At 71.3% G+C, this 44,150-nt stretch carries 41 protein-coding genes, 5 tRNA genes and 1 pseudogene (1 of these 47 only partly in view); 16 read left to right on the forward strand and 31 right to left on the reverse strand.

All coding sequences use genetic code 11. From position 1 onward, the window contains the following. The 3 genes in view from C6N31_RS11480 to C6N31_RS11490 are tightly spaced (at most 12 nt apart) and all read left to right on the forward strand, a layout consistent with a single transcriptional unit that may run on beyond the window. Positions 1-877, forward strand: partial view of a glutamine synthetase family protein gene (locus C6N31_RS11480; RefSeq protein ID WP_138352624.1) — the 3' portion only. The gene continues 485 nt to the left of window position 1, outside the view; only the last 877 of its 1,362 coding nucleotides appear in the window; its start codon lies off the left edge, out of view; it ends in the stop codon at positions 875-877. A gap of 12 nt (positions 878-889) precedes the next feature. Beyond that, positions 890-2,257, forward strand: coding sequence for an aldehyde dehydrogenase family protein (locus C6N31_RS11485; RefSeq protein ID WP_138352625.1), 1,368 nt, complete (start codon positions 890-892; stop codon positions 2,255-2,257). A gap of 6 nt (positions 2,258-2,263) precedes the next feature. Next, positions 2,264-3,055: a 3-oxoacyl-ACP reductase gene (locus C6N31_RS11490; protein WP_138352626.1), complete on the forward strand. Its 792-nt coding sequence runs from the start codon at positions 2,264-2,266 to the stop codon at positions 3,053-3,055. A gap of 57 nt (positions 3,056-3,112) precedes the next feature. On the opposite strand, the gene C6N31_RS11495 is transcribed toward C6N31_RS11490, so the two are convergent. Next, positions 3,113-3,751: a vitamin K epoxide reductase family protein gene (locus C6N31_RS11495; protein WP_138352627.1), complete on the reverse strand. Its 639-nt coding sequence runs from the start codon at positions 3,749-3,751 to the stop codon at positions 3,113-3,115. Positions 3,752-3,905: 154 nt separating this feature from the next. Here C6N31_RS11495 and C6N31_RS11500 point away from each other — a divergent pair. Further along, positions 3,906-4,283, forward strand: a pseudogene (locus C6N31_RS11500) (ATP-binding cassette domain-containing protein); the annotation flags it as partial. 108 nt (positions 4,284-4,391) lie between these two features. Here C6N31_RS11500 and hisS read toward each other — a convergent pair. Beyond that, positions 4,392-5,654, reverse strand: a complete 1,263-nt coding sequence (gene hisS, locus C6N31_RS11505) for a histidine--tRNA ligase (RefSeq protein ID WP_138352628.1) — start codon at positions 5,652-5,654, stop codon at positions 4,392-4,394. Between the two features lie 11 nt (positions 5,655-5,665). After that, positions 5,666-6,376, reverse strand: a complete 711-nt coding sequence (locus tag C6N31_RS11510) for an MBL fold metallo-hydrolase (RefSeq protein WP_138352629.1) — start codon at positions 6,374-6,376, stop codon at positions 5,666-5,668. A 218-nt stretch (positions 6,377-6,594) separates the two neighbouring features. Between C6N31_RS11510 and C6N31_RS11515 the strand changes: the two genes are divergently transcribed. Together C6N31_RS11515 and C6N31_RS11520 are read left to right on the forward strand one after the other, a co-directional pair. Next, positions 6,595-7,419, forward strand: a complete 825-nt coding sequence (locus tag C6N31_RS11515; RefSeq protein WP_138352630.1) for a peptidylprolyl isomerase — start codon at positions 6,595-6,597, stop codon at positions 7,417-7,419. 173 nt (positions 7,420-7,592) lie between these two features. Further along, on the forward strand, positions 7,593-8,822 hold the full coding sequence (locus tag C6N31_RS11520; protein ID WP_138352631.1) for a DUF349 domain-containing protein: 1,230 nt from the start codon (positions 7,593-7,595) through the stop codon (positions 8,820-8,822). 78 nt (positions 8,823-8,900) lie between these two features. Here C6N31_RS11520 and C6N31_RS11525 read toward each other — a convergent pair whose 3' ends face one another. From C6N31_RS11525 to pgsA, 15 genes are all read right to left on the reverse strand, one after another. After that, positions 8,901-11,330 (reverse strand): RelA/SpoT family protein, encoded by a 2,430-nt coding sequence (locus C6N31_RS11525; RefSeq protein ID WP_138352632.1) that lies wholly within the window; start codon positions 11,328-11,330, stop codon positions 8,901-8,903. Positions 11,331-11,456: 126 nt separating this feature from the next. Next, the gene (locus C6N31_RS11530; protein ID WP_138352633.1) at positions 11,457-12,017 is read right to left on the reverse strand and encodes an adenine phosphoribosyltransferase; all 561 of its coding nucleotides are present in this window, start codon (positions 12,015-12,017) and stop codon (positions 11,457-11,459) included. Further along, positions 12,014-13,174, reverse strand: coding sequence for a protein translocase subunit SecF (secF, locus tag C6N31_RS11535; RefSeq protein ID WP_138352634.1), 1,161 nt, complete (start codon positions 13,172-13,174; stop codon positions 12,014-12,016). Before secF ends, C6N31_RS11530 begins: the two co-directional genes overlap by 4 nt. After that, positions 13,174-14,952, reverse strand: coding sequence for a protein translocase subunit SecD (secD, locus tag C6N31_RS11540; RefSeq protein WP_138352635.1), 1,779 nt, complete (start codon positions 14,950-14,952; stop codon positions 13,174-13,176). The genes secF and secD overlap by 1 nt, the downstream gene beginning before the upstream one ends. A 90-nt stretch (positions 14,953-15,042) precedes the next feature. Next, entirely contained in the window at positions 15,043-15,477 is a 435-nt protein-coding gene (gene yajC / locus C6N31_RS11545; protein WP_138352636.1) for a preprotein translocase subunit YajC, read from the reverse strand. A 160-nt stretch (positions 15,478-15,637) separates the two neighbouring features. Then, entirely contained in the window at positions 15,638-16,714 is a 1,077-nt protein-coding gene (gene ruvB / locus C6N31_RS11550) for a Holliday junction branch migration DNA helicase RuvB (protein ID WP_138352637.1), read from the reverse strand. 107 nt (positions 16,715-16,821) lie between these two features. After that, complete coding sequence (gene ruvA, locus C6N31_RS11555; protein WP_138352638.1) at positions 16,822-17,445, reverse strand: Holliday junction branch migration protein RuvA; 624 nt, start codon at positions 17,443-17,445, stop codon at positions 16,822-16,824. Beyond that, positions 17,442-17,981, reverse strand: coding sequence for a crossover junction endodeoxyribonuclease RuvC (ruvC, locus tag C6N31_RS11560; RefSeq protein ID WP_138352639.1), 540 nt, complete (start codon positions 17,979-17,981; stop codon positions 17,442-17,444). The genes ruvA and ruvC overlap by 4 nt, the downstream gene beginning before the upstream one ends. 126 nt (positions 17,982-18,107) lie before the next feature. Continuing rightward, entirely contained in the window at positions 18,108-18,860 is a 753-nt protein-coding gene (locus tag C6N31_RS11565; protein ID WP_138352640.1) for a YebC/PmpR family DNA-binding transcriptional regulator, read from the reverse strand. Positions 18,861-18,920: 60 nt separating this feature from the next. Next, positions 18,921-19,517, reverse strand: a complete 597-nt coding sequence (pdxT, locus tag C6N31_RS11570) for a pyridoxal 5'-phosphate synthase glutaminase subunit PdxT (RefSeq protein ID WP_274599397.1) — start codon at positions 19,515-19,517, stop codon at positions 18,921-18,923. A 7-nt stretch (positions 19,518-19,524) separates the two neighbouring features. Next, positions 19,525-20,436 (reverse strand): pyridoxal 5'-phosphate synthase lyase subunit PdxS, encoded by a 912-nt coding sequence (pdxS, locus tag C6N31_RS11575; RefSeq protein ID WP_138352642.1) that lies wholly within the window; start codon positions 20,434-20,436, stop codon positions 19,525-19,527. 82 nt (positions 20,437-20,518) lie between these two features. Next, positions 20,519-21,076, reverse strand: coding sequence for a LemA family protein (locus C6N31_RS11580; RefSeq protein WP_138352643.1), 558 nt, complete (start codon positions 21,074-21,076; stop codon positions 20,519-20,521). A gap of 22 nt (positions 21,077-21,098) precedes the next feature. After that, entirely contained in the window at positions 21,099-22,304 is a 1,206-nt protein-coding gene (locus C6N31_RS11585; RefSeq protein WP_138352644.1) for a glycosyltransferase family 4 protein, read from the reverse strand. Continuing rightward, positions 22,301-23,218: a phosphatidylinositol mannoside acyltransferase gene (locus tag C6N31_RS11590; protein ID WP_138352645.1), complete on the reverse strand. Its 918-nt coding sequence runs from the start codon at positions 23,216-23,218 to the stop codon at positions 22,301-22,303. Before C6N31_RS11590 ends, C6N31_RS11585 begins: the two co-directional genes overlap by 4 nt. Then, positions 23,215-23,886 carry a phosphatidylinositol phosphate synthase gene (gene pgsA, locus C6N31_RS11595; RefSeq protein WP_138352646.1) on the reverse strand — a complete coding sequence of 224 codons (672 nt, stop codon included), beginning with the start codon at positions 23,884-23,886 and terminating at the stop codon, positions 23,215-23,217. The genes C6N31_RS11590 and pgsA overlap by 4 nt, the downstream gene beginning before the upstream one ends. Positions 23,887-24,168: 282 nt before the next feature. On the opposite strand from pgsA, the gene C6N31_RS11600 reads away from it, so the two are divergent. Both C6N31_RS11600 and C6N31_RS11605 read left to right on the forward strand, forming a co-directional pair. Next, positions 24,169-26,400, forward strand: a complete 2,232-nt coding sequence (locus tag C6N31_RS11600; RefSeq protein WP_138352647.1) for an elongation factor G-like protein EF-G2 — start codon at positions 24,169-24,171, stop codon at positions 26,398-26,400. A gap of 160 nt (positions 26,401-26,560) precedes the next feature. Then, the gene (locus C6N31_RS11605; protein WP_138352648.1) at positions 26,561-28,210 is read left to right on the forward strand and encodes an AbeC-like domain-containing protein; all 1,650 of its coding nucleotides are present in this window, start codon (positions 26,561-26,563) and stop codon (positions 28,208-28,210) included. Between the two features lie 169 nt (positions 28,211-28,379). Here C6N31_RS11605 and C6N31_RS11610 read toward each other — a convergent pair whose 3' ends face one another. The 4 genes from C6N31_RS11610 to C6N31_RS11625 all read right to left on the reverse strand — a co-directional run bounded on the left by C6N31_RS11610 (position 28,380) and on the right by C6N31_RS11625 (position 32,970). Then, positions 28,380-28,937, reverse strand: a complete 558-nt coding sequence (locus tag C6N31_RS11610; RefSeq protein ID WP_138352649.1) for an HIT family protein — start codon at positions 28,935-28,937, stop codon at positions 28,380-28,382. Between the two features lie 110 nt (positions 28,938-29,047). Then, positions 29,048-31,027, reverse strand: a complete 1,980-nt coding sequence (thrS, locus tag C6N31_RS11615; protein WP_138352650.1) for a threonine--tRNA ligase — start codon at positions 31,025-31,027, stop codon at positions 29,048-29,050. 123 nt (positions 31,028-31,150) lie between these two features. Continuing rightward, positions 31,151-32,404 carry a hypothetical protein gene (locus C6N31_RS11620; RefSeq protein ID WP_138352651.1) on the reverse strand — a complete coding sequence of 418 codons (1,254 nt, stop codon included), beginning with the start codon at positions 32,402-32,404 and terminating at the stop codon, positions 31,151-31,153. Further along, positions 32,404-32,970 carry a DUF4365 domain-containing protein gene (locus C6N31_RS11625; RefSeq protein WP_138352652.1) on the reverse strand — a complete coding sequence of 189 codons (567 nt, stop codon included), beginning with the start codon at positions 32,968-32,970 and terminating at the stop codon, positions 32,404-32,406. The genes C6N31_RS11620 and C6N31_RS11625 overlap by 1 nt, the downstream gene beginning before the upstream one ends. A gap of 179 nt (positions 32,971-33,149) precedes the next feature. Here C6N31_RS11625 and C6N31_RS11630 point away from each other — a divergent pair, with 179 nt between their 5' ends. Then, complete coding sequence (locus C6N31_RS11630; protein WP_164296880.1) at positions 33,150-33,899, forward strand: exonuclease domain-containing protein; 750 nt, start codon at positions 33,150-33,152, stop codon at positions 33,897-33,899. Between the two features lie 73 nt (positions 33,900-33,972). On the opposite strand, the gene C6N31_RS11635 is transcribed toward C6N31_RS11630, so the two are convergent. Together C6N31_RS11635 and C6N31_RS11640 are read right to left on the reverse strand one after the other, a co-directional pair. Beyond that, a tRNA-Val gene (locus tag C6N31_RS11635) sits at positions 33,973-34,044 on the reverse strand. Positions 34,045-34,082: 38 nt separating this feature from the next. After that, on the reverse strand, positions 34,083-34,547 hold the full coding sequence (locus C6N31_RS11640; protein ID WP_138352654.1) for an SRPBCC family protein: 465 nt from the start codon (positions 34,545-34,547) through the stop codon (positions 34,083-34,085). A gap of 142 nt (positions 34,548-34,689) precedes the next feature. Here C6N31_RS11640 and C6N31_RS11645 point away from each other — a divergent pair, with 142 nt between their 5' ends. Continuing rightward, positions 34,690-37,227, forward strand: coding sequence for an SCO7613 C-terminal domain-containing membrane protein (locus C6N31_RS11645; RefSeq protein WP_198357480.1), 2,538 nt, complete (start codon positions 34,690-34,692; stop codon positions 37,225-37,227). Between the two features lie 86 nt (positions 37,228-37,313). On the opposite strand, the gene C6N31_RS11650 is transcribed toward C6N31_RS11645, so the two are convergent. Continuing rightward, a tRNA-Val gene (locus C6N31_RS11650) sits at positions 37,314-37,385 on the reverse strand. 54 nt (positions 37,386-37,439) lie between these two features. Continuing rightward, the gene (locus C6N31_RS11655) at positions 37,440-37,853 is read right to left on the reverse strand and encodes a TIGR02611 family protein (RefSeq protein ID WP_138352655.1); all 414 of its coding nucleotides are present in this window, start codon (positions 37,851-37,853) and stop codon (positions 37,440-37,442) included. A gap of 190 nt (positions 37,854-38,043) precedes the next feature. Here C6N31_RS11655 and C6N31_RS11660 point away from each other — a divergent pair, with 190 nt between their 5' ends. Then, a complete protein-coding gene (locus C6N31_RS11660) occupies positions 38,044-38,457 on the forward strand; it encodes an SsgA family sporulation/cell division regulator (protein WP_003959770.1) in 414 nt (137 codons plus the stop codon). 187 nt (positions 38,458-38,644) lie between these two features. Beyond that, positions 38,645-39,205, forward strand: a complete 561-nt coding sequence (locus tag C6N31_RS11665) for a CGNR zinc finger domain-containing protein (RefSeq protein ID WP_138352656.1) — start codon at positions 38,645-38,647, stop codon at positions 39,203-39,205. A 169-nt stretch (positions 39,206-39,374) separates the two neighbouring features. Here the strand turns inward: C6N31_RS11665 and C6N31_RS11670 are convergent, their stop codons facing one another. Further along, entirely contained in the window at positions 39,375-39,587 is a 213-nt protein-coding gene (locus C6N31_RS11670; protein WP_138352657.1) for a hypothetical protein, read from the reverse strand. Between the two features lie 88 nt (positions 39,588-39,675). Further along, a complete protein-coding gene (locus C6N31_RS11675) occupies positions 39,676-40,149 on the reverse strand; it encodes a hypothetical protein (RefSeq protein WP_138352658.1) in 474 nt (157 codons plus the stop codon). Between the two features lie 149 nt (positions 40,150-40,298). On the opposite strand from C6N31_RS11675, the gene C6N31_RS11680 reads away from it, so the two are divergent. Next, a complete protein-coding gene (locus C6N31_RS11680; protein ID WP_164296999.1) occupies positions 40,299-40,814 on the forward strand; it encodes a DsbA family protein in 516 nt (171 codons plus the stop codon). A gap of 37 nt (positions 40,815-40,851) precedes the next feature. Here C6N31_RS11680 and C6N31_RS11685 read toward each other — a convergent pair whose 3' ends face one another. Genes C6N31_RS11685 through C6N31_RS11695 form a run of 3 tightly spaced genes read right to left on the reverse strand, consistent with a single transcriptional unit; the run spans position 40,852 to position 43,596 of the window. Beyond that, entirely contained in the window at positions 40,852-41,691 is an 840-nt protein-coding gene (locus tag C6N31_RS11685; protein ID WP_138352660.1) for a GNAT family N-acetyltransferase, read from the reverse strand. A 55-nt stretch (positions 41,692-41,746) separates the two neighbouring features. Next, positions 41,747-42,568 (reverse strand): aminotransferase class IV, encoded by an 822-nt coding sequence (locus C6N31_RS11690; RefSeq protein ID WP_138352661.1) that lies wholly within the window; start codon positions 42,566-42,568, stop codon positions 41,747-41,749. Continuing rightward, positions 42,565-43,596 (reverse strand): chorismate-binding protein, encoded by a 1,032-nt coding sequence (locus C6N31_RS11695; RefSeq protein WP_138352725.1) that lies wholly within the window; start codon positions 43,594-43,596, stop codon positions 42,565-42,567. Before C6N31_RS11695 ends, C6N31_RS11690 begins: the two co-directional genes overlap by 4 nt. 205 nt (positions 43,597-43,801) lie before the next feature. On the opposite strand from C6N31_RS11695, the gene C6N31_RS11700 reads away from it, so the two are divergent. From C6N31_RS11700 to C6N31_RS11710, 3 genes are all read left to right on the forward strand, one after another. Next, a tRNA-Gly gene (locus C6N31_RS11700) sits at positions 43,802-43,873 on the forward strand. A gap of 33 nt (positions 43,874-43,906) precedes the next feature. Beyond that, positions 43,907-43,977 (forward strand) — tRNA-Cys (locus tag C6N31_RS11705). A gap of 3 nt (positions 43,978-43,980) precedes the next feature. After that, positions 43,981-44,052: transfer RNA gene (locus tag C6N31_RS11710), tRNA-Val, on the forward strand. Positions 44,053-44,150 lie beyond the last annotated feature (98 nt).

The raw sequence follows: 44,150 nt of genomic DNA on the forward strand, positions 1-44,150 counted from the left end.
CGGCTACCGCGGCCTGACCCCCGCCAACCAGTACAACGCCGACTACTCGGTGCTCGCCACCTCCCGCGTCGAGCCGCTGCTGCGCCGGATCCGCAACGAGATGGCCGGGGCGGGCCTGACCCCGGAGTCCGCCAAGGGCGAGTGCAATCTCGGCCAGCACGAGATCGTCTTCCGCTACGACGAGGCGCTCGTCACCTGCGACCAGCACACCGTCTACAAGACCGGGGCCAAGGAGATCGCCGCCCAGGAGGGCGCCTCGCTCACCTTCATGGCGAAGTTCAACGAGCGCGAGGGCAACTCCTGTCATATCCACCTCTCCTTGCGGGACGAGGCGGGACGCCCTGTCATGGCGGGCGAGGACGGCGAGATGTCGCCCCTCATGCGGCACTTCCTGGCCGGGCAGCTCGCCGCCCTGCGCGACTTCTCCCTGTTGTACGCGCCCAACATCAACTCCTACAAGCGTTTCCGGCCGGGCTCCTTCGCCCCCACCGCGGTCGCCTGGGGCGTCGACAACCGCACCTGCGCGCTGCGCGTCGTCGGGCACGGCGCCTCGCTGCGCCTGGAGAACCGCGTCCCGGGCGGCGACGTCAACCCGTACCTGGCCGTGGCGGGCATGGTCGCGGCGGGTCTGTACGGCATCGAGCACAAGCTCGAACTGCCGGAGGCCTGCACGGGCAACGCCTACACCGCCGACTACGCGCAGGTGCCCGGCACCCTGCGGGAGGCCGCCGGACTGTGGGCGGCCAGCCCGATCGCGCGGGAGGCCTTCGGCCAGGACGTCGTCGACCACTACAGCAACATGGCGCGGATCGAGCAGGAAGCGTTCGACACCGCCATCACGGACTGGGAGCGGTTCCGCTCCTTCGAGCGGATGTAAGGAAGCAGCCCCGTGACCGAGCACCACCAGGTACTCAACCCCGCCACCGAGGAGGTCGTCGCCACGGTCGCGGCGACCACCCCGGAGGGCGTGGACACCGCCGTCGCCGCGGCGGCCAAGGCCCAGCAGGGCTGGGCGGCGCTGGCCCCGGCCGACCGGGCGCGCGGCCTGCGCCGGTTCGCCTCCGAGGTCGACGCGCACGCCGAGGAGCTCGCCGCGCTGGAGGTCCGCGAGGCCGGCCACACCCTCGGCAACGCCCGCTGGGAGGCCGGGAACGTCCGTGATCTGCTCGACTACGCCGCCGGCGGCGTGGAACGGCTCAGCGGCCGGCAGATCCCGGTCGCCGGCGGCATCGACCTCACCTTCCACGAGCCGATCGGCGTCGTCGGCGTCATCGCCCCGTGGAACTTCCCGATGCCGATCGCGGCGTGGGGCACCGCCCCGGCGCTCGCGGCGGGCAACGCCGTCCTGCTCAAACCGGCCGAGACCACCCCGCTGACCGCACTGCGGCTGGCCGAACTCGCCCTGTCCGCGGGCCTGCCCGAAGGGCTCTTCCAGGTACTGCCCGGCGCGGGCCCGGTCACCGGGACCCGGCTCGTCGAGCACCCGGACGTGCGGAAGATCGTGTTCACCGGCTCCACCGCCGTCGGCAAGCGGATCATGGAGCAGTGCGCACGTCAGGTGAAGCGGGTCACCCTCGAACTCGGCGGCAAGAGCCCGAACATCGTCTTCGCCGACGCGGACCTGGAGAAGGCCGCGGCGGCGGCCCCGATGGCGTTCCTGGACAACGCGGGCCAGGACTGCTGCGCCCGCACCCGGATCCTGGTCCAGCGGGAGGTCTACGAGCGGTTCCTGGAGCTGCTGGTCCCGGCGGTCGAGGCCGTCCGGGTAGGCGACCCGTCGGACCCCGCCACCGAGATGGGCCCGCTGATCTCGGCGGTCCAGCGGGATCGGGTCCGCTCGCTCGTCACGGACGACCTGCCGGTCGCCGCCCGCGGCAGCGCCCCGGAAGGACCCGGCTTCTGGTACCCGCCGACGGTGCTGGCCCCGGTCGGCGCCGCCGCCCCCGCCGCCACCGAGGAGATCTTCGGGCCGGTCGCCGTCGTCCTGCCCTTCGAGGACGAGGCGGACGCGCTGCGGCTCGCCAACGCCACCCGCTACGGGCTGTCCGGCTCGATCTGGACCCGCGACCTCGGCCGGGCCCTCCGGATGTCGCGCGGGGTCGCGGCGGGCAACCTGTCGGTCAACAGCCACAGTTCGGTCCGCTACGCGACGCCGTTCGGCGGCTTCGGGGAATCCGGCCTCGGCCGGGAACTGGGCCCCGACGCCCTCGCCGCCTTCACCGAGACCAAGAACGTCTTCATCAGCACTGAGGAGTAGCAGCGCATGTCAGAGCCATCCACCACCGAAGTCTGCCGCCGCCTCGTCGGCCGTACCGCGGTCATCACCGGCGCCGGCAGCGGCATCGGGCTGGCCACCGCACGCCGCTTCGCCTCCGAGGGCGCGAACGTGGTCGTCGCCGATATCGACGAGGGGTCGGGCAAGGCCGCGGCCGAGGAGGTCGGCGGGATCTTCGTCAAGGTCGACGTCACCGACCCCGAGCAGGTCGAGGCGCTGTTCAGGACGGCGTACGACACCTACGGATCGGTCGACATCGCCTTCAACAACGCCGGGATCTCGCCGCCCGACGACGACTCGATCCTCACCACCGGCCTGGACGCCTGGCGCCGGGTCCAGGAGGTCAACCTGACCTCCGTCTACCTGTGCTGCAAGGCCGTGCTGCCGTACATGCAGCGGCAGGGCAAGGGCTCGATCATCAACACCGCGTCGTTCGTGGCCAAGATGGGCGCGGCCACCTCGCAGATCTCCTACACGGCGTCCAAGGGTGGCGTCCTGGCCATGACCCGCGAGCTGGGCGTGCAGTTCGCCCGCGAGGGCATCCGGGTCAACGCGCTGTGCCCCGGCCCGGTCAACACCCCGCTGCTCCAGGAGCTGTTCGCCAAGGACCCGGAGCGCGCCGCCCGCCGGATCGTGCACATTCCGGTGGGCCGCTTCGCCGAGCCGACGGAGATCGCCGCCGCGGTGGCGTTCCTCGCCAGCGACGACTCCAGCTTCATGACGGCGAGCGAGTTCCTCGTGGACGGCGGCATCGGCGGGGCGTACGTCACCCCGCAGTAGCCGCGGGTTCCGCCGCGCCCGGAGGACGGGTGCGGCGGGCCTACCGGGCCCCCGGGCTCAGATGAGCGTCTTCCAGTACGACCACCAGCGGGTCAGGATCAGCATCGCGATGATGCCGTACCAGAGCACCGGCACGACCCAGTGGAACTCCAGGACCGCGCTACGCACCCCGGCCGGGACCTTGATGATGCCGTGCTTGATGTTGTGCACGGCCGTGTACCAGAAGAGCGCGATGGTGACGACCCAGGCCAGGGAGCACCACAGGCACAGGGAGTTGATGTTGTACAGCGACTGGTACTGCAGCCAGGTCACGAACCCGACGCCGAACAGGGTGCCGGCCTGCAGGCCGAGCCAGAACCAGCCCCGGTAGCGGGCGCCCGCGAGCACACCGACGCCGATGCACACCACGATCGGGTAGGCGATCAGGCCGATCATCGGGTTCGGGAAGCCGAACGCGTGGGCCTGTTCGCTCTTCATGATGTTGCCGCAGGAGATGATCGGGTTCAGGCTGCAGCCCGGGACGAAGTTCGGGTCTTCGAGGAGCTTGAACTTGTCCCAGGTGATCACGAAGGACGCGAGCGTGCCGAGCGCGCCGCAGATCACCAGCAGCCACGCGAAGGGACGTCCCGTCCCGATGGTGTTCCCGGTCTCGCGGTCACCGTCGGTGAGAGTCTGGTCGAGCGCCGAAGTCGTCATATCGCCGTTCCGTAGATCCGTCGTTATCCCGCGCGACCTTCATTGTGCACCAGTGGCAGGGCCCGCAGGTGCCCGGTGGTCCATCGAACGGTGGACACGGGAGTGTCCTCCTGGTCGTCCCCCGCGGCGCGTGCCCAGGAGGATTCCTACCGGCATGGGAAACGAGGCGGTGCGGGTGCGGGGCCTCCGCAAGCGGTACGGCGAGGTCACCGCGGTCGACGGAGTCGATCTCGACATCGAACGCGGCGAGGCGTTCGGGATCCTGGGCCCCAACGGGGCGGGCAAGAGCACGACGGTCGAGATCCTGCAGGGGCACCGGTCGGGGGACGGCGGCGAGGTGACCGTGCTGGGCGAGGACCCGGACCTGGCCGGCCGCGCCTGGCGCTCACGGGTCGGCATCGTCTGGCAGGACGAGTCGGCGCCGGCGGAGCTGACCCTCCGCGAGAGCGTGCGGCACTTCGCGCGGTACTACCCGCGACCGCGCGATCCGGCGGAGGTCATCGCCCTGGTCGGTCCGGAGGACAAGGCCGGTCACCAGCGCGATGCGGCACGGGCTGATCTGACCCCGCGTCCCGCACAGGGCGAAGGGCCCGGACAGCGACAGCTGTCCGGGCCCTTCGCCGCAGGTCGGAGCAGCGGGTCAGGCCAGCTTCTCCTGGAGGGTGGCGACCAGCGCGTCCAGGGCGACCGCCGTCTGCTCACCGCTCCGCATGTCCTTGAGCTGCACCACGCCCTCGGCCAGATCACGCTCACCGGCCACGATCGCGAAGCGGGCGTCGGCGCGGTTCGCCGACTTCATCGCGTTCTTCAGGCCCTTGCCGCCGAACGCGAAGTCGGTGGCGATACCCGCCCGGCGCAGCTCGGTGACCGTGCCGAAGAGCGTGCGGCGCGCCTCCTCGCCGAGCGGTACGGCGAACACGTCGGTCGTCGCGGGCAGTTCGAGCTCGACGCCCTCGGCCTTGAGCGCCAGCACCGTACGGTCCACGCCCAGCGCCCAGCCGACGGACGGCAGCGCGGGGCCGCCGATCATCTCGGACAGGCCGTCGTACCGCCCGCCGCCGCCGACGGCGGACTGCGAGCCGAGACCGCCGTGCACGAACTCGAAGGTGGTGCGGGTGTAGTAGTCCAGGCCGCGCACCAGCTTCGGGTCGTCCTCGTACGCCACGCCCGCGGCCGTCAGCAGCTCGCGCACCTGCTCGTGGTACTCCTTGCACGCCTCGCACAGGTAGTCACGGAGCATGGGGGCACCGGTCAGCTGCTTCTGCACCGCGTCGCGCTTGTCGTCCAGAACGCGCAGCGGGTTGATCTCCGCCCGGCGCACGGTGTCCTCGTCCAGGTCGAGACCGGCCAGGAACTGCTGGAGCGCGGCCCGGTAGACCGGACGGCACTCCTTGTCGCCGAGCGAGTTGAGCAGCACCCGGAAGTTCTTCAGGCCGAGTGCCTTGTACGCGTCGACGGCCAGGATGATCAGCTCGGCGTCCAGCACCGGGTCCTCGGTGCCGATCGCCTCGGCGCCGACCTGCGAGAAGTGCCGGTACCGGCCGGCCTGCGGGCGCTCGTAGCGGTAGTACGAGCCCGAGTACCAGAGCTTGACCGGCAGGTTGCCGAGCTTGTGCAGGTTGTTCTGCAGGGCGGCGCGCAGCACGGAGGCGGTGCCCTCGGGGCGCAGCGCGAGCGTGGTGCCGCCCTTGGTGGTGAGGGTGTACATCTCCTTGCTGACGATGTCGGTGGACTCGCCGACGCCGCGGGAGAAGAGTTCGACCGCCTCGAACCCGGGGGTCTCGATATAGCCGTAGCCGGCCCGCTTGAGCGGTGCGGAGATCGCCTCGCGCACCGCGAGATACGCCGCGGAGTCCGGCGGGATCAGGTCGTACGTGCCCTTGGGGGCCTGGAAGGTACTCACAGGAAGCCTTGTCACAATCCTCGTCGCGGAGCCGGTGAACCGGCTCCGAAGCCGCGGGCCGCTTCCCCCAGGTAGGGGTTGGCGGCGCGCTCGCGGCCGATGGTCGTCTGGGGGCCGTGGCCGGACAGCACCACGGTCGAGTCGTCGAGCGGCAGGCACACCCGCGCCAGCGACTCCATCAGCTCGTCCGCGGAGCCACCGGGCAGGTCGGAGCGTCCGACGGAGCCGGCGAACAGCAGGTCGCCCGAGAAGAACACCGACGGCACGTCGGAGGTCTCGGGAAGCCTGAAGGTCACCGACCCCTTCGTATGGCCCGGCGCGTGCGAGACGGTGAACTCCAGGCCGGCCAGCCCGAGGGCGGCGCCGTCGGTCAGCTCCCGGACGTCGTCGGGTTCCCCGATCGTCAGCTCGCCCAGCAGCTGCTGCCCGATGGAGCGCCCCAGGGCCTTCTCCGGGTCGCTCATCATGTAGCGGTCCCGGGGGTGGATCCAGGCCGGGACGTCATGGGCCCCGCAGACCGGCACGACGGACGCCACATGGTCGAGGTGGCCATGGGTGAGGATGACGGCGACGGGCTTGAGGCGATGCTTGGCGAGCGTGTCCTCGACGCCCTGGGTCGCTTGGTGACCCGGGTCGATGATCACGCACTCCTCACCGGCGGCGGGGGCGACCACATAACAATTGGTCCCCCAGGCCCCGGCGGGGAACCCGGCAATAAGCACGTTCGTCCTTCTGTCGTCCGCGGAGCTGTCGGCAGCTCACGAGCCTACCGGCGCGGGAGTGGCCGCCGCGAACCCGTATCGTCCCGCAGGTGCGCCTGTGCGTGGCGCGCGGGTACTGGACTGCGGGCCGGGTGGGGCGCGAAGATCTGCCGCACGCGGATTCACGTTCGAGATGACGTTTTCGAGAAGACTGAAGCAGAAGACCGGGAGACGGCGAAGTGGTCACCAAGGAACAGCGGCGGCGACAGCTCGCCCGAGAGAAGTTCGAGCGGCAGCAGCAGCGCAGGACCGCGGAGCAGTCCAAGGCCCGCCGGCGCAACAGCGTGATCGCCGCCGTGGTGGCCGTCGTGGTGGCCGCCGGCGCCACCGCGTACGCGACGGGCAGCCTGGACGGCAAGGAGAAGTCGAAGACCGACGCGGCCGCCAGTCCGTCGGCCACGACGCCTTCCAAGGCGCCGGACCCGTGCGCCAAGCCGGGCGCGGGCACCCCGGGGAAGCAGCAGTGGAAGACCGAGCCGGCGATGGACATCGACAAGAGCGCGAAGTACACCTTCACGCTCCAGACCACCTGCGGTGACATCGCGATGGCGCTGGACGCGGCGAAGGCGCCGGCCACCGTGAACTCGTTCAAGTTCCTCGCCGACAAGGGCTTCTTCGACCACACCAAGTGCCACCGGCTCACCGCCGACAACATCTTCGTCCTGCAGTGCGGCGACCCGACCGGTACCGGCCAGGGCGGCCCCGGCTACACGATTCCGGACGAGAACCTCAAGGACCCGGCCGTCGCGAAGGGCACCTACCCGGCGGGCACGATCGCGATGGCGAACACCGGGCAGCCGCACACCGGCGGCAGCCAGTTCTTCCTGGTCTACAAGGACAGCCCGCTGCCGGCGTCCTACACGCCCTTCGGCACCATCGGCGCCGACGGCATGAAGGTGCTGCAGAAGATCGCGGCGGCGGGCGCGGCGGCCCCCGACGCCCAGCAGAACACCGCCCCGAACGCGACCGTGGTGATCAACAAGGCGGTCGTGAAGCAGTCGTGAACCCCTGATGAGCCGGGCCCCGGCGGTAAATTTCGCGTGTGCTGGATGCGGACAGCCGGGGCGCCGGTCGCCTATGTTGGCGTTGGACCGGTCAGGGCGCAGCCCGGCCGGAGGAAACTGTGAACGATGCCCGCGAGCCGGAAAGCGGCCGGGCATCACGTGGAGGAGGCGCTGTGAGCAGCGACCCATGGGGCCGCGTCGATGAGACGGGGACCGTGTACGTGCGTACGGCCGACGGGGAGCGGGAGGTCGGTTCGTGGCAGGCGGGGTCTCCGGATGAGGCACTGGCCTACTTCGAGCGCAAGTACGAGGGGCTTGTCGTCGAGATCGGCCTCCTCGAGCGGCGGGTGAAGACCACCGACCTCGCGCCCAAGGACGCGCTGACCGCGATCGAGCACCTTCGGGCGTCGGTCACCGAGGCGCACGCGGTGGGCGACCTGGCGGCGCTCGCCACACGGCTGGACGCACTCGTCGGGCTGGTGGAATCGCGCCGCGAGGAGCGCAAGGTCGCGAAGGCGAAGGCGACCGACGAGGCCAAGGTGGCCAAGGAGGAGCTGGTCGCGGAGGCCGAGGGGCTGGCCGAGAGCGAGCAGTGGCGGACCGCGGGCGAGCGGCTGCGCGCCCTGGTGGACACCTGGAAGGCGCTGCCGCGCCTGGACCGCAAGGCCGACGACGAGCTGTGGCACCGTTTCAGCCACGCCCGTTCGGTCTTCTCCAAGCGGCGCAAGGCGCACTTCGCGTCGCTGGACTCCCAGCGCGAGGAGGCCCGCCGCGCCAAGGAGAAGCTGGTCACGGAGGCGCTGGCGCTGTCGAACTCCACCGACTGGGGTCCGACCGCCGCCCGCTACCGCGAGCTGATGACGGAGTGGAAGGCCGCAGGCCGCGCGCAGCGCGAGTCCGAGGACGACCTGTGGAACCGCTTCCGCGGCGCCCAGGACCAGTTCTTCCAGGCCCGCACCGAGGTCTTCAACGAGCGCGACTCCCAGGAGCGGGAGAACCTCGCGCTCAAGGAGGAGCTCGCCATCGAGGCCGAGAAGATCCTTCCGGTGACGGATCTCAAGGCGGCCCGTGCGGCGTTCCGCGCGATCAACGAGCGCTGGGAGGCCGTCGGCCATGTGCCGCGCGACGCCCGGCCCCGTATCGAGGCCCGGATGCACGCGGTCGAGCGCGCGATCCAGGACTCGGAGGAGAACGAGTGGCGCCGGACGAACCCGGAGGCGCGGGCCCGCGCCGCGGGTCTGACGGGCCAGCTCCAGGCGGCCGTCGACAAGCTGCGCACCCAGGCCGAGGCCGCCCGGGCCGCGGGCAACGCGTCGAAGGCCGACAAGCTCACCCGTGAGCTCGAGGGCCGGCAGGCCCTGCTGGACCAGGCCCTGAAGGGCCTGGAGGAGTTCGGCGGCTGAGCAGGCCCTGAGGCCCGCACCGCACGACGAAGCGGCCCCGGTACGGATCTTCCGTACCGGGGCCGCTCGCGTACGGGCTCAGCGCTGACGGCCCGAGGTGACGCGGTACACGTCGTAGACGCCCTCGACGCCGCGTACGGCCTTCAGGACGTGCCCCAGGTGCTTGGGGTCGCCCATCTCGAAGGTGAAACGCGAGGTCGCGACCCGGTCACGGGAGGTCTGCACGGCGGCGGACAGGATGTTGACGTGCTGGTCGGACAGCACCCGCGTCACGTCCGACAGCAACCGCGACCGGTCCAGCGCCTCGACCTGGATGGCGACCAGGAAGACGGACGACTGGGTGGGCGCCCACTCGACCTCCAGGATCCGCTCGGGCTCCTGGGACAGCGACTCGATGTTGACGCAGTCCGTGCGGTGCACCGAGACTCCGCTGCCCCGGGTGACGAAGCCGATGATCGGGTCGCCGGGCACCGGGGTGCAACAGCGGGACAGCTTGACCCACACGTCGTCGACGCCCTTGACGACCACGCCGGGGTCGGCGTTGGCCCGCCGCTTGGAGCGGTTGCGCGAGGGGGTGGTGACCTCCTCGATCTCCTCGGTCGCACCTTCCTCGCCGCCGAGCGCGTCGACCAGCTTCTGGACGACGGACTGGGCGGTGATGTGCCCCTCGCCGATCGCCGCGTAGAGCGCGGAGATGTCCGGGTAGCGCATCTCGTGGGCGAGGGTGACGAGCGAGTCGCCGGTCAGGACCCGCTGGATCGGCAGGTTCTGCTTGCGCATCGCCCGCGCGATGGCGTCCTTGCCCTGCTCGACGGCCTCCTCGCGGCGCTCCTTGGAGAACCAGGCGCGGATCTTGTTCCGGGCGCGCGGGGACTTCACGAAGCCCAGCCAGTCGCGCGACGGGGCGGCGCTCGCGGCCTTGGAGGTGAAGACCTCCACCAGGTCGCCGTTGTCGAGCGTCGACTCCAGCGGCACCAGGCGGCCGTTGACCCGGGCCCCTATGGTCCGGTGCCCGACGTCGGTGTGCACCGCGTAGGCGAAGTCCACCGGGGTGGCGCCGGCCGGCAGCGCTATGACGTCGCCCTTGGGGGTGAAGACGAAGACCTCGTTCTGCGAGAGGTCGAAGCGCAGCGACTCCAGGAACTCGCTCGGGTCCTCGGTCTCCTTCTGCCAGTCCAGCAGCTGCCGCAGCCACGCCATGTCGTTGACGGTGTCGCCGTCGCTCTTGCGCGGGGTGTCGGTGCGCACCTTCGAGGCGCCGGAGACCGGGTCCTGCTTGTACTTCCAGTGCGCGGCGATGCCGTACTCGGCCCTGCGGTGCATGTCGAAGGTGCGGATCTGCAGCTCGACGGGTTTTCCGCTGGGCCCGATGACCGTCGTGTGCAGCGACTGGTACATGTTGAACTTGGGCATCGCGATGTAGTCCTTGAACCGCCCGGGCACCGGGTTCCAGCGCGCGTGGATGGTCCCGAGCGCCGCATAGCTGTCGCGGACGGTGTCGACGAGGACGCGGATCCCCACCAGGTCGTAGATCTCGGCGAAGTCGCGGCCTCGCACGATCATCTTCTGGTAGACGCTGTAGTAGTGCTTCGGGCGGCCGGTGACGGTCGCCTTGATCCGGGCCGCGCGCAGGTCCTGCTGGACCTGGTCGGTGACGACGGCGAGGTACTCGTCGCGCTTGGGGGCGCGCTCGGCGACCAGCCGCACGATCTCGTCGTACATCTTGGGGTAGAGGATCGCGAAGGCGAGGTCCTCCAGCTCCCACTTGATGGTGTTCATGCCCAGCCGGTGCGCCAGCGGGGCGTAGATCTCCAGCGTCTCGCGGGCCTTCTTCTCCTGCTTCTCCCGCTTGAGATACCGCATGGTGCGCATGTTGTGCAGGCGGTCGGCGAGCTTGATGACCAGGACGCGCGGGTCCTTGGCCATGGCCACGACCATCTTGCGTACCGTCTCGGCCTGCGCGGCCTCGCCGAACTTCACCTTGTCGAGCTTGGTGACGCCGTCGACGAGCAGCGCGACCTGGTCGCCGAAGTCCCGGCGCAGCGCGTCCAGGCTGTAGTCGGTGTCCTCGACGGTGTCGTGCAGCAGTCCCGCCATCAGTGTGGCCGGGTCCATGCCGAGCTCGGCGAGGATCGTGGTGACCGCGAGCGGGTGGGTGATGTACGGGTCGCCGCTCTTGCGCTTCACTCCGCGGTGCCAGCGCTCCGCGACCTGGTAGGCGCGCTCGATCTGGCGCAGCTGCGCGGTGTCGCCCTTCGGGTCGTTGCCCCGGACGATCCGCAGCATCGGCTCCAGCACCGGGTTGTACGGGCTGGACCGCTGCACACCGAGCCGGGCGAGGCGGGCGCGGACGCGGTTGGAGGAGCCTGCGGCGCGCGACGGCGTCGCGCTGGCGGGGGTCCGTACGGGCCGGACGGCAGGCGTCGGCGGCTCGGGGGCGGCTCCGTTGCTCCCGGCGGGGGTTTCGTCCCCGCCTTCGGCGTCGAGCGGCTGGGCCTCGTCTGGCAAGAGCACTCCTCACGCGGGTGGGAGCACCCATGGTATCGATCTGTGGCAGGAGGCGGGCGCCCGGTGGTTTCCGGGCGCCCGCCTCCGGGCGGTGCTGTGGTGCCGCAGGGCGCTGTGCCTGTGGTGTCAGACGATGATCAGTGCGTCCAGCGGGGCGCCCGCGAGGGCGGTGGAGAGCCGTTCGCGGCCCTTGAGGAAGCCGAGCTCCAGCAGGACCGCGACCCCGGCCACCTCCGCGCCGGTCCGCCGGATGAGCTCCAGCGAGGCCTCGGCGGTGCCGCCGGTGGCCAGCACGTCATCGATGACCAGGACCCGGTCGCCGGGGGCGAGGGCGTCCTGCTGCACCTCTATCTCGGCGCTGCCGTACTCCAGCTCGTAGCGCTGCGACAGCGTCGCGCCGGGCAGCTTGCCCGCCTTGCGCACGGGCACGAAGCCGAGGTGGGCCCGGGCCGCCGCGGGGGCGGCGAGGATGAACCCGCGCGCCTCCAGTCCGGCGACCTTGGTGGCGCCATGGCGCGCGCAGAGCACGGCCAGGGCGTCCACCAGGGCGTTGAACGCGTCGGGGTCGGCCAGCAGCGGGGTGATGTCCTTGAACATCACACCCGGCTGCGGGTAGTCCGGCACGTCCCGGATCCGGCCGAGCAGCTGCTCGCGCAGCGCTTCGGCGCCGGCCGCGGTCGCCGTCACCGCCGCTTCCCGGAAGGACGGTTCTTGCCACGGTTGCGGGCGGCCTGGGGACGCTGGCCGACCACACCGCCGGCGGCGGCACGGTCGCCGTCCTCCGGCTCGTCGTCCTCGGCGTCCTCGGCGGCGGCGACGTCCTCACGGGCGCGCCGGTCCTCGTCGGCCGGGTCCACGCCCTTGGCGGCGTCGGCCTTGCGCTTGGCCAGCACGCGCTTCTTGAGGGCCTTGATCTCCGGGTCGCGCTCCTTGAAGTCCGCGACCAGCGGGGTCGCGATGAAGATCGAGGAGTACGCACCGGCGGTGAGGCCGACGAAGAGCGCGAGCGCGATGTCGTTGAGGACACCGGCTCCGAGGATGCCGCCACCGATGAACAGCAGGGCACCGACGGGGAGCAGCGCGACGACCGTGGTGTTGATGGAACGCACCAGGGTCTGGTTCAGGCTGCGGTTGGCCAGCTCGCTGTACGTGTAGCGGGTCTGCTTGGTGATGCTGCGGGTCGTCTCCTTGAGACCGTCGAAGACGACGACGGTGTCGTAGAGGGAGTAACCGAGGATCGTCAGCAGACCGATCACGGTGCCCGGGGTGACCTCGAAACCGACGAGGGCGTAGACGCCGACGGTGATCGTGAGGTCGTGGATCAGGGCGACGAGGGCGGCGATGGCCATCCGCCACTCGAAGGCGATGGCGAGATAGATCACCACCAGGATCATGAAGATGATCAGGCCGGTGAAGGCCTTCTTCGAGATCTCCTCACCCCAGCTGGGGCCGACGATCTGTGCGTCGATCTTGGTCGAGCCGCCGAGGTCGGTGGCGACCTGCTCCTGAATGGTCTTCGACTCCTCGGTGGAGATGTCGCTGACCTGGATCCGGACGCCGCCGTTGCCGAGCTTCTGCACGGTGGCGACATGACCGCCGGTGTGGCCGGCGATCTTGTTCTGCACGTCGGTGACCGAGTACGGCGTCTTGCCGGTGGTGAAGACCGCGCCACCGGAGAACTCGATGCCGAGCTTGAGGCCGTTGATCGCCAGGCCGGCGATGGCCACGATCGTGATCAGGATCGAGACGCCGTACCAGAGGTTGCGCTTGCCGACGAAGTCGTAGGCGATCTCGCCACGGTGCAGCCGGTGTCCGAGCTGTCCGAGATTACCGAGCTTGGACATCAGGCCTCCTTCGTCTCGGTGCTCGTCCTGCGGCGGACGCGGCGGATGGGGGCCTGGACACCCAGGCCCTTCGGGTCGAGGCCGGACCACTTGTGGCCCTCCGCGAAGAACTTGTTGCGGGCCAGGATCGTCATCAACGGCTTGGTGAAGAGGAACACCACCACGACGTCGAGCAGGGTGGTCAGACCCAGCGTGAACGCGAAGCCCTGGACCTTGCCGACCGTGACGGCGAACAGCACCGCGGCGGCCAGGAAGGACACGAAGTCCGACACCAGGATGGTGCGCCGGGCGCGCGGCCAGCCGCGGGCCACGGCGGGCTGCAGCGAGCGGCCCTCGCGCAGCTCGTCACGGATCCGTTCGAAGAAGACGATGAACGAGTCCGCGGTGATACCGATGGCGACGATGGCTCCACAGACGGCCGGCAGGTTCAGCGCGAAGCCGATGGCCGGGCCGAGCAGGGACATCAGCGTGTAGGTGAGTGCCGCCGACACCAGGAGGCTGACGATCGCGACGAGGCCGAGGCCCCGGTAGTACGCCAGCATGTAGAGCACGACCAGCGCGAGGCCGACGGCGCCCGCGATGAGGCCGCCGCGCAGCTGCTCGCCGCCGAGTGCGGCGGAGACCGTGGTCACGTCGCTGATGTCGAAGGACAGCGGCAGCGAACCGTAGGACAGGACGTTCGACAGGTTCGTCGCGGACGTCTGGGTGAAGCTGCCGAAGATCGTCGCGCTGCCGCCGGGCAGGGCCTGCGAAACCGAGGGCGCCGAGACGACGTTGCCGTCGAGGTCGATCGCGAACTGGTTCAGCGGGGGCTGCTGGGCGGCGAGCTGCGTGGTGACCCTCGTGAACTTCTTGGCGCCACCGCCGGTGAAGCTGAGGTCGACGACCCAGCCGTTGCCGGACGTGGTGTCGAACTTCGCACTGGCCTTGGAGACGTCCTTGCCGTCGAGGACGGCCGGGCCGAGCGCGTACTTGTACCAGATCTTGTCCTTGCCGTCGCCACGCTCGCCGCAGCCGACGACCTTGTTCTCCGGCTTGACACCCTGGTTCGCGGCCAGCCGCTGCTTCGGGTCGTTGCAGTCAAGGGCGGTGAACTTGGCCTGCAGATCGGCCGGAATCGTGCTGTCCAGCGTGCCGGCCGGGGGCGCGGACGGGGTGGGCGTCGGGGTCGGCGCCTTGGCCGGGTCGGCCTTCAGACCGTCGGTGACCGCGCGGCCCTGAGTGGTGGCGCTCGACGAGGGAGTGGCCTTCGTCGAGGGCGTGCTCTTCGGCGTGGCCGTACCGGTCGGCTTGGTACCGGGCTTGCCCGACGGAGTCGCCGAAGGGGTCACGGACGGGGTGGGCGTCGCCGGCGGCGTCTTGGCCGCCGGGGGGTTCGCCTGCTCGGCGAGCACCTGCCGGAAGTACAGCTGGGCGGTCGTGCCGACCTGCTCCTGCGCCTGCTTGGGGTCGGTGCCCTTGGGGATGTTGACAATGATGTGATTGTCGCCCTGGGTCTGCACCTCCGCCTCGGAGACACCAAGACCGTTCACACGCTGGTTGATGATGCTCACAGCGGTGTTCATGTTGGTCTTGTTGACCGCGCCGGCCTGATCGCTCTTGGCGGTCAACGTGATGCTGACACCGCCTGCGAGGTCGATGCCCAGTCGCGGCTTGGTGTTGTGCGAGAGGAACATCGTCCCCGTCAACGCCACGAGCGCGATCAGGATCGCGGCCAGGGCGCGCCCGGGGTACCCCTGACTCCCCGAGGACCTGCGGCCCTTCTTGGGTGCTGCCACCTTCTTGTATCTCCCTGTCCAACCAGCCCCCGGGCCTGCGCGCCCGTGGGGTGGCCACGAAGTGATGTGAGAGTCCGGACCGACGCGCCCTTACTTGGGGTCGGTGCCGTCCTTCTTCGGCTCGTCCTCCGTCTTGCTCAGGTCGATGCGCTCGTCATCGGCGGCCTCGGCCGTCACGGCGTCCTCATCGGTGGCCGCGTCCCCGTCGGTGTCCTCGGAGCCGTCCTCCAGCTCGTCCGGCTCGATGCCGTGCACGATCCGGTCGTACTCGGACTGGTCCAGGACGGCGCCGATGGAGTTCTTCGCGAAGTGCGCGTGCACCCCGTCGGCCAGCTCCAGGAGGACGGTGTCCTCGTTGACTTCCTTCACCACGGCGTACATGCCGCCGATGGTGCGGACACCGGAGCCCGGTTCCATCTGGTTCCGCATCGTCGCCGCCTGCCGCTGCTTGTTCTTGGCAGACCGGGTCATGAGGAACATGGCACCGATAAGGATGATGAACGGGAGGAGCAAGCCGATACTCACGATTTACAACGTTCCTTCGCACGGCCGCGGTGGCTGGCCTGATCTACGGGGGTGTATGCCGTTCCGGAGGAAGGGCGTCGGCGGAGTCTAAGCGAGTCCTCGCCGGTGAAACAACGCCCAGCATGGCACTGGGGTTCCTGGGGGGCGAGTCCCCATGCCGTCACGGTCCGAACAGGCCACCCTGGCCGGGGCCCCCGGGCTGCTGGGGCGGGACCAGGCCGAGGTGCGTCCAGGCCGCCCGGGTAGCCACCCGGCCACGGGGAGTACGCGCCAGCAGACCCTCCCGGACCAGGAACGGTTCGGCGACCTCCTCGACCGTCTCGCGCTCCTCACCGACGGCGACCGCCAGTGTCGACAGACCGACCGGGCCGCCGCCGAACAGCTGGAGCAGGGCGCGCAGCACCGCCCGGTCCAGCCGGTCGAGGCCTCGGGCGTCCACCTCGTAGACCTCCAGGGCCTGCGTGGCGATCTCGCGGGTGATCCGGCCGTCGGCTCTGACCTGCGCGTAGTCCCGGACCCGGCGCAGCAGCCGGTTGGCGATACGGGGCGTGCCGCGGGAGCGGCCGGCGATCTCCGCACCGCCGTCCGTCTCGATCTCGACGTCCAGCAGCCGGGCCGAGCGGTGGATGACGCGTTCCAGCTCGGCGGGGGCGTAGAACTCCATGTGGCCGGTGAAGCCGAAGCGGTCCCGCAGCGGGGGCGGCAGCAGGCCGGCCCGGGTGGTGGCGCCGACCAGGGTGAAGGGCGGCAGCTCCAGCGGGATGGCGGTGGCGCCGGGACCCTTGCCGACGATCACGTCGACCCGGAAGTCCTCCATCGCCATGTAGAGCATCTCCTCGGCGGGCCGGGACATGCGGTGGATCTCGTCCAGGAACAGCACCTCGCCCTCCTGGAGGGAGGAGAGGATCGCGGCGAGGTCGCCCGCGTGCTGGATGGCCGGGCCCGAGGTGATGCGGATCGGGGCGCCCATCTCGGCGGCGATGATCATCGACAGGGTGGTCTTGCCGAGGCCGGGCGCTCCGGAGAGCAGCACGTGGTCGGCGGTGCCGCCGCGCTTCTTGGCGGCCTTGAGCACCAGGTCCAGCTGCTGCCGCACCCGTTCCTGCCCGACGAACTCACCGAGGTCCTTCGGCCGCAGCGCGGCCTCGACGGCCTGGTCCTCACCGTCGGCATCGGAGCCGACCAGCCGGTCCGGCAGCTCGCCGGCGGTCGGGGGTGCGGGCTCGTCCCAGTTCATGTCGGACTTTCGGGTCGTCGGTGCGGGGCTCGTGGGTGCGGGGCTCGTCGGGTCGTAGCGGCGTCAGGCAGTCGGTGCGGGGATCGTGTCCGTGCGGCGGCATGCCCTCAGCGGGTGCGGTTCAGGGTCTGGAGGGCCGCTCGCAGCAGTGCGGACACATTGGGCGCTCCGCCCCCGGCCAGCTCCGCCTCTGCCTGCGGCGCGACCGCTGAGACCGCTTCGTCGGCCTCGCGGGTGGCGTAGCCGAGCCCGATGAGCGCCGCGTGCAGCTGGTCGCGCCAGGAAGCGCTGACGGGGCTGCCGATCCCGCGGTTCGCCCCGGGGCCGACGGGCTCGCCGAGCCGGTCCTTCAGTTCCAGCAGGAGCCGCTGGGCGCCCTTCTTGCCCACGCCGGGGACGGCGGTGAGCGCTTTCTCGTCCCCGGTGGCCACCGCGATCCGCAGGGCGTCCGGGGAGTGCACGGCGAGCATCGTCTGCGCGAGGCGCGGGCCGACGCCGCTGACGGTCTGCAGCAGCTCGAAGACCAGCCGCTCGTCGTCGTCCGCGAAGCCGTACAGGGTGAGCGAGTCCTCGCGGACGATCAACGACGTCGAGAGTCTGGCCGGCTGCCCGGTCCTGAGGGTGGCGAGGGTGCCCGGGGTGCACAGGACGGACATGCCGATGCCGCCCACCTCGATGACCGCGGCGTCCGGGGCGAGTGCGGCGACCGGGCCGCTGACGAAGGCGATCATGCTCGGGGCTCCTGGATTCGTGCCGGCCGGTGGGCGGCGATGGCCTGTTGGAGACGGTTGGTGGCGGTACCGCGCCAGAGGTGGCAGATGGCCAGCGCCAGCGCGTCCGCGGCGTCGGCCGGCTTGGGCGGGGCGTCCAGGCGCAGCAGCCGCGTCACCATGGCGCCGACCTGGGCCTTGTCCGCCCGTCCGCTGCCGGTGACGGCGGCCTTGACCTCGCTGGGGGTGTGCAGATGGACGGGGAGTCCGCGCCGGCTGGCGCAGAGCATCGCGACGGCGCTGGCCTGGGCGGTGCCCATGACCGTGCTGACGTTGTGCTGGCTGAACACCCGCTCCACGGCGACGACTTCCGGCCGGTACTCGTCCAACCACGCCTCGATGCCGCGCTCGATGAGGACGAGTCGGTGCCCGATATCCGCGTCGGCCGGGGTGCGCACCACGCCTACGCCCAGCATCGTCAACGGGCGCCCGGGGACGCCGTCCACGACTCCGATGCCGAGCCGGGTCAGTCCCGGGTCCACGCCGAGTACCCGCACCCCGTCACCCCTCAAGCCCTGTCGGTCAACTGTTCCTGCAGGTTAGCCGTTCCCACCGACAACGCCGCCAACGCCGACGGGCCGGCGGGATGTGTCCCGCCGGCCCGTGGTGCTGACAACGCGGAATCAGGCGTCGACCTGCTCCATGACCTCGTCGCTCACGTCGAAGTTGGCGAAGACGTTCTGCACGTCGTCGCTGTCCTCCAGCGCGTCGATCAGCTTGAAGATCTTGCGGGCGCCGTCCTCGTCGAGCTCCACCTGCATGGTGGGGACGAAGTTGGCGTCGGCCGAGTCGTAGTCGATGCCCGCGTCCTGGAGCGCGGTACGGACCGCGACCATGTCGGTGGCCTCGCTGATGACCTCGAAGGACTCGCCGAGGTCGTTGACCTCTTCGGCCCCGGCGTCCAGCACGGCGCCCAGCACGTCGTCCTCGGAGAGTTCACCCTTGGGGACGATGACGACGCCCTTGCGGTTGAACAGGTACGAGACCGAGCCCGGGTCCGCCATGGCGCCGCCGTTGCGGGTCATCGCGACCCGGACGTCGGAGGCCGCGCGGTTGCGGTTGTCGGTGAGGCACTCGATGAGCACCGCGACACCGTTCGGCCCGTAGCCCTCGTACATGATCGTCTGGTAGTCGGCGCCGCCGGCTTCCAGACCGGCACCGCGCTTGACCGCGCTGTCGATGTTCTTGTTCGGGACCGAGCTCTTCTTCGCCTTCTGGATGGCGTCGTAAAGGGTCGGGTTACCGGAGACGTCACCGCCACCCATGCGCGCCGCCACCTCGATGTTCTTGATCATCTTGGCGAACAGCTTGCCGCGCTTGGCGTCAACCACGGCCTTCTTGTGCTTGGTGGTAGCCCATTTAGAGTGGCCGGACATCGCCAGCTCCTTACAACGTCGCCAGTAGAAATGAACAGAAGAGATCCTACCGGGGTCGGGCTAGCCCGCGGTGCGCACCATGTCGACGAAGAGCTCGTGAACCCGGTGGTCGCCGGTCAGCTCGGGGTGGAACGAGGTGGCCAGCAGGTTTCCGGAGCGTACGGCGACCACGGTGCCGTCCTCGAGCCGGGCCAGTACCTCGGTCCGCTCGCCGGTCGACTCGACCCACGGGGCGCGGATGAAGACGCCCTCGACCGGGCCGCCGCCGATGCCGGTGATCTCCACGGCCGCTTCGAAGGACTCGTTCTGCCGCCCGAAGGCGTTGCGGCGCACGATCATGTCGATGCCGCCGATGGTCTCCTGGTCGTCCCGGCCGTCCAGGATCTTGTCGGCGAGCATGATCATTCCCGCGCAGGATCCGTAGGCCGGCATTCCGGCCGCGACCCGCTCGCGCAGCGGCTCCAGCATGCCGAAGATGACCGCCAGCTTGGACATCGTGGTGGACTCGCCGCCGGGGATGACCAGGCCGTCGATCCCGGCGAGCTCGGCCGGCCGGCGCACAGGCACGGCCTGTGCGCCGGCGGCGGTGAGCGCCGCGAGGTGTTCGCGTACATCGCCCTGCAGGGCCAGTACGCCGATGGTGGGTATGGCGCTCACGGTCCGGTTACCAGCCGCGGTTGGCGTAGCGCTCGGACTCGGGGAGGGTGTCGCAGTTGATGCCGACCATGGCCTCGCCCAGACCGCGCGAGACATCCGCGATGACCTTGGGGTCGTCGTAGAAGGTGGTGGCCTTCACGATGGCGGCGGCGCGCTGCGCCGGGTCGCCGGACTTGAAGATGCCGGAGCCGACGAAGACACCCTCGGCGCCGAGCTGCATCATCAGGGCGGCGTCCGCCGGGGTGGCCACACCGCCGGCGCTGAAGAGCACGACGGGCAGCTTGCCGAGGCCCGCGACCTCCTTGACCAGCTCGTACGGGGCCTGGAGGTTCTTGGCGGCGACGAACAGCTCGGTCTCGTCCAGGGTGCCGAGGCGGCGGATGTCGGTGCGGATCTGGCGCATGTGGCGCACGGCCTCGACGACATTGCCGGTGCCGGCCTCACCCTTGGAGCGGATCATGGCCGCGCCCTCGGCGATCCGGCGCAGGGCCTCGCCCAGGTTGGTCGCGCCGCAGACGAAGGGGGTGGTGAAGGCCCACTTGTCGCTGTGGTTGACCTCGTCGGCCGGGGTCAGGACTTCGGACTCGTCGATGTAGTCGACACCGAGCGCCTGCAGGACCTGGGCCTCGACGAAGTGGCCGATACGGGACTTCGCCATGACGGGGATGGACACCGCGTTGATGATGCCGTCGATCATGTCCGGGTCGGACATACGGGCCACGCCGCCGTCCTTGCGGATGTCGGCGGGCACCCGCTCCAGGGCCATGACCGCGACGGCGCCGGCGTCCTCGGCGATCTTCGCCTGCTCGGCGTTGACGACGTCCATGATCACGCCGCCCTTGAGCTGCTCGGCCATACCGCGCTTGACGCGCGCGGTGCCGGTCTCGGGGTTCTGGGCGGTGGCGGGGGTGGTGGACACGGTATGACCTCACTCGATGACGAATGGTGCGTTGTACCCATCCTGAACCGGTCCACCTGGCCGGAAAAGGGCCAATCCGGGGTCAGTGGCCTGCCGCGCCGTCCGCTGTGAACGCCATCGGTGGCTCGTCGTCCATCTCGAAGGCCAGCGGGAAGGGCGCGTGGCCGGCCAGCCGGAACCAGCGCACGACCCGGTGCCTGCGCACCGCCCGCGCCGCCCGGACCGCGTCGTTGTGGAAGCGGCGGGCCATCGGCACCCGGCGTACGGCCTGGGTCAGTTCGCCGACGGTCTCCTCGCCGCCGGGCGCGGCCAGCACCGCCTCGACGGCGTCCGGTTCGGCGAAGACCGCGCGCAGCGCCTGGCTCAGCTCGCTCTCGGCCACCTCTCGGTGCTCGTCCTCGGCCTGCCGGGCGGCGTGCGCGGACTGGTAGAGGACGATGGACGCCGCCGGGTCCAGCACCCCGGACGTCGCGAGCTCCTGGGCCACCGAGGCGCGGCGCAGCAGCTGCGCGTCCAGGGCGGCACGGGCGGCGTCGATACGGGCGTGCAGCCGGTCAAGGCGGCCCGCGGTCCAGCTCAGGTACAGGCCGATGGCAACGACAGCCACCGCGACCCAGATGAAGGTGGTCACGGGCGGCAAGGCTACCGTCGCGCCGGGTACTTCAGTCCCGGGCGAGCCCCAGGCGGGCGCGCAGGCCGACGCGTTCGTCGGTGGCGACGGCGGTGGCGCCCTCCGTCACCGTCTCGTAGACGGACAGGATGTCGGCGCCGACCGTGCTCCAGTCGAAGCGGCGGACGTGCCTGCTGCCCAGTTCCCGCAGCTCCGCGAGGCGCTCGGGGTCACCGAGCAGCCGCACCGCGGCGGCCGCGAGCGCGTCGGCGTCCTCGACGGGGAACAGTTCGCCCGCCGCACCGCCGTCCAGGACCTGGCGGAAGGCGTCCAGATCGCTGGCGAGCACCGGGGCGCCGGCCGACATCGCCTCGACGAGGATGATGCCGAAGCTCTCGCCGCCGGTGTTGGGGGCCACGTACAGGTCGACGCTGCGCAGCAGCCGGGCCTTGTCCCGGTCGCTGACCATGCCGAGGAACTCCACCTGGCCGCGTAGGTGTTCCGGCAGGGCCTCGACGGCTTCCTTCTCGTCACCCTTTCCGGCGACCAGCAGCCGGGTGTCCGGGCGTTCGGCGATGATCTTCGGCAGGGCCCGCATCAGGGCGGGCAGGCCCTTGCGCGGCTCGTCGATCCTGCCGATGAACCCGATCGTCCCGCCCGGCCGCGGCACGCCGTCCAGGGCCGTGCTGCGCGCCCCTTCCGACTGCCACTTCGGCTCGGCCTCGGCGGTGGCGAAGAAGTCGACGTCCACGCCGTTGGGGATGACCACCGCGTCGCCGCCGAGGTGCTCCACCAGGGTGCGCCGGGCGTACTCGCTCACCGCGATGCGCGCGCGGATCTTCTCCAGCGCGGGCTGCAGGATCGGATAGGCGGCGATCATGGCCCGCGAGCGCGGGTTGGAGGTGTGGAAGGTCGCGACGATCGGCCCCTGGGCCGCCCAGCAGGCCAGCAGGCCGAGGGACGGCGAGGTCGGTTCGTGGATGTGGATGACGTCGAAGCCGCCGTCGTGCAGCCAGCGGCGCACCCGCGCGGCGGACAGGAAGCCGAAGTTGAGCCGGGCCACCGAGCCGTTGTACGGCACGGGGACGGCGCGGCCCGCGGAGACCACGTACGGCGGGAGCGGCGTCTCGTCGTCGGCGGGCGCGAGCACGGAGACCTCGTGGCCGAGCTTGATCAGGTGCTCCGCGAGGTCGCGGATGTGGAACTGGACGCCGCCGGGGACGTCCCAGGAGTACGGGCAGACGATCCCGATCCTCAAAGTTTCTCCGTTCCGGAACTGTTCGGACGCGCTTCGAGATCGGCGAGCCACAGCCGTTGGAGCATGTGCCAGTCCTGGGGGTGCTCGGCGATCCCGGAGGCGTAGGCGTCGGCGAGGTCCTGGGTCATGACCGCGGCCTTCTCGGCCCGTTCCCCGAGCTCGGGGACCTCGACCGGCGGGTGGATCCGGCCCCGCATGATCGTCGAGTCGTCGTACCAGAGGGTGACCGGCAGCAGCAGCGCGCCGGTCTGCTGCGCGAGCATCGCGGGGCCGGCGGGCATCCGGGTGGCCTCGCCGAAGAACTTCACCTCGATGCCCGAGGCGGACAGGTCGCGGTCGGCGACGAGGCAGACCAGGCCGCCCGCGCGCAGCCGGCGGGCGAGGGTGCCGAAGGCGGAGCCGCCGGTGTGCGGCAGTACCTCCATGCCGAGTCCCTCGCGGTAGGCCACGAACCGGTCGTACAGCGTCTCGGGCTTGAGACGTTCCGCGACGGTGGTGAACGGGACGCCGATCTTGGTGGTCACCCAGGCGCCGGCCAGGTCGTAGTTGCCCATGTGCGGCAGCGCCAGGATGACGCCCTTCCCGGCGGCCAGGCCGTCCTTCAGGATGTGCGCGTCCTGGATGTCGACGCCGGTGCGGAAGCGGTCCCGGTCCCAGGAGGGCATCCGGAAGGACTCCATCCAGTACCGCAGGTAGGAGCGCATTCCGGCCCGGGACAGCTCGCGCAGCCGGGCCTCGTCCGCGTCCGGCACGACACGGGCGAGGTTGGACTCCAGCCGGAGCACTCCCTTGCCGCGCCGCCGCCAGACCAGGTCGGCGATCTGCCGGCCGAGGGCGTTCGCCACCGGTTCCGGCAGCTTCTTCACCGCACTCCAGCCCAGGCCGTAGAGGCCGTCGATCAACCGGTCCTTCACGCGGCGCCGCCCCCGTTCGCACCGGCGACGGCGTCGGCCGCGTCGGCCTCCGCCGCCTCTCGGCGCACGGTGACGACCCGCTGGATCAGGGTCACCAGGCTGCCCGCGGCGACGACCCACAGCGCGATCGGCAGAAGCCACTCGATATAGGGAACGCCGAACTTGTGCAGCCCGGCGAGACCGCACAGGACGAGGGTGATGACGAGCCGCTCGGCACGCTCCACCAGCCCGTTGACGTTCACCGGCAGGCCGATGGCCTCACCGCGGGCCTTGGTGTAGGACACCACCTGGCCGCTGGCGAGGCAGAAGATCGTCACCGCGCAGAGCACGAGGTCGTCACCGCCCCCGGCGTACCAGAGCGCGAGCCCGCCGAAGACCGCCGAGTCGGCGACCCGGTCGAGGGTGGAGTCGAGGAAGGCGCCCCATCGGCTGGACACCCCGGACTGCCGCGCCATGTTCCCGTCGACCAGGTCCGAGAAGACGAACAGGGTGATGACGACGGTGCCCCAGAAGAACTCGCCCATGGGGTAGAAGACCAGCGCACCCGCCATCACTCCCCCGGTGCCGATGAGGGTCACCGCGTCGGGGGTGACCCCGATGCGCAGCAGGAACGAGGCGAACGGCGTGAGAACACGCGTGAAGAATGCACGCGCGTACTTGTTCAGCATGGCCTTCCCGGATGGATCGGTGGATGTCGGCTGGCCCGGTCGGCCACTGGACGGCCCATCGTAGCCAGCCCTCGTCGTCCGTATGCGGGAGGCACCCGCCGGTACCCTGGGGACGTACGACGTATGGACGCACCGTGACCGCCGTGGGAAGGTCGGATAACCGCGGGCGTCGCCGGAAACCCTCCCTTTGTACCCCGTCCCGGGGCACCTCCGGTGCGGTCTCCCGTGACGTTGCGCGTTTGTGCCCCTGCAGAGGGCGCGGTCCCCCATGCAGTGACGGACATGGAGGCGAGACCCGTGGGTGGAGCAGCCGACAGGAGAGACGTACATCCAGGAGCCGCCGGAAGGGCACCGGCGGCCGGCCGGCCCGAGAAGGTGCGCAATGTGGTGCTGGTCGGCCACAGCGGAGCGGGCAAGACCACACTCGTCGAGGCCCTGGCGCTGGCAACCGGCGCGGTGAACCGGGCAGGGCGGGTGGAGGACGGCGGATCGATCTCCGATCATGACGAGATCGAGCAGCGGCAGCAGCGGTCGGTGCAGCTGTCTCTTGTGCCGGTCCTCTGGGGCGATATCAAGATAAATCTGCTGGACACTCCCGGATACGCCGACTTCGTCGGGGAGTTGAGGGCCGGTCTGCGAGCAGCGGACGCGGCCCTCTTCGTCGTTTCGGCGGCGCAGGACGCCTCGGGCGTGGGCGGCGCGACCCGGTTGGTGTGGGACGAGTGCGCGGCGGTCGGGATGCCGCGGGCCGTGGTGGTGACGCATCTGGAGGCGGCCCGGTCCGACTTCGACGAGATGACGGCGCTGTGCGCCCGGGTCCTCGGCGACGACTCCCCCGAGTCGGTGCTGCCGCTGTACCTGCCGCTGCACGGCGAGCAGGGCCCGGACGGGCACGCCCCGGTCACCGGGCTGATCGGGCTGCTGTCGCAGCGGGTCTTCGACTACTCGACGGGCGAGCGGACCGAGCGGGCCCCCGAGCCCGGGGAGGTGCCGCTGATCGAGGAGGCCCGCAACCGGCTCATCGAGGGGATCATCGCCGAGAGCGAGGACGAGACCCTGATGGACCGCTACCTCAGCGGCGAGGAACTGGACCTCAAGACCCTCACCGAGGACCTGGAACGGGCGGTCGCCCGCGGCACGTTCCACCCGGTGCTCGCCGCCGCCCCCGCGGCCGACGGCGCCCGGCAGGGGCTCGGCACCCTGGAGCTGCTGGAACTGATCACCGGCGGCTTCCCGACCCCGCTGGAGCGCGAGGCGCCACCGGTGAGCGCCCTGCAGGGTGGCCCGTGCCCGCCGCTGACCTGCGATCCCGACGGGCCGCTCGCCGCCGAGGTGGTGAAGACCTCCTCCGACCCGTACGTCGGGCGGATCAGCCTGGTGCGGGTCTTCTCCGGGACGCTGCGGCCGGACGAGACGGTCCATGTCTCGGGGCACGGCATGGAGGACCGCGGGCACGCGGACCATGACGTGGACGAGCGGGTGGGCGCGCTGTCCTCGCCCTTCGGCAAGCAGCAGCGCGGGGTGGCGAGCTGTGTCGCGGGCGATCTGGCCTGCGTCGCCAAACTGACCCGCGCCGAGACCGGCGACACCCTCTCGGCCAAGGACCGGCCGCTGCTCATGGAGCCGTGGGTGATGCCCGACCCGCTGCTCCCGGTGGCCATCCAGGCGCACAGCAAGGCCGACGAGGACAAGCTCTCGCAGGGTCTGGCGCGGCTCGTCGCCGAGGATCCCACGATGCGTCTCGAGCAGAACCCGGACACCCGGCAGGTGGTCCTGTGGTGCCTGGGCGAGGCGCATGCCGATGTCGCGCTGGAACGGCTGCGCAGCCGCTACGGGGTCCAGGTGGACGCCGTGCAGCACCGGGTGTCGCTGCGCGAGACGTTCGGTGAGCAGGCCACCGCGCGCGGCCGGCACGTCAAACAGTCCGGCGGGCACGGCCAGTTCGCGATCTGCGAGATCCAGGTCGATCCGCTGCCGGCCGGCTCCGGCATCGAGTTCGTCGACAAGGTGATCGGCGGCGCGGTACCGCGGCAGTTCATCCCGTCGGTGGAGAAGGGCGTCCGCGCGCAGGCCGCCCGGGGTGTGGCCCTCGGCCACCCGGTGGTGGACATCCGGGTCACCCTCACCGACGGCAAGGCGCACTCGGTGGACTCCTCCGACGCCGCGTTCCAGACCGCCGGGGCGCTCGCCATGCGGGAGGCGGCCGCCGGGGCCAGGATCGACCTGCTGGAACCGGTCGTCGAGGTCGGGGTGCTGGTCTCCGACGACTACGTCGGTTCGGTGATGAGCGATCTTTCCGGACGGCGCGGCCGGGTCCTGGGCAACGAACCGGCCGGTCCTGGCCGCACCCTGGTGCGGGCCGAGGTGCCGGAGATCGAGATCGGCCGGTACGCCGTCGACCTGCGGTCCCTGTCGCACGGCACCGGCCGCTTCAGCCGCGCGTACGCCCGCCACGAGCCGATGCCCCCGCCGCTCGCGGCCAAGCTCAGGGAACAGGCGGATTCCGCCAAGTAACGCCGCAGGAAGGCCGGTCGGCGGTCCGTGTGCACCCCGCGCGGACCGCCGCGCCGATACTGTGGGCATTGCTCCAGAAGTGTGACGGCCCCGCTCGCGGGGAATGGGCCGGTGGAGCCGTTGTGCCCGCGGGGTCGTGTGGGGGAATGAGGGGGCGGTAGTGGCAGACGGCAAGGGGTTCGACTTCAGCCCCGGGGCGCAGGTCCCGCTGATCGGTACGGAGGGCGGCACCGCCGCAACCCAGGCCCTGTCGTCCGCGGCCTATCGGGACTCCCCGGTCGAGGACCTCAGGAAGGCCAACGAGGACGCGGTCTTCACCCCTCCCCGGCTCTCGCTCTTCGAGCCCAACCTCGGTGAGGCGTTCGCCCGTTCCGTCCAGGTGCGGATGCTCGGCGCGGCGCGCGGCGAACTCGTGCAGTCCTTCGGTGCCGAACCGCAGTCCGTCGTCGAGCACTGTCTCGCCGCGAACCGGATCCGGCAGGAGCGCGACAACCGGCTGACGATCGTGATGGCCGTCTTCGGGCTGCTGTTCCTGCCCGGGGTGCTGATCTGGCTCGGCGCGTTCCAGCTGCGCAGGTCGCTGGCGAAGGCGCAGGACTCGAAGGCGGGCCCGCTGGGCGCGGTGATCCTGCTGATCGTCGTCGCGTTCGCCGCCCTGCTCATCATCAAGCCGCCGCTGACCGGGTTCTGGCGCCAGTACCTGCGCGTCATGATGCTCGTACCGGTGCTGGGCTGGTTCTGGGCCAAGCGCATCTGCGAGCAGACCGCGAAGGACCTGCGCGAGCGCTGGGCCGGCCTGGTCTCCGGCACCGGCGTCGGCGCCAAGATCCCCGAGGCCGTACCGCGCAACCCGAACCAGACCAGGGCGGAGACGCTGCGGCAGAGCCTGGCGAAGCTCTCCGCCGAGCAGAACAGCAACGTGGTCTTCTATGCGGGCCCCAAGGGAATACTGGGCATGGGCACCCGCTGGGGCAGCTGGCAGATGGCCGAGGAGCTGGTGCCACGCGACGGCCTCGCCGAGATCCACCCCTTCCGCAGCTGGGACGTCATCCGCGCCATCCACGACAAACTGCGGATGCTGGAGCGCGGCCCGCTGCACACCGGAGGCTTCCCCAAGGCGTCGATACGGCACTGGGTCGTCGCCCCGACCGGGGAGAACGCCAAGGCCATCTCCCGGCCCACCGGCGCCGAGGTCGAGGCGTTCACCGTCAAGGACTTCGAGATCCAGCGGATCTGCAACAACCAGCAGTTCGGCAAGGGCAACCGGCACTACCTCGGCATCCAGTTCGTCCTGTGGGACGGCCAGTTGGTGATAACGCTGATGGTCACGGTGACCGTGCTGGCGCAGACCCTGCGGGTCGAGGTGACGGGCCACGCGCTGGGCCCCGTGCACCCGATCTTCACCGCACCGCCGGCGCCCAACTCCAAGACCGTCTCGCACCCGGTCAAGTTCTGGGAGACCCACACGGTGCAGCTACCGCTGATCCACCCCGGCGAGGTGGTCCGGCTGGCGGCCCGCGCGCCGCTCACCCGGTTCCCCAGCGTGCTGGACCACCTCGGCGGCACGCTCGCACTGCCCGAGCCGTTCGGCCTCCGGCACACCTGGGCGGACAAGCCGTGGAAGCACCGCTTCATGGCCGACGACGCGCTGCGCGCCGCGACCCCGGTGCTGCGCGCGGTGCACGCCGCGGCGATCCACGTCATGAAGGAGAACGGCGTCGACACCTCGCACTTCACCAACCGCTCGCTGATGCTGAGCGGCCTGGTCCAGGGCGCGGAACCCCGCAAGGCGGACGCGTACGACGCGTAAAGCCTGTCCGGCGGATCATGGGCACACCGGACGGAAGGGGGCCGGGGCCGCAGGGGTGGGTTTCGAAATGCTGCCGAGCTATTTGTGGGCCGCCAGGCCCGTAAATAGTCGATTTCGGACCCCTGCCCCGGAGGTCCCGGCCCCCGACCCACGACGCACCCGGCAGGGACTAGTGCGGCCAGACGTCCGCGAGCATCTTGCGGGTGTCTGCCAGCAGTTGCGGCAGGACCCGGGTGTGCCCGATGACCGGCATGAAGTTGGTGTCGCCGCCCCAGCGCGGCACCACGTGCTGGTGCAGATGCGCGGCGATCCCCGCGCCCGCCGCCCCGCCCTGGTTCATGCCGATGTTGAAGCCGTGCGCCCCGGACGCGGTGCGCAGCGCCGTCATCGCGCGCTTGGTCAGCCCGGCCAGCTCGGCGGTCTCCGCCAGATCCAGCTCGGTGTAGTCCGCGACGTGCCGGTAGGGGACCACCATCAGGTGGCCGCCGTTGTACGGGTAGAGGTTGAGCACCGCGTAGACGTGCTCGCCCCGCGCGACGATCAGGCCGTCCTCATCGGATTTGGACGGGATCGAGCAGAACGGACATCCGTCGCCGGCCTCCGGGCCGGTCGGCTTGTTCTCACCCTGGATGTACGCCATACGGTGCGGGGTCCACAGGCGCTGGAACGCGTCCTGCGTACCCACTCCGATCTGCTGCTCCGGCTCACTCGTCATGCCGATCAGCATAGGACTTCCGGGTCCCGCCACGTGGCGCAGGGGCGGTTCCCACGGCAACGCGCAGGCCCCTGGGGTGCGAGTCGCTCGCGCCCCAGGGGCCTGCGGTCGTACGCCGTGTGTCAGACCTGGACGCGGTCCTCGACGGCCTTGGCGATCTCGGCGACGGCCTCGTCGACCGGCACGCCGTTCTTCTGGGTGCCGTCGCGGTAGCGGAAGGAGACCGCGCCGGCCTCCATGTCCTCGTCACCCGCGATGATCATGAAGGGCACCTTGGCCTTCTGGGCGTTGCGGATCTTCTTCTGCATGCGGTCCGAGGAGGCGTCCACGTCGACCCGCAGCCCGAGGGCCTTCGCCTTGGCGGCGAACTCCTGCAGGTACGGGACGTGCGCGTCACCGATCGGGATGCAGGTCGCCTGCACCGGCGCCAGCCAGGCCGGGAAGGCACCCGCGTAGTGCTCAAGGAGCACCGCGAAGAACCGCTCGATCGAGCCGAAGAGCGCACGGTGGATCATCACCGGACGCTGCTTGGAACCGTCGCCGGAGGTGTACTCCAGGTTGAAGCGCTCCGGCAGGTTGAAGTCGACCTGGATGGTCGACATCTGCCAGGTCCGGCCGATGGCGTCGCGCGCCTGGACGGAGATCTTCGGGCCGTAGAAGGCGGCGCCGCCCGGGTCCATGACCAGTTCGAGGCCCTGCTTCTCCGCGGCCTTGCGCAGCGTCTCGGTGGCCTCGTCCCAGTTCTCGTCCGACCCGATGAACTTCTCCGGGTCCTTGGTCGAGAGCTCGAGGTAGAAGTCCTCCAGGCCGTAGTCGCGCAGCAGGTTCAGCACGAAGGTGAGGGTCGAGTCGAGCTCGTCCGCCATCTGCTCCTTGGTGCAGTAGATGTGCGCGTCGTCCTGGGTGAAGCCGCGGGCGCGGGTGAGGCCGTGCACGACACCGGACTTCTCGTACCGGTACACGGTGCCGAACTCGAAGAGCCGCAGGGGCAGTTCACGGTAGGACCGGCCCCGGGCGTCGAAGATCAGGTTGTGCATCGGGCAGTTCATGGGCTTGAGGTAGTAGTCGGTGCCCTCGTCGAGCTGCATGGGCGGGTACATGCCGTCGGCGTACCAGTCCAGGTGCCCGCTCTTCTCGAAGAGCGCGCCCTTGGTGGCGTGCGGGGTGTAGACGAACTCGTACCCCTCCTGCTCGTGCCGCTTGCGCGAGTAGTCCTCCATGACCCGGCGGATGACGCCGCCGCGCGGGTGGAAGACGGCCAGGCCGGACCCGATCTCCTCGGGGATCGAGAAGAGGTCCAGCTCGGAGCCGAGCTTGCGGTGGTCGCGCTTCTCGGCCTCGGCGAGGAACTCCAGATACGCCTTCAGCTCGTCCTTCGACGGCCACGCGGTGCCGTAGATGCGCTGCAGCTGCTTGTTCTTCTCGCTGCCGCGCCAGTACGCGGCGGCGCTGCGCATCAGCTTGAAGGCGGGGATGAGCCGGGTGCTGGGCAGGTGCGGGCCCCGGCAGAGGTCCTTCCAGCACAGCTCGCCGGTGCGGCTGTCGATGTTGTCGTAGATGGTCAGCTCGCCCGCGCCGACCTCGACGTTCGCGCCGTCGTCGGAGGAGGCGGAGCCCTTGAGGCCGATCAGCTCCAGCTTGTACGGCTCGGCCGCCAGTTCCTCGCGGGCGTCGTCGTCGCTCACCACGCGGCGAGAGAAGCGCTGGCCACGCTTCTGGATCTCCTGCATCTTCTTCTCGATGCTCTTGAGGTCCTCCGGGGTGAAGGGGGTCTCGACGTCGAAGTCGTAGTAGAAGCCGTCCTTGATGGGCGGGCCGATTCCGAGCTTCGCCGACGGGAACAGCTCCTGCACGGCCTGGGCCATGACATGCGCGGCGGAGTGCCGCAGGATGTTCAGCCCGTCCTCGCTGGTCAGGGGGACGGCTTCGACCTCGTCGCCGTCGGCGACCGGGTACGCCAGGTCCTTCAGCGCGCCGGCGACGCGCGCGGCGACGATGCTGCGGTCGCCGTCGAAGAGCTCTCCGGCGGTCGTCCCGGTCGTGACCACCCGCTCTTCCCGCTCAACGGAATCGCGAATGATGATCACACGGACGTCTGACACCGGTTCTCTCCCATGACTCAATACCGCACGGCGGCGGATGCCGCACGGGTGAATCGTACCGAGCCCGGCGGGTCCGCCGCGAAGTGATGGGGGGCGGTGAGCGACCGAGAGGCCGTTCCCGCGTCAGGAGTCTCCGCCGCAGGCGTCCTCGAAGGTGTCGACGCCGCCGTGCAGCGACTTCAGCAGCCGGTCCCGTTCGGCCTCGTCCACCTGGACCGGGGTGACGCCGACGGCCTCGGTGAGCCGGCGGAAGCCGCCGCGGCTCTCCAGCCGTCCGCTGACCCGGATCGGCAGTCCGACCAGGTGGGCGTGGGCGGCGATACGGTACTCCGCCTCGTCCAGCCGGACCCGGACCTGGCGGACGTCGGCGCCGGCGAGGACCCGGAGCCGGACCGAACCGCCGCCGGACGGGGTGGGCCGGCGCAGCCGGACGACGGTGCCCGTCACCCGGACCGGGACCGACGGTTCGCGGCGCAGATAGCGGGCGCTCGCCGCCTCCAGGGCCGGCAGGTCACCGGGCGAGAACTCCACCGGCTCGGGACGGCTCGCGAAGCCGCCGGGCGGACCGGCCGCCGGTGACCAGGCGAGCGCCACCTCCATGCCCTCGGTGCCGCGCACCAGCCGGACCAGCGCCTCGGCCAGCTCATGGCAGACGCCGAGGTCGACCGCGGCGTCGAACGCCTCCATCCCGCCGGTGGCGCGCTGGAGGTCCACCGCGTCCCGGGCCGCCTGCAGCGCCCGCAGCAGCGTCGAGGTCGCCGGCCGGCCCTCGGGGACGGGGGCGTACGCGGTGAGCAGATGGCCGCCGGTCACCGGCCCGACCAGGACCTGTTCCAGGAAGCCCGCGGCATGCGGCCCGTGCCGCTCGCCGAAGTACCCGGCGGTCTGCCGGGCGGCGCGCGCGGCGGCCAGCAGCATCGCCCGGGCGCCGGCCCGCAGCTGCTCGGCGGTGGTCCACGGCACCGCCTCGCCGATCCGCGGCACCTCGCGCCGCCAGCGGATCTCGTCGCCGGGGACGGTGAGGGCGAGCAGCACCTCGCGGGCGGACGGGGCGGCGGAGCGCGCGAGTGCGGTGAGCGCCTCACCGAGCAGGTCGGTGTTGTCCGCGTAGCCCGGGTCCGTGGTCCGGCCGCGGCGCGGACGGCCCTCGGGGACGAGCAGGCTGGTGCCGGTGCCGTTCCCCGTCGGCCGGCCGGCGTCCGCCCCCGCGTCCTGGAGCCGGACGGCGCTGCCGGGCGGGGTCCAGCGGCTGTAGCGGCCGGGGGCGCCGCCGCGCCGCTCCCAGCCGTGCCGGACGAGCAGCGCGGTCAGTACCGCGGGGTCGACCCGCTCGGGGTCGGGCAGAACGGGCTCATCGGTGTCGGTGGGCCGGTGCATCACGGTCTTCCTCCCGCCCCGACCCGCGCCATGATCTGGCACAGCGCACGGTCGTCGAAGATCCGCGCGGTCGGTATCCGCACTGTGGTCTTGCGCTTGCCCGTCACGGCGACGCCGGCCAGGTTCGTCCAGTAGCAGCAGTGCCGCAGTTCCAGCCGGTCGTGCCCGGCCGCCAGCCACTCGTCCTGCGTGCGCGGCACGAGCATCACCACCAGGATCTTGTGCACCGACGCCGGGGTCCTGGCCAGTTTCACCAGGTGCTCGTTCTCCAGCGTGAAGCCGAAGGTCGGCCCCGCCGGATGCGGGGCGACCTGGTAGGTGCACTTGAGCTGCACCTTTATCGTCACCTCGTCGTCGACGGCGTGCGCGCGCGAACTGTGGCTGAGATGCCAGTCGATGCCGTTGTCCGGGAAGGGCTGGGCGAGCGAGCAGCCGGCCGCCGCCGCGACCGCGTGCAAATACCCCACCTGCAGGGTCTCCATGCAACTGGTGGTGGCGAGCCCTCCCCTGAGCGGTGTGGCCCGCTCGGCCGTCGGCTCGCCCGGGGCGGGCTGCGTGAGCGCCATCGCTCTTCCGTGCCTTCCGAGCCGTGCGTTGTCAGTGCGTATCCGTCACCTGTGTCTTCTCCACCAGCGGAGGGTCGCAAACAGTTGCGGTTCAGTGACCACGAGTTACGGGTACATACCGCTCAGGGGCGGCAGATCTGACCGCCCGTCAACCTCCCCGACATCCTTGGGAGTACCCCATGCCTCGCTGGTACGACGGACCACTGGCCTCCTTCGACACCGAGACCACCGGCGTGGACGTGGAGCACGACCGCATAGTCTCCGGGGCCCTCGTGGAGCAGGACGCTCCCGGCGCCGAACCCCGTGTCCTGCGCTGGCTGGTGGACCCGGGTGTGCCCGTGCCGGAGGGCGCGCGAGCCATACACGGACTCAGTGACGCCTTCCTGCGGCGGCACGGCCGCCGGCCGGGTCCGGTCGTCGAGGAGATGGCGCAGGCGCTCGCCGGCCGGGCGGCCCGGTCGGTGCCGCTGGTGGTGATGAACGCGCCGTTCGACCTCACGCTGCTGGACCGGGAGTTGAAACGGCACCGCGGCGGAACGCTGCACGGCCGGCTGGACGGGGCGGCGCTGTGCGTCCTGGACCCCCGGGTGCTCGACAAGGCGCTGGACCGCTACCGCAAGGGCCGGCGCACCCTCACCGACCTGTGCGCGCATTACGGCGTCGAGCTGGCGGACGCGCATGACGCCGCGGCGGACGCGACGGCGTCCCTGGAGCTGGCCCGGGCGATAGGCCGCCGCTTCGCGGAGCGGCTCGCCGAGCTCGGCCCCGCCGAGCTGCACGAACGCCAGACGGCGTGGCACGCGGGCCAAGCCCGCGGCCTGCAGGCCTACTTCGCCAGGAACGGTACGCCGGAACGCTGCGACCCGTCCTGGCCGCTGCGGCCCGCGCCGATGATCCCCGCGCAGCGCGCACGGCCCCCTGCCGCCTGAGCGCCAGGACCCGCGCGGCGCCCGTCACGCACGAAACCGGCCGGTCCATGAGGACCGGCCGGTTTCCCTGCTGTGGGCGATACTGGGATCGAACCAGTGACCCCTTCGGTGTGAACGAAGTGCTCTCCCGCTGAGCTAATCGCCCGGGACGTCCCGAACAATACAGGGCGCGGGCCCGTCCGTTCAAACGCCATTCCCGGCCGGGCCGGCCACGAGCCGGTCCCGCAGCCCCCGCCGCCCCTGGCGCATCATCAGCGCGTGGTTGGCCCGGAAGAACGGCCGGCACGGCACCGCGAGGCGCCGCATCAGGGGCTTGCGGACGACCACGTCCTCCTCGAAGAGCAGCCGCGTGCCGCCGCCGTCGGCCGTCACCGTCCAGCGGACCCAGCCCTCCAGGTCCCCGGTCATCGTCACCTCCAGCACTCCGGCGGCGTCGTCGTGGCGCGACTCGCGCGCGTCGACGACCAGGTCGTACGGGAGCACGGAACGGAACCGGAGGGTGCCGGTGGTCTCGCTGGTGCGCCGCACCTCGCGCACCTGCCGCCACCACGACGGGTACTCGTCGGGACGTTCCAGAACGGCGTAGACGGCATCGGGGCGGGCGCCGAGACGCCAGGTGGTGCGGAAGCGGTAACGGCTCCAGTCCATGGAAGCCAGTGTGGGTACTCAGGCACGTTCTGAGTACCGGCCCGGATGACGGATCTCGTGGTCCACGCCACACTCCATCGGTATGGAGCCCCTACCGCCACCCGCCCAATGCCCGGCCTGCGGAACGTTTCCGCACCCGGCGATGCCCGTACCGGTGTGCCCGCGCTGCGCGCTGCCGCTCACCGGCGAGATCGCCGCGGAGCTACGGGCGGTCGGGACCGCGCTCGCCGCGGTCGACGCGGAACGCGGCCGTCTCCTGGGCCGCCGGGCCCAGTTGCTCGCCGCGGCGCGCCCGGTGGCCTACCCACCGCCGCCGCCCGGCTGGGGCCCGCGCCCCGGTCCGGCCGCGGGTCCCTTCGCGGTTCCGTTCGCGCGTCCCGTCGCGGGTCCCGTCCGTGAGACGTCACCGCCGAGCGCGCAGAATCTGCTGCTCTCCCTCGGCGGCGCCCTGCTCGCCGTCGCGGTGACCGCCTTCACCGTCGTCAACTGGGGACAGCTCGGCATCGGCGGCCGGTCCGCGGTCCTGGGCGCGCTGACCCTCACCGCGCTCGCCGTTCCCGCGCTCCTGCTGCGCCGTGCGCTGTCGGCTACCGCCGAGGTGATCGCCTGCCTCGGGCTGGTCCTGCTGCTGCTCGACGCGTACGCCGTGCGGCGGGTGAGCGCGGAGCTCGGCGAGATCCACGCGCTGGTGTACACCGCCGGGTGCCTCGCCGTCGTGAGCGCCCTCTGGGCGGGCTACGGGCTGCTGCTGCGCGGCCGGCTCGTGCTGCCCGCGCCCGTCGCGCTGGTCCTCGCCCAACTGCCGCTGCCGCTGTGGGCGTGGGCGCACAGCTCCGTGCGCGGTTTCGCCGCCGCCGTGCTCCTCGCCGCCGCGTCGGACGCAGCTCTCGCCGTAACGGCACCGGGCCGCCGGCTGCCGCGCGGTCTGCGGACGACCGGCGCCGTGGCCGGCACGGTGTCGGGTCTGCTGGGCCTGGCCGCCGCGCTGTGGCTGTCGCTGGACGCCGCGTCGACCGGCGCCGCGCTGCAGGCCTGCGGCCTGCTGCTGGCAGGTGCCGCGGTGGCCCTCACGGCCGCCCACCGCCTCCCGGCGGCGGCTCCGGTGCACCCGGTTCCCGTCGCCGGTACGCCGCCCCTCAGCGCCCCCGTCACCCGGCACCCCGCCGCCGCACTGCTCGCCGCTCTGGCCGCTCTCGTGACCATCGCCGGGACCGGTGGCGTGGTGCGGACGTGGGTCGCGGACGACTGGGTCGTTCCGGGGTACCTGGGCTGCGCGGTGGCGGTGCTGGCCCTGGCCGCCGCCCTGCGCGGCGGATCGCGTGGCGCCACGGCCGACGGGGTCGCGACGGGAGCCTCGGCGGCGCATCTGCTGGCGGCGCTGTGGGCGGTGCCCGCGCTGGCCGTGACCTGTTTCGGGCCGCTGAGCTGGGTGGGTTCGATCTGGTCGGGCGCCCCGCACAGCGCCCACGACGCTCTGACGCCTCATGGGCTGCGGGTCGCTCCGCCGTCCATGGTGGTGGTCGCCGGGCTGCTCGCCCTGGTCCTCACGGCGACCGCGCTGCGGCGCCCCGCGTGGCGGGTGCCGGGCCCCGCGGCCGTGGTGTGCGGCGCCGTGACCGTCGCGGCGCTGCCCGCGGCCGCCGGCGCGACGTACCCGGTGGCGCTCTCCCTGCGGCTCGCACTCGCCGTCGCGCTGCTCGCGGCGGCCGTGGCCGTACGCGTGCCGCTGCTGTCGCGCACCGCGCTCATAGCCGGCACGGCCACCGCGGTGACCGCGGTGGCCTGGGGTCTCGCCGGGCGGACCGCCACGTTCGCCGTGCTGGGTGTGCTCCTGGCGGCGTTCGCGGGGACCGCGGCGGTGCGCGGTGACATCGTGCGGCGGACGGTGGGCGCCGTCGGCACCGTGGCGTGCGCGACCGGGCCGGCCTGGGCCGGTCCGGCGGCCGCGGGCCATCCGTCGCAGGTGGCGGCCTTCCTGGTCCTCGCGGTCGGCGCCACCGCCGTGCTGTCCGCGGCGCCGTCCGGGTGGCCCCGGCAGGCCCTGGAGTCGGCGGGGTGGGTCGCGGCGGCGCTGGCGGTCGTGTTGGCCGTCCCGGACGCTCCGGCCCTCGCCCTGGTCCTCGCGGCGGCCGGTGTGCTGGCCGCCGCTCTCGCCCTGCGCCAGGACCGCCGGCAGGCCGTCTACGCCGCCGGCGCCCTGACGGCCGCGGCGAGCTGGGTGCGGCTGGCCGCCTCCGGCGTCACGACACCGGAGGCCTACACGCTGTCGCTGACCGCCGCGGGGCTGCTCGTCGGCTGGCTGCGCCGCCGCCGCGACCCGGCGGCCTCGTCCTGGTCCAGTTACGGCCCGGGGCTGGCGGCGACCCTGCTGCCCAGTCTGGTGGCCGCGTGGGGCGACGCGCACTGGCAGCGCCCGCTGCTGCTGGGCGCGGGCGCGCTCGCCGTGACGCTGCTGGGCGCCCGGCACCGGCTGCGGGCCCCGCTGCTGCTGGGCGGCGCCGTCCTGGTGCTCCTCGCGCTGCACGAGCTGGCCCCGTACGTCGTCCAGGTCGTGGGCGCGGCGCCGCGCTGGCTGCCGCTCGCGGTGGCGGGTCTGCTGCTGCTGGCGCTGGGCACGACGTACGAGCGCCGGCTGCGCGACGTCCGCCGGGTGCGCGAGGTCATCGGCCGGATGCGCTGAGCGCGGCGCGCTGGGTTTCCGGGGCGCGGGAGTCCCGGAAACGCCGAGGGCCCGGAAGCGTTTCGCTTCCGGGCCCTCGGTCGGGGTGGGCGATACTGGGTTCGAACCAGTGACCCCTTCGGTGTGAACGAAGTGCTCTCCCACTGAGCTAATCGCCCCCGTGCGGGGACAACATTACCGCACCTCAGACGGTGCCCCGGACCATCCGCGGGTCAGCCGATCCGCCATGGCATCTCGAATCCGAACCGCCAGACGTAGTAGCCGAGCAGGGCGCCGATGATCACCAGTCCGACGGCCGTCAGGATGATGTTGCGGCGCCGCACCCTGGGGTCGAGCGCACGCTGCGCCGCCTCGGTCACCTTGCGCTTCGTCCAGCGCAGCACGAGCTGCGCCCAGACGAATTCGGTGGCCCAGATCGCCATTCCCCCGAAGATCACCAACCAGCCGGGGCCCGGCAGCGGCAGCATCACCACACCGGCCGCCACCACGGCCAGCCCGACGATGAACACCCCCACCTGCCAGCTGAGGTGCAGTCCCCGGGATTTCCTGATGAATTCAGGAGCCTTGGAACCGAGTCTCCGGTCCATGGCCACATTCCCCTGAATTTCGTCACTCTCCGCAGTCATGGCGCCAAACCTACCCGAAGGGCGGAGATCACCGGAATGGCCTTCGACACCGTAAAAGTACTGGGCCGGACGAGGTACCAGAAGCCTCACAAACCAGTCAGAGGGGTTTACAACGTCCCCGCAGGTGGCATGTCGATTTCGCCGACGTGCGAATCCCCGAGCGCACACTGAGCGAAAGGCCCTGGCGCTTATGAACACCACGGTCAGCTGCGAGCTGCACCTGCGCCTCGTTGTGTCGAGCGAATCCTCACTGCCTGTACCCGCAGGCCTGCGGTACGACACGGCCGATCCCTATGCCGTGCACGCCACCTTCCACACTGGTGCCGAAGAGACGGTCGAATGGGTGTTTGCCCGCGATCTGCTCGCCGAGGGCCTGCACCGGCCTACCGGCACCGGAGACGTCCGGGTCTGGCCGTCGCGCAGTCATGGCCAGGGCGTCGTGTGCATCGCCCTCAGCTCCCCAGAGGGGGAGGCGCTGCTCGAAGCCCCGGCGCGGGCACTGGAGTCGTTCCTCAAGCGGACCGACGCCGCCGTGCCCCCGGGCACCGAGCACCGTCACTTCGATCTGGACACCGAGCTCTCCCACATCCTCGCGGAGAGCTGACCCCAGCCCACCAGCCGTCCGGTGCCGTCCTACTCGGGGGCATGGCCCGGACCCGACCGCCGTACGAAGCCTCGCATGCGCTTCACAGAGCCACCGCCGTGGACCACGACCCCCACGGCGGTGGCTCTCGCGCGCTAGAGTCGCCGGAACGCAGCCGCCCGACCCCCACCGGCCAGGGAGCGATTCCGTGTTGATCAACCATGACACCAGGTACGCACTCGACTGTGTGGTGGACCTGATCAACACCTCCCCGGAGAGCGAGGGCCGGGAGGGTCTGCACGATGTGGCCGCGCTGCGCGCGTTCGTCGAGGAACACCACGTGAGCGAGGTGGGCCGGCTCGGCGAGCACGACCTCGCCACCGTGCGCCGGGTGCGTGAGCGGTTCGCGCAGGTGTTCTGCGCCCCCAGCGCCCAGGCCGCCGCCACTCTGCTGAACGCGATGGTCGCCGAGGCCGGGACCACCCCGCGGCTCACGAACCATGACGGCCACGACTGGCATGTGCACTACTTCGCCCCGGGCGCGTCGCTCTCCGACCACCTGGCCGCAGACGGCGGCATGGCGCTGACGTTCCTGGTCGTCGCCGGTGAGTGCGAGCGGCTGCGGCGCTGCGACGCCCCCGACTGCCGCCGGGCCTTCGTCGACCTGTCGCGCAACCGTTCCCGGCGCTACTGCGACAGCCGCACCTGCGGGAACCGGCTGCATGTCGCCGCGTACCGGGCCCGGCAGCGCGAGGCCAGCCGACCCTAAAGCGTGTTGCGAAAGTCCCGCCTGGCACACGCCCTCGCCGCGTTGTCGGGCTCGTCCACGTACGACCAGTACGAGGACGACCCTCCGCCTTGCGAGCGCACGCACCAGACACCGTGGGCCACACCCTCCGGGCGAACAGCGCTACTTTCGACACCGCCCTAGCCGCGGCTCACAGCATGACGATGTCGTAGAGCGCGCCGAATCCGATGAGCCCCGCGATCACGCAGAGGAAGAGCATCAGCGGCGGCTGGGAGAGCGCGAACAGACAGCCCTTGGGCTCGTCGGCGCCCGCCCTCGGCCGCGGAATGTCTCCGGGGGCCGGCCTCTCGGCCTCAGGTGTCGGCCGTGGGCACGGGGGTGACCCCCCGGAAGATCGCAGCACACCGCGATGATGACGCAGCACCCCATGCCGCCGCGCCCAACACGCGAACTCTCAGGGGTGGTTCTGCGTTCCGGGGCCCTGCGGCAGGTCAGATGCCGCGGCGCTTGAGGATCTCCTCGATGTCGGAGAAATCGGACAGTCCGCCGTCGGTCGCGGCCTTGGACTTCGCCGCCGGCTTGCGCCCCGCGGGCAGTGAGGGCTGGGAGGCGCCGGGGGCCACCGCCGGAGCACCCGCGGCGGCAGCGGCGGCCTTGCGTTCACGGCGGCTGCCGCCGGCGCGGCCGGCGGCGAAGCGCGTCACCGTGTAGAGCACCACGGACACCGCGAGCACACCGAAGCCCAGCCACACCGTCGGCTTGAAGACCAGGTCCGCGGCCCAGCTCCCGGTGGCCGTGCCGACCTTCCGGCCCAGGGTCACCAGGCCCGTCATGTACAGGCCCACCGGCAGCAGGGCGAAGGCGGCGGTGCGGACGGCCGCGAGGTAACGCCGGCGGTACGCGGTCAGCATCGCGATCGCCAGGCCCGCCGCGGACAGTGCGACGCATACGGTAGCGGTCAGCATCCAGTGCTCCTGATCCTGTACTCCTGCGGCGGTATCGGGATGTTCCTGTATCCATCGTGCACCCGTCGCGAAGCCGGAGGCCACGTCCCGGGACCTGTCTCAGGGTGATCTCGGGGGAGGGCTCCTCCCCAGGTGCCAGACTGGGCCGCATGAACGACGTCACTCCCCCTGCCACCGCCCGCGCCGTCCTGGAAGTCTGGTGCGAGCTGCAGTGCCCCGACTGCCGCACCGCCCTCGACGACGTACGCGCGCTGCGCGCCCGCTACGGCGACGCGCTGGACATCCAGCTGCGGCACTTCCCGCTGGAGAAGCACCAGCACGCCCTCGCCGCCGCCCAGGCGGCCGAGGAGGCCTGGGCGCAGGGGCAGGGCTGGCCGTACACCGAGGCGGTGCTGGCCCGGACGGAAGAGCTCGGCAAGCGCGGCGAGGAGCTTCTCGTGGAGGTGGCCCGCGAAATGGGGCTGGACGCGGAGGAGGTGGACACCGCGCTGATCGACGGCCGGCACCTGCTGATCGTCGATGCCGACGAGGCCGAGGGCCGGGCGATCGGTGTCACGGGCACGCCGACGTATGTGATCGACGGGCAGCGGCTCGACGGCGGCAAGAGCCAGGAGGGGCTGCGCGCCCGGATCGAGGAGATCGCGGACCGGCTGCTGGCCGGATAGGTCCGGTCCGAAGTCCTCTCCTCTGGAGCAGCAGCCGCTAGAGCAGCCGCTTGAACAGATGGCGGCGCGTGGTCGCGTACCCCAGGGACTCGTACAGCCGCAGCGCCGGCGTGTTGCCGCCGAAGACGTTCAGGCCCAGGGTGCCGACCCCGGCGCCCAGGCACTCCCGCTCCGCGACGAGCATCAGGGTGCGGCCGTGCCCCTGGCCGCGGTGCTCCTCGGCCACCTCGACGGAGAAGACCCACGCCGGGACCCCCGGGTCGGCCGCGTCCCGCAGCCTCAGCCACAGGGTGCCGACGTCCCGGCGCCGGTGGACCAGGGTCAGCAGCAGGGTGCCGTCGGTGCGGGGGCCGTCCGGCAGGGCCGCGCTGTGGTCGGCCTCGGCCCGGGCGGAGGCCTGGGCGAACGGGACGCCGCGGGTCACCATGCCCTCCACGTACGCGATCATCTTCTGTTCGTTCCAGGCGGGGAACTCCGCCTCGGTCACCGGGCGGACGGTGCTGCCTGCGGGCAGTTCGGGTGCGGGACCGGACAGCCGCTTGACCATGCCGCGGTTGCGCTCGGTGTAGCCGAGGGTGTCCGCGAGCCGCTGCGCGAGGACGGCGTCCGCCGGGATGTCGACCGTCACCTCGTCGCACCCCCAGCCGCGGAGCACCTCCTCGGCGGCGAGCGCGGCGACCGTGGCGCGGCCGCGCCGCCGGTCCGCCTCGTGGATCTCCAGTCCGGTGATCCGGCCGGCCGTGACGCCGAACCGCGGCCCGGCGGAGAGCTCGATCCCGCCGACCGGCCTGCTGTTGACGCATACGGTGTAGCGGCGCGAACGCGCGCCCGCCGCTCCGTGCCGCTCCGGCTGATCGGGTCGCAGGGTGGTTGTCATGGCGTCACTCCCCCGTTTGGACTGGGGCCAGTTCTACCCGCTCCTCAGCGCCACGTCACGGATTCGGGTCGGCTCCGGCCCGTTCCGCGAAGACCCGCATCGCCTTGGCGGTGACCGGGCCCGGTGCTCCCGGCAGTTCCCGCCCGTCGACCAGCCGTACCGCCTGGACATCGCGGAGGGTGGACGTCAGGAAGATCTCCTCGGCCTCGTCGAGCGCCTCCAGCGGCAGATCCGCCTCCTGGGCCCCGCTCCACTCGGCGACCAGCTCGCGGGTGATGCCGGCGAGACAGCCGGAGGAGAGCGGCGGGGTGAGCAGTTGCCCGTCGAGCACGACGAAGATGTTGGAGCCGGTGCCCTCGCAGAGCCGCCCGACGGTGTTGCCGAATATCGCCTCGGAGGCGCCGTGGGCGTGGGCGCGGGCGAGCGCCACGACGTTCTCGCCGTAGGAGGTGGTCTTCAGACCGCTGAGCGCGCCCCGCTCGTTACGGGTCCACGGCACCGTGACCACGGCGGTGGTGTCGGGCCGGGCGGCGGCCTCGCCGAGGGCGATGATCAGGGTGGGTCCCGCGTCGCCGCGGTCGGAGCCGAGCGGGGAGAGCCCGCCGGTGTACGTGATCCTGAGCCGGCCGAGCGGCACCGGGTTGGCCGCCAGGACCGCCGCGCAGCCCCTGCGCACCTCGTCGTGGTCCGGGTCCGGGAGTCCGAGACCGCGTGCGGACCGGGTCAGCCGGTCCAGGTGGCGGGTGATCGCGAACGCCGCGCCGTCGACCGCCTTGAGCGTCTCGAAGACCCCGTCACCCACGGTGATCCCGTGGTCCAGCACCGACACCGTGGCGTCAGCGGCGTCCCGCAGCGTGCCATCGACCCAGATCTTCACGGTGTGGTCCCTTCGTGTCCCGGATGGTCCCCCGACGCTACCGCCAGCAGCCGGGACGCCTTCAGCTCGGTCTCGTCCCACTCCCGCACGGGGTCGGAGCCCCAGGTGATGCCGGCTCCCGTGCCGAAGCGCAGCAGCGGTTCCGGGCCGGTGCGGTCGACCCAGAACGTCCTGATCCCCACGGCCAGTTCACCGGTGCCGCGATCGGCGTCCACCCAGCCGATACCCCCGCAGTAGGGGCCGCGCGGCACCGTCTCCAGTTCCTCGATGATCCGCAGCGCACTGGACTTGGGGGCTCCGGTGACCGAGCCGGGCGGGAAGGTGGCGGCGAACAGCCCGGCCCAGCCGGTGTCCTGGCGCAGTTCACCCCGCACGGTCGAGACGAGGTGGACCAGCCCGGGGTGCTTCTCGACGGCGCACAGCTCCGGGACGGTGACCGAACCGGTCGCGCAGACCCGCCCCAGGTCGTTGCGGACCAGGTCCACGATCATCACGTTCTCGGCGTGGTCCTTGGGCAGCAGATCCGCCTCCGTACGTCCGGTGCCCTTTATCGGGCCGGATTCGACGAGGGAGCGGTCACGGCGCAGATAGAGCTCGGGGGACGCGGTGGCGATCTCCACACCGTGCCCGGGGAGCCGGATGGTGCCCGCGTACGGGGCCGGGTTGCCGTGGGCGAGCACCGAGCCGAGCGCGTCGACGTCGGACCGGGCGGGGTCGGGCAGCGGAGCGGACAGCACCCGGCAGAGGTTGGCCTGGTAGACGTCGCCGGCCGCGATGTACGCGCGTATACGGCGCACACCCGCGATATAGGCGTCCCGGTCCAGTGAGGAGGTCCACGCTCCGGTGGCCGGTCCGCACCAGCCGTCCGGCGCCGCCGGCGGCGCGCTGCGGACGTCCCCGAAGCGCGCGCACACCACCTGTCCCTCGAAGTCCACGGACACCGCCCAGAAGCCCGAGGAGTCGAGCGCGGCGAGATCGCTGGTGACATCTCGCAGGTCGGAGGCGACGCGGCCGCCGAAGCGGGCCATCGGGACGAGGTCTCGCACAGTGCTTCCAGGGTCGGTCCGAAGGGGTGTGGCCGAGTCTAGAGCGGTGCCCGTCGCGGCGCCCCGCTGGTCATCCGCTGGTCAGCAGCCCGGCACGCTACGGAAACCGGTTTTTGAGCTGGCCGTGGAATCCGCTAGAGTTCAACACGTCGCCGGGACGCGGAAGCGCCCCGGAGCTACGACACCTGCGGACGTGGCTCAGTGGTAGAGCATCACCTTGCCAAGGTGAGGGTCGCGAGTTCGAATCTCGTCGTCCGCTCGGCGTGGGGGATTTCCCGTCCCCCGCGATGTTGGTGGAGTGGCCGAGAGGCGAGGCAACGGCCTGCAAAGCCGTCTACACGGGTTCAAATCCCGTCTCCACCTCACGCGCGATTAGCTCAGCGGGAGAGCGCTTCCCTGACACGGAAGAGGTCACTGGTTCAATCCCAGTATCGCGCACGCAGCACAGCACCACTTGCATGGCAGCAGTTGTAGTGGGTCCCGCGCGATTAGCTCAGCGGGAGAGCGCTTCCCTGACACGGAAGAGGTCACTGGTT

Origin of the sequence: Streptomyces fildesensis, assembly GCF_016107395.1 — a bacterium.
Lineage (GTDB): Bacteria > Actinomycetota > Actinomycetes > Streptomycetales > Streptomycetaceae > Actinacidiphila > Actinacidiphila fildesensis.

Coding starts and splice junctions, on each gene's coding strand:
- ruvB (WP_138352637.1), bottom strand. CDS start 16,714: ATGAACTGGGACGAGCCCGCACCCCCGACCGCCGGCGAGCTGCCGGAC.
- C6N31_RS11695 (WP_138352725.1), bottom strand. CDS start 43,596: ATGGCCCGCTTCGGCGGCCGCGTCGCCTCCGACCTGCGAGATGTCACC.
- C6N31_RS11620 (WP_138352651.1), bottom strand. CDS start 32,404: ATGCACCGGCCCACCGACACCGATGAGCCCGTTCTGCCCGACCCCGAG.
- C6N31_RS11495 (WP_138352627.1), bottom strand. CDS start 3,751: ATGACGACTTCGGCGCTCGACCAGACTCTCACCGACGGTGACCGCGAG.
- C6N31_RS11610 (WP_138352649.1), bottom strand. CDS start 28,937: ATGCTGATCGGCATGACGAGTGAGCCGGAGCAGCAGATCGGAGTGGGT.
- C6N31_RS11660 (WP_003959770.1), top strand. CDS start 38,044: ATGAACACCACGGTCAGCTGCGAGCTGCACCTGCGCCTCGTTGTGTCG.
- ruvA (WP_138352638.1), bottom strand. CDS start 17,445: ATGATCGCCTTCGTCAGCGGCCCGGTCGCCGCACTCGCCCCGGACGCC.
- C6N31_RS11600 (WP_138352647.1), top strand. CDS start 24,169: ATGGAGGCGAGACCCGTGGGTGGAGCAGCCGACAGGAGAGACGTACAT.
- C6N31_RS11655 (WP_138352655.1), bottom strand. CDS start 37,853: ATGACTGCGGAGAGTGACGAAATTCAGGGGAATGTGGCCATGGACCGG.
- C6N31_RS11490 (WP_138352626.1), top strand. CDS start 2,264: ATGTCAGAGCCATCCACCACCGAAGTCTGCCGCCGCCTCGTCGGCCGT.
- C6N31_RS11565 (WP_138352640.1), bottom strand. CDS start 18,860: ATGTCCGGCCACTCTAAATGGGCTACCACCAAGCACAAGAAGGCCGTG.
- C6N31_RS11625 (WP_138352652.1), bottom strand. CDS start 32,970: ATGGCGCTCACGCAGCCCGCCCCGGGCGAGCCGACGGCCGAGCGGGCC.
- C6N31_RS11630 (WP_164296880.1), top strand. CDS start 33,150: ATGCCTCGCTGGTACGACGGACCACTGGCCTCCTTCGACACCGAGACC.
- C6N31_RS11675 (WP_138352658.1), bottom strand. CDS start 40,149: ATGCTGACCGCTACCGTATGCGTCGCACTGTCCGCGGCGGGCCTGGCG.
- C6N31_RS11645 (WP_198357480.1), top strand. CDS start 34,690: ATGCCCGTACCGGTGTGCCCGCGCTGCGCGCTGCCGCTCACCGGCGAG.
- pgsA (WP_138352646.1), bottom strand. CDS start 23,886: ATGCTGAACAAGTACGCGCGTGCATTCTTCACGCGTGTTCTCACGCCG.
- secF (WP_138352634.1), bottom strand. CDS start 13,174: ATGTCCAAGCTCGGTAATCTCGGACAGCTCGGACACCGGCTGCACCGT.
- C6N31_RS11640 (WP_138352654.1), bottom strand. CDS start 34,547: ATGGACTGGAGCCGTTACCGCTTCCGCACCACCTGGCGTCTCGGCGCC.
- C6N31_RS11685 (WP_138352660.1), bottom strand. CDS start 41,691: ATGACAACCACCCTGCGACCCGATCAGCCGGAGCGGCACGGAGCGGCG.
- C6N31_RS11680 (WP_164296999.1), top strand. CDS start 40,299: ATGAACGACGTCACTCCCCCTGCCACCGCCCGCGCCGTCCTGGAAGTC.